Origin of the sequence: Amycolatopsis sp. NPDC051371 (assembly GCF_040682155.1) — a bacterium.
In the GTDB taxonomy this organism is placed as follows: Bacteria; Actinomycetota; Actinomycetes; order Mycobacteriales; family Pseudonocardiaceae; genus Amycolatopsis.
In genome coordinates, this window is record NZ_JBFBAG010000052.1 from 1 (window position 1) to 55,451 (window position 55,451).

The window sequence follows — 55,451 nt, forward strand, 5'->3', positions numbered from 1 at the left end:
CTAGACAAGAACAATCATCCCAGGTCAGAGGGCATCTGCGCGTCTACGACACCGCCTCACCCACCACATTCACCGGTGGATCCAGGTCGGAGGTCTTGAATGACTCATTCAAGACCTCTGGCCCGGTGAATCTGCCCTGCCTGACAGCACTTGCCGGCACCGGCGACCGGCGCGCGCCCCGCGCCGGCTCGCACGGCAGCGCAGGGCGCGAGGCTCGACCGCACACCGGCCGGCGATCCCACCATCACCCACGAGCGGCGTCGTGCTCGGCGCACAGGCACCCGACGCCCGGCTCGATCCACTCCTGCCCGGCCCATTCCGGGTGGCGTTCGACGAGCAGCGAACGCACCTCGGCGACGATGGTCTCCACCCCGAGGCCCGCGTCCCGCCGGCGCCAGGTCTCGTCACGCAGCTCGCGCAGGTAGTCACGGACGTCGGTGAGCACCGAAACGCCACCGACCTCTCCGTGCCCCGGCACCACGACCCGAGGCTCGCGGGCGGCCAGCCGGTCCAGGACCGAGAGCCAGCCGACGCCGGTGACGTCCGTGTCGTGCGGGGGGAACCACGGGAGGATCGCGAACTGCCCGGTCTCGGCCAGGTCGCCGGTGAACAGCACGCCGGCGTCCGGCACCTCGACGACCTGGTCGCCGAGCGTGTGACCCCGGCCGGTGGGGCGCAGCAGGACGGTCCGGCCGCCCAGGTCGAGTTCGTGCGAGCCGTCGTAGACGACGTCGGGTACGGGCACCCGGACGTCGTCCAGCCGAGCCGCGACCACCGGATCCAGGCCGCGGAACATCTCGAGGTAGCCCGCGCCCTTGGCGCTCAGGTCGTCCGCCTGGCCGCGGTTGACCAGGTAGGTGGCGGCACCGGCGAACACCTGCGCGCCGTACGCGTGCTCGGGGTGGAAGTGCGTCGTGGTCAGGTACAGGCGACGGCCCGCGGCCACCGAAGTCGCGAAGGCGAGCACCTCCGTCGCGTTCGCGGTGCCCAGGCCCGTGTCGACGACCAGGACGGCCTCCGTGCCGCCGATGACGCCGATGTTGGGCACGAGGTCTACGCGGTCGTTCGGGATCACCAGCAGGTCCGGGGCGAGTTCGCGGGCGCCGGCTACCCGCACGGCGGGATCGGTCATGTCGGTCATGCCCCGATTCCACCGCCGGGACACCCCGGCCGTCCAAGACCGTTCGGGTGGCGCCGATACCGGGCGGATATCTTCGCCGGTCGGCGTTACTGTTCGGCCATGGCAGTCGATCAGGAACTGGTGGATGCGGCGATCGCGCTGGCGCGGAGCCGGTTCGGGGGGACGCCGTGGTCCGGCGCGGCGGCGCTGCGCCTCGACGACGGCACGGTGCTGACGAGCACGGCACCGGAATTCCCGAACCAGGGCGTCAGCCTGTGCCACGAAACCGGCGCGATCTGCGAAGCCTTCAAGCTGGACAGGCGCGTCACCGGCTCGGTGTGCGTGACCGCCGCGGACGAAGAGCGCGGCTACTGGATCCTCGCGCCCTGCGGGGTCTGCCAGGAACGGCTCTTCGCCCACGGCCCGGACGTCGAGGTCGCCGTGCCCGAACCCGCGGACCCGCGCCGGTGGCGGGCCCTGCGGCTGCGGGACGTCCAGCCGCACTGGTTCGCGCGAGTCTTCCCCGACGATGTCTGGCCCTTCGAGGCCGGGCAGCCGGGCTGAGATGGAGCTGCGCACGCTGCGGTACTTCGTGGCCGTCGCCGAAGAACTCCACTTCGGCCGGGCCGCCACGCGGCTGCACATGAGCCAGCCGCCGCTGAGCCGCGCGATCAAGCAGCTGGAGGCCGACGTCGGCGCCGTCCTGCTCGTGCGCTCGGCCGCGGGCGTCAAGCTCACCCCGGCCGGCGCGGCCCTGCTCGACGAGGCCCGCGCCCTGCTCGGCCAGGCCGACCAGGCGCGCGTGCGCGTGGCCGCCGCGGCCGGCGCCGCGACGATCACCGTCGGCCTCCTCGCCGACAGTGCCGACCCGGACGCGACGCGGCTGGCCGACGCCTACCGCCGGCAGCACCCGGGTGTCGAGGTCCGCGTCCGCGACACGGACCTGACCGACCCGACGTGCGGGCTGCGTGCCGGGCTCGTCGACGTCGCGCTGACCCGCGGGCCGTTCGACGAGACCGGCCTGACGGTGCACCGGCTGCGCGAAGACCCGGTGGGCGCGGTGCTGCGCGCCGACGACCCGCTGGCCCGCCGCGACCACCTGGAACCGGCCGACTTGGCCGGTCGCCGCTGGTTCCGCTTCCCGGAAGGCACCGACCCGGTCTGGCAGTCGTACTGGCACGGCGGCGAGCCGCGCGAGGGGCCGGTGGTCCGCGCCGTCCAGGAGTGCCTGCAGGCCGTGCTCTGGAACGGGACCGTCGGGCTGATGCCGCTCGGCCACCGGCCGCCCGGCGACCTGACGGTGGTGCCGCTCACCGGCCTGGCGCCGAACCCGGTGGTCGTCGCCTGGCGCGACGCGAGCCCGCTGGTCCGGTCGTTCGTGGCGCTCGCGACGGCCGTGTATCAGACGACCGGCGGGCGCCGGACGTCGTAGAAGTCCCAGTCCAGCTGCCAGAACGCGTCGATGCCGTGCTCGCGGATGTACTTCCGCTCGATGTCGTGCACCGGAAAGCAGCCGGCGATGCTGATGGGCGCGCCACCGATGTCGATCAGCGTGTACTGGTGGGCGTCGAGGCCGGCGGGCGCGCACACGGCGAAAGCGGTCATGGCGGACTCGGGCGCGATCGGCTCGCCGAAGTCGATGGTGTCGCCGTAGACGAACGGGCAGGTGCCCCGCAGCTGCTCGGCGAGGTAGCCGATGGCCAGCGCCCACACCGGGTCGTCCGACCGGACGCTGATCCACAGCTCCGGCTTCACGCCGTGCCATTCGGCGTGGTCGGCCAGCGAAAGGCCGTACGTGACCCCGGTCAGGTATCTCGGCTCCGGCTCGTCGGCGTAGACGAACGCGATGACGTCGTCGAGCCCGGCGTGGGTCGACGAGATCGGCTGCAGCCGGGGTTCGGTGTTCCCGGTCAGGGTGTCGAGATGGGCGACATACCGCTCGGCACGGCTCGGCATGGCGCGCAGCATACGACCGGCCGCCCGGGTGCGCGGCGCAATCCCGGTGGCCCGGGCGCGGCACGATCGGGCAGGGTGGGGGACATGCGAGTGCTCGTGATCGGCAGCGGAATCGGCGGCGCGGCAACGGCCTGGCACCTGGCGGGCCGGGGCGCGGAGGTGGTCGTGGCGGACGCGGCCCGGCCGGGGACGGCCACCGAAGCCGGCGCCGGAATCGTCAGCCCGTGGACGTCGCGCTGGGAAGACGCGCTCTACCCGCTCGCGTCGGCGGCCGGCCGGTACTACCGCGAGTTCACCGCGGAGCTCGAGGATTCGTCGTTCGAGGTCGTCGGCGGGATGGTCGTCTCGGCCGACGACGCCGAGCTGGCCGAGGCGCAGGAACGGCTGGCCGCACGGGCCGCGGACGCGCCCGAGGCCGGTGAAGTCCGGCGGCTCGACCCGGCTCAGGCCCGCGAACTGTTCCCGGCGCTGGCGCCCGATTTGGGTGCGGTGCACCTGACCGGCGCCGGCCGCGTCGACGGTCATCAGCTGCGCCGGGCCCTGCTGGCGGCCGCCGAGCGCCGGGGCGCGAAGTTCGTCGAAGGCGAGGTCGCGTTCCGGGCCGACGGCACGGTGGCGGGTTCCGAAGGCCCCCTGGAAGCGGACAGCGTCGTGGTCGCGGCCGGCGCGTGGAGCCGGGAACTGCTGGCGCCGCTGGGGATCGACCTGCCGGTGACGCCGCACCGCGGCCAGATCAGCCACTTCGACCTGCCGGGCACGGACACGGCGGCGTGGCCGGTCGTGCTGCCGCGCACGAGCCACTACCTGCTGGCGTTCGGCGGCGGCCGCGTGGTGGCGGGCGCGACGCGCGAGGCGGAGTCCGGCTTCGACTACCGCGTGACGGCGGCCGGCCAGCGCGAGGTGCTGGACAACGCGCTGACGGTGGCCCCGGGCCTGGCGGACGCGACGCTGGCCGAGACCCGGGTCGGCTTCCGCCCGGGCACGCCCGACGGCTTGCCGGTACTGGGTTCGCTGCGGCCGGGGCTGGCGGTGGCGACGGGCTTCGGCGCGGGCGGCCTGACGAACGCGCCGTTCGCCGGGAAGCTGGTCGCGTCGGTGGCGCTGGGGGAGGACCCGGGGTTCGACCTGACGCCGTTCGCCCCCGACCGCTTCTGAGCGTCAGCCTTCGGTGACGAGCTCCAGCGCGTGCTCACCCGTGCGCTCCACCACCAGGCCCGCCTTCGTGATCACCTTCACCAGCTGGTCCACAGTGGACGGTTCGGCCCGCGTGACCGCCAGTTCGCGTGCCAGCCGGCCCTTGTACGCCTTGTTGAAGTGGCTGACCGTCACGCGCTCGCCGCGCGCGTTCTCCGTCACCACGCGAACCGTCACCGCGTCCGGGCGCAGCTTCGCGAACGCCGAGTACGTGCCCGAGCGCAGGTCCACCACCAGGCCCTCGACCTGCCGCAACACCGGTTCGAGCACCGGTTTCCAGTGCCCGCGGACCGTCCCCAGCGACGGCAGCGCGTTCCCGCCGGAAAGCCGGTACGCGGGAATCGGGTCGGTCGCCGACACCACGCCGAACAGCGACGACGTCACCGCCAGCCGCCGGTGCGCCTTCTCCAGGCCCGCCTTCGTGAAGCTCTTCACGTCGAGCGCGTCGTACAGCACGCCCGTGTAGCGGCGCAGGGCCGGCATCGTCGGCGACGACCACAGCTCGGCATTGCGCGTGACCTCGCCGGCCTGGCGCTCGGTGATGCCCAGCGCGGCGATGCTGGCCGGGACGTCGGCGGCCAGCGCGGTGAGCGCGTCGGCGAGCTTCGCTCGCGCCGGGTTCAGCTCGGGGAACGACAGCGCGCCCAAGTCGAGCGGGCCGCCGCGGCCGCCGTCGGCCTTGGTTTCGGAAGGGGGGAGGAGCACCAGCACGCACCGAGCGTACTGGGCCGACTTCTACCGATCCGACCACAGCCACGGCCGAATGTCTTGGTATCGGCGGTTACGTGCCGCGTGGGGGTCGGCCTACCTGTGGCCGGATCGGTAAATCGGGGTGCGCGGACGCCACCGCCCGGCCTAGCCTCCCGCCATGGACCTCACCTGGCGCCCGTTGACCCTCGACGACGTCCCCGCGTTCACCCGGCTGTACGCCGCGGCCGAGGAAGTCGACCGGACGGGTGACCACTTCAGCGACGAAGATCTCCGCGACGAGCTGGAAGGTCCCAACATCGACCTGGCTCGCGCCACCACCGGCGCCTGGGCGGGCGAGGCGCTCGTCGCCTACGGTCTCGTCCGCCGCCGCGACGCCGCGAACCCCGTCCACATGATCCGGCTCCAGTCGGTCGTGCACCCGGAGTACCGGACCGACGCCGTCGGCGCTCACCTGGTCGAGTGGTTTTCGCGCACGAGCCGCGAGGTCAACGAGCGCGCCTTCCCGGACGCGCCGTTCGAACTGCACCACGGCCAGCACCAGAACGAGCGCTGGATCACCGGCGTCCTCACCGCCGCCGGGTACACGCACGCGCGCACGATGGTGAACATGCGCGTCGGCCTCGCCGACCTGCCGCCGCAGCCGCCGCTGCCGGACGGTTTCACGGCGGTCCCGTTCGACCGGAAGCACGACCTCGCCGTGCTCGACGCCCGCAACGACACCTTCGGCGACCACTGGGGCAGCACGCCCTACGAGCCCGACGCCTGGCGCCACCTGGTCACCGGCTCGAAGGACTTCCGCCCGGACCTGTCGTACCTGATCCTCGACGGCGACAAGGTCCTCGCGTTCGTGCTCAGCCACTTCTACGCGTCCGAAGCCGAGGCGACGGGCATCCGCGAGCACTACGCCACCTGGGTGGGAACGCGGGCGGTCCTACGCGGCCGCGGCGTCGCGTCGGGGTTGCTGGGGCACACGCTCATCGCGGCGAAAGCGGCGGGATTCGACCGGTCGGCGCTGAACGTCGACGTCGACAACGCGCACCGCGCCCTGGGCGTTTACGAGCGGTGCGGATATCGCGTCGACGACGAATGGCACGTCTACGTGCTCACCGATCCACGAGGTTGAGCAGTTCCTCCCCGTTCGCGTACCTGCGCAGCTGCTCCGCCGCCAGCTTCTTCGCGCGCGGGTAGAACGACGCCGACCCGCCGGCGATGTGCGGGGTGATGACCACGCCCGGCACCGTCCACAGTGGATGGTCCGCGGGCAGCGGTTCCGGGTCCACGACGTCGAGGCCCGCGCGCAGGCGCCCGGTACGCGTCTCCGCCAGGAGGGCGTCCGTGTCGATCGCCGTGCCGCGGCCGACGTTCAGCACCAGGGCGTCATCGGGCAGGGCAGCCAGGGCCTTCGCGTCGAACAAGCCGCGCGTGGCGGGGGTGTCCGGGAGGACCAGCACGACGATGCCGGCCTCGGGCAGCAGGTCCGGCAGCTCGGCGACGCCGTGGACGTCCTCGTCCGGGCGCGCGCGGCTCGCCACCCGCGTCACGACGGCTTCCGCGGCGAGAAGCTGGCGCTCGATCGCCTGCCCGATCGAGCCGTAGCCGACCAGGAGCACGCGGCTGTCGGCGAGGGACCGCGTGTGCTCGCGAGTCCATTCGCCGCGTGTCTGCTGCGCGAACCAGCGCGGCAGGTCGCGCTGCGCCGCGTGGATCAGCGCGAGGGCGTGCTCGGCGACGCTCAGGTCGTGCAGCCCCCGCCCGTTCGCCAGCCGCACGCCTTCGGGCAGCAGCGGCACCAGCGTCTCGACTCCGGCGGACAGCGACTGCACCACCCGCAGCGACGGCAGCTCCTCGATGAGCTTCGGCGGCTCGGACCCGCGGTCGTAGGGCAGCACGTAGAACTCGACGTCGCCCAGCTCGGCCGGGGGAGGCTCGACGCCGTCGTAGTAGACGGCGTCGAGCCCCTCCGGCACCTCGATGTCGGTCCACGGCAGCAGTACGCGAGCGCTCATGCCGCCTTTCTACCCGCTAGCGCGTGTAGTAGCCCTGCAGGTCGACGACCAGGTGCGTCGAGCCGGCGGAGTTGCGGACGTCGAAGCGCGCGCCCGCGCCGAGGCGGACCGTCGCCGCGTTGGAGGTGATCTCGCCGGGCGAGACGTTCACCGTCGACGGGACGCCGCTGTAGGGCAGGTCGTGCGACCAGGCCGAGAGGTAGGACCGCGCGCTCGGCTGCACGTCGGTGAGGTTCACCGCCGCGGCGGTCGCGCCGGGCGGCAGCTCACCGGCCGGCACCGTGACAATCCCGCCCGGGCCCAGCGGCGCGGGCGGCGTCGCGGCCCGGGTGTCGAGCAAGCGGGCCGGGGTCGGCAGCGCGGCGTACCGGCTGCCCGCGTCGCCGGGGACGAACGCGCCCGCCACCGACAGCAGCGCGTGACCCTGGCCGTGGTGGAGGACGACGCGGATGGCGCCGTCGTCGCCGATGCGCACGAGCGACTGCGTCGCGCGGTCCTCACCCGCGGAGAGGTTCAGCGTGGACGGACCGGGCGAACCCTGCCCGAAGACGCTGAAGAAGGTCTCGGAGTCGGTTTCGGTCCCGGTGAGGTTGACCGTCACCGCGACGGCGTCCGCGGGCACGCCCGCCACCCCGCGGACCGGGACGGTGACGATCTCGCCGCCGGTCAGCTTGCCCGGGTGGCCGCCGAGCGACGTCCGGCTGTCGAGGACGAGGTCCGGCTTGTCCTTCGGCAGGTAGGTCGACTCGCCGGACGCGCTGTAGTAGCCGAGGTAGTCGACGAGGACGTCGACCGAGCCGGCGTTGTTGCGGACCTGGATCTTCCGGTCCGGGCCGACGGGCACGACGGCCATGACCGCGGCCGTCTTGCCGGCGCCGAGGTTGAGGTTGGACGTCGTGGGGCGGGTGTCGCCGTAGGCGGTGACGAAGGTGTTCGCCGTACCGCCGGTTCCGACGAGGCTGACCGCGACGGCGCCGGCGCTCGCCGGCAGATCCGGGATCGTGACGGGGACGGATTCGCCGGCCGTCAGAGGCTTGTCGTGGCCGCCCTGCTCAGTGCGCGTGTCGAGGATGCGGCGGGCGGCGGGCAACGCGGTGTAGGCGTCGCCGCGCAGGCGGAGGCCGATCCAGCCGGCGAGGTCGTCGACGCGGGTCTCGACGCCGCCTTGGCGGGTCTCGGTCGAGTCGAGGCAGCCGGCCTGCCACGACGTGTGGTGCAGCGCGACGAGCTCGGTGACGCCGCTGCGCTGCCGCAGGAGGGGGCCGCCGGCGTCGCCCTGGCAGGTCGTCGCGGACGCCGGGTCGCCGAGGATGGCGAGAGTGGTCGCGGTGCTGCTTTGCACGGAGACGGCGGCGGTGTGCAGCCGGTCGGGCACCCATTCCGTGGCGGTGCGGCCGTACCCGGCGACGAGCGCGGAGTCACCGGCCGCGGGCGCCGTGGTGCCGAGGGCGACCGGGGTGACGCCGGTGACGGGCGCGGACAGCTTGGCGAGGGCGACGTCGCGGTCGGCCCGGAAGAGGACGTCGACGATGGCGCGTTCGGCGCCGGGGGTGGCCCCTCGGCCGACGACGGCCTTGGCGGCGAGCTTCGGCGGTCCGGCCTGCCCGGCGTTCTCCGGGAAGCAGCTCGCGGCGGTGATCACCCACTGCGGGGCGACGAGGGCGCCGCTGCACCCGTGGGCGCTGCCGGCCTCGATCCTGGCGGCGAAGGGGTACGACCCGTCGGCGGCGGGAGCACCCCCGCTGACGGCGGCACTCGGAACGGCGGCCAGCAGGCCGGCGGCCGCGACGGCGGTGAGCACGGCACCGGCTCTGGCTCGTCCGGACGCGCTGAAGACACCCTTGACGGGCGGCATGGATCCCCCTGTGGATTCGAGCTGTGGATTCGGAAGTTTCGCGAACAGGACTCGCCGCGGTCACCGCTGACCAAGGACCTCCCCGTCCCCGCGGCGCGATGCTAGCGGGGCGCGCCGACGCGTCGCCAGCGCCGAAAAGGGGGTATCGGAGAACGCTGATCCGAACGGCCGAACCGCCGCCTCACGAAACCGCGCGCCGCCTCCTCAGCCCGATACGCAGAACTCGTTGCCCTCCGGATCCGTCAGCACCGTCCACGCCAAGCCGGGCACCTCGTGCTCCGCGACTTCCACGGCCCCCAGCCCCACGAGCCGCTTCACCTCCGCCCCGCGATCGTCCCCGCCGAAGTCGACGTGGACCCGGTTCTTCCCCGTGCGAGGCTCCGGAACCCGCTGCAACCCCAGTGGCAGCCCGCCCTCGACCGGCGCCAGCACCAGGAACTCGCCCTCGTAGTCCTGCGCCACCGTCGTGCCCAGCGCCGCCGTCCAGAACTCGGCCAGACCGCGCGGATCCGCGCAGTCGATCGTGATCATGCCCATGTGGATCGCCATGCCCCGAAGCTAGCGGCGACCACCGACAAAAACCGGCCGCCGAGTAACCCGTTGGAGTCACGGCCGGGGGAGTGACTACCCTGAGCGGGACTTTCACACCCGCCCGGAGCAGGGAGCCCCGCAGTGATCACCAGGACTTCGTCGTTGTTCCTTCGCACCTTGCGCGAGGATCCGGCGGACGCCGAGGTACCGAGCCACCGGCTCCTGGTACGCGCCGGCTACGTCCGCCGGGTCGCCCCGGGCGGGTACTCGTGGCTGCCGCTGGGCCTGCGCGTGCTGCGCCGCGTCGAGGCCGTCGTGCGCGACGAGATGAACGCCATCGGCGCGCAGGAGATCCAGTTCCCCGCGCTGCTGCCGAAGGAGCCCTACGAGGCGACCGGCCGCTGGACCGAGTACGGCGACGCCCTCTTCCGCCTGAAGGACCGCAAGGGCGCCGACTACCTCCTCGGCCCGACGCACGAAGAGCTCTTCACGCTGACGGTCAAGGGCGAGTTCACCTCGTACCGCGACTACCCCGTCACGCTGTACCAGATCCAGACGAAGTACCGCGACGAAGCGCGCCCCCGCGCCGGCATCCTGCGCGGCCGCGAGTTCGTCATGAAGGACTCGTACTCCTTCGACCTCGACGACGAGGGCCTGGAGCGTTCCTACCAGGCCCACCGCGCCGCCTACACGAAGCTGTTCGACCGCCTCGGCCTCGAGTACGTCATCGTGAAGGCGACGTCGGGGGCCATGGGCGGCTCGGCGTCCGAGGAGTTCCTCGCGGTCGCGGAGACGGGCGAGGACACCTACGTCCGCAGCACGGAGTCGGGCTACGCGGCGAACGTCGAAGCCGTCGTGACCCCCGCGCCGGCGGCGCAGCCGATCGAGGGCCGGCCCGACGCGCAGGTGCACCACACGCCGAACACGCCGACCATCGAGTCGCTGGTCACCTTCCTGAACAACGCGGACCTCGGCCGCACGTTCACCGCCGCGGACACGCTGAAGAACGTCATGCTCAAGGCGCGTCAGCCGGGCGCGAAGGAGTGGGACCTCGTCTGCGTCGCGCTCCCCGGCGACCGCGAAGTGGACATGAAGCGCCTCGAAGCGTCGCTCGAGCCCGCCGAGGTCGCGCTGCTCGACGAGGCCGACTTCGCCAAGAACCCCTTCCTGGTCAAGGGTTACATCGGCCCGAAGGCGCTGCAGGACAACGGCGTGCGCTACCTCGCCGACCCGCGGATCGTGCCCGGCACCGCCTGGGTCACCGGGGCCGACAAGGTCGACCACCACGTCGTCGACCTGCTGGCCGGGCGCGACTTCACGCCGGACGGCACCATCGAGGCCGCCGAGGTCCGCGAGGGCGACGCGTCGCCGGACGGCCACGGCACCCTGGTCGCCGCGCGCGGCATCGAGATCGGGCACATCTTCCAGCTCGGCCGCAAGTACGCGGACGCGTTCGGGCTCGACGCGCTCGGTCCCGACTCGAAGCCGATCCGGATCACGATGGGTTCCTACGGCGTGGGTGTCTCGCGGCTGGTCGGCGTGCTCGCCGAGCAGAACCACGACGACCTCGGCCTGATCTGGCCGCGCGAGGTCTCGCCGTACGACGTCCACATCGTCATCGCGGGCAAGGACGACGCGGTGCGCGCCGGTGCCGAGAAGCTCGCCGCCGAGCTGGACACCGCCGGGCTCGAGATCATCCTCGACGACCGCAAGGCGAGCCCGGGCGTCAAGTTCGCCGACGCCGAGCTGGTCGGCGTGCCGACCATCCTCGTGGTCGGGCGCGGCCTGGCCAACGGCGTCGTCGAGGTCAAGGACCGGCGGACGGGCGAGCGCGAAGAGATCGCGGTCGACGCCGTCGTCGAGCACCTGGTCAAGCTCGTCCGGTCCTGATGGGCCTGTTCTCCCGGCGCTCTGACGACACGACGCCGGGGTACGAGGACAACGCGGCGCTTCGCGGGTTCGGCGGTTACGAACCCGCGGACGCGCCGCGCGTCCCGTCGGAGCCGCCTGTCGAGTCTCCGCGCGCACAGCCGAAGCGGATCCGCCCGGCGCCGAAGCCGCTGAAGTGGCGGCGGGCGCCGTGGTTCGGGATCGTGCTCATCGCGCTGATCGCGGGCGTGCTGAACGCGCTGGGCGTCGGCAAGTCACACCCCACGTCGTCGACGCCGACGTCGCGTCCGCCGCGGGTGGAGACGCCGGCGCCGCGGACGGTCGTCCCCGCTGTGACGAGCGGCTGGCAGTCCGTCGCGGCGCGAGACGGCTCGTACGCCTACGACGTCCCGCCGTCCTGGGAACCCGCGCCGACCACCCAGCACGGCTGGGACGAGCCGGCGATCCGGCTGATCACGAGTGCGTTCCTGGGCAAGGACTTCTGCGCCCGGGACACGCTGGGCGGCGCGGGCGTCACCACCGAGCCGCTCGCCGACCCCGAGGCAGCGGCCCGCAAGGCCGCGACGGATCTCGCGACCGGCGCGTACGGCGGAACGTCCCAGGTGGGCCCGGGCACGGACGCCCAGTTCACGAAAGCCGACGGCACCAAGGCCCCGGCCCGCGTCGTGGTCGCCGAAGTGACCCCCGCGGCAACGGGCGAGTGCGCGGCGAAGCACGCGTTGGTCGTTGCGATGGCGTTCGGCAACGGGAGCGGGTCGGGCGTGGTGGTGGCGTACGCGGACAGCGACCGCTCCGGACCGACGATCCGCGACGACCTGCTGGGGATCCTGCAGAGCTACCGGTTCGTGCCTGCGGCGGACCGGAGCACGACGACTCCGCCGCCGACCACCTACCGCTGAGCGCCGAGGTTCGGCAGGCTGACCCCATGGACGAACGGCTCGCGCGCATCCGGACCGTCGCGTTCTCCGTGCTCGGTGTCGCCGGGTTCTTGTTGCTCTTCGGGCCGCTGCTGGCGAAGGCGTGGGGCTGGCTCGTGCAGCCGCGGGAGCCGGAGTGGTGGGGTGCGGCCGGGCAGTGGGCCGGTGCCGTCGGGACCGTCGCGGCCGTGGCCGTCGCGTTGTGGATCGCCATCCGGGACGGCCGGGTGGCGCGGGTGGACCGGGCGAAGCGGGAGCTGCGCGAGTGGCAGGAGCAGGCCGCCAAGGTCACCGCGTGGATCGAAACCACGGACGCGGGCGAGGTCCACATGATCGTCGCCAACGCCAACTCCGAGGCGGTCCACCACGTCGTCGTCTCGTTCGACCTCGTGCGCAGCCTGCCGATGACCGGGTCCACCCTGCACCGCGGGCCGGAGATCGAAGACGACGAGTACCTCTACGCCGTGCTCCCGCCGGGGAAGTGGCGCATGCCGGTGCGCGGTGGGCGGCGGATCGAGCACACCACGCCCGGCGTGATGCTCGCCTTCACCGACTCCCGCAACGGGCACTGGCTCCGGCTGACCGACGGCACCCTGATCGAAAAGACCCAGAACGTCGTCAGCCGCCGGAAGATCCGGTTCCCGCAGCGGATCAGCGTCCCCGAGAGCTACTGACCAGCTTCGCCAGCTCGCGCAGCCGGACGTCCGGCAGGTAGGCCCGGCTCAGCGCCAGCCCGATCCGCGGGAGGTCCGCCTCGTCGCGGTAAGCCAGGTACAGCGGCACGCGCCGGGGCTGGAACTTCGCCTTGAACGCGTGCAGGGAACGGAATCCGTAGTACGGCTCCATGACCCGGCCCAGCGACTCCAGCGCGCGGTCGACCGTGCGCGCCGGGCCGTCGCCGCCGCTGCGGGCCAGCGGCGCGCCCGACAGCGAGACGAACCGCGCTCCCTCGGCGCGGAACTGCACGCACGCCGACGCGATCAGGAACTCCATCACCGGGCGGAAGCCGTGCGGGCTGCGGCGCATCACGTCCAGCGTCCAGCCGCCCACCTTGCCCGCGCCCGTGTGGACCGGCAGCCACGACGTCACGCCGTGGACCGTGCCCTCCGCGTCGACCGCCAGGCCGACCCGCGTCGCCGGGTCCATCGCCTCGTCGAGGCCGCCGAGCGTGAAGCCCATCTCCGGCATGCCCTTGCCCGACATCCACTCCTCCGACAGCGCCCGGACCTGGGCGAGGATGGGTTCCGGCTGGTCGGCCAAGCGGACCAGCCGGAAGTCGATGTCCTGCTTGGCGGCCTTGTTCAGCGCCGACCGCACGTCCTGCCACGCCTTGCCGCGGAACTCCAGCCCCTCCAGGTCGAGCACGTTGTCCTCGGCGACCTGGACGTGCTGCCAACCCTGCTCGCGCGTCGCCGCGACCGTCGCCTCCGTCGCCGAGAACACGCACGGCACCAGGCCGGTGTTCTCGCACATCGCGGTGAACTCGGTGACCGTGGCCGCCGCCGTGCCGTCCGGCGCGATCGGGTCGCCGAGCGCGACGGCGACGCCAGCGTGCCGGCGGTAGGCGAGGTAGGAACGGCCGTCCTCGCGGACGAAGTACGTGTTGCGCGGCCAGGTCGTCATCCACGACAGCGTGCTGCCGCCGTGCCGCCCGAGCAGCGTGCGGGCCAGCGCCGCCCCGGGACCCTGCGCGTGGCGCCGCTGCCGGCGCCGCGACGGGACGCGGAAGGCGTGCTGCGCGGCGATGAGCAAGCCCAGCTCGACCGTCCACAGGAGATTGTCCACGAAGAAGAGCGGCAGTCCCGTGGTGTCGTAGTCCGCGCCGAAGACGTCGGCCAGTCCGTAGACCGTGGCCGCGGCGAGTCCTTGCAGCGTAACGAAAGCCGACAGCGCGATGGCCCAGCGCCACGCGACGCGGCCGCCCTTGCGCAGCCCGTTGAGCATCGGCACCACGATCAGCACGAGGACCGCCAGCTCCGGCGCCGACAGCGAAACCCCTTCGGTGGAGCCGAACGGGCCGTCGCCGGGCACCAGGAACATCACGACTTCGGCGATGGTGAGCAGCAGCAGGCCAGCGACGGTCAGCAGCCGCCACTCCCGCGGGTCCGGTCCCGCCGACGGCGCCCGCCGCGAGCCGACGAGCCGGTTGCCGAGCGGGATCGCCGCCAGCAGCGCGAAGAAGTGCACGAGGTCGGCCAGCGTGCCGACGTAGACGATCGCGACTCCGGCGTACACGCAGAGCCCGGCCCGCAGCCGCAGCGCCCACGGCGGCCGCAGCGTGGCGCTGGCGACGGCGACCGCCGCGAGCGCGCCGCCGGAGAACCCGACGTCGAGGCTGCCCGCCATGCGCTCGGCCCACAGCCAGCCGGAGTTGCGGCACAGCGCGAGGAACTGCGTCGCGACGAGCACCGAGACGAACTGGCCGCCGATGGTCACGGTCATCGCGCGCCGCGTCCCCAGTTGCCACTCGGCGAAGCCGGCGAAGAGCGCGAAGCTGCCGACCATCGGGAGGTAGAACCAGGGGACGACGGCGAAGAACGGCCCGGTGAGCATGGTCCACCACCGGCCCGCCTCCAGCGACGGCAGTCCGTACGCGACGAACGGGTAGGCCGCGCGGTCTTCGGCGGCGCTCCAGAGCGCCCCCGACACGACGGCCAGCACGAGCATCGCGAGCACGACGCTGCTGGTGAACGGCAGGCGCTGCCTGAGCACCGCGACCGTGCCGCGGATGCGTCCCCCTGCGGCGGGCTCGGCCGCCGACGCTGCTTCAGTCATGCCCGGAAGTCTGGCGAATCGCCGCCACCGGCCACATCAGGCGAAGGAAGGAGATTCACCCCTAAGGGGTCGTCCCTTCGGCTGAGGGTCATCCCCCCTCTGGAGGACGACTTTCAGCTGAACACGGCGGTCCGCACGGCGTCGGTGTCGGCGAGGTCCGGCAGCACGATGTGCGCGCCGGCCGCCCGCAGCTCGTCGGCGCTGTAGAGCCCGGTCGCCACCGCGACCGAGACCGCGCCGTGGGCCAGGGCGGCTTTGACGTCGTTCGGGGTGTCGCCGACGACGACCACCGCGTCGGCGTCGAACGGCGTGCCGTGCTTGGCCGCCGCGAGCCCCACCGCGTGCGGGACCAGGTCGGGGCGGTGCACCGAGAGGGTGCCGTAGCCGCCGATGTCGAGGTCGAGGTGCTCGTGCAGGCCGAACGCGACGAGCTTGTGCCGCGAGATCTCCGGCAGGTTGCCGGTGACGAGCGACTGGACGACGCCGTCGTCGACGGCGAACGAGGTCAGCGCTTCGGCCGCGCCCGGTAGTGCGCGGGCCTCCGCCGCGAAGCGGTGCGCCGCGCGTTCCGACTCCGCCACCAGGGCCTTGAAGAGCGCCTGGACCGTCTCGGGGGCGGGTTCGAAGCCGTTCGCGGTGAGCAGTTCGGTGGTGGTCGCCAGCTCGGTGCGGCCGCCGAACACCGGGTCGACGCGCAGGGTCCCCCCGGTCGCGGCGGTGAACGCCGCCGCGTACCAAGCCGCGCCCAGGCCGGCGAAGTCCACCAGCGTGTGGTCGATGTCCCAGAGGACCAGCCGCTTCTTCGTCACGAGGTGAAGGTTACCGCGATACCACTGCCGCTATTCAACACGCGTTGACTTTCCGGGGACGCCGTCGTACCTTGGCCAGTAATTCAACAAGCGACGAATAACTGGAGGTTGTCATGACCGGTCCTGTCCGGCGCCCCGCCGGGGCGCTCGCCCTGGTCGCCGCCGTGGCCGGCGCGCTGGTGGCCGTGGTGCTCGGGTTCCTCACCTTCGGCGCGCAGGCCACGGCCGCGCCGGACGGCGTCCCGGTCGCGGTCGCCGCGCCGCCGGACGTCGCCCAGCGCATCGCGGCGCACGGTGGCAGCCAGCTCGAATGGACCGTCGCGTCCCCGGCCGACGCGCGGAAGCTGCTGGAAGACAAGAAGGTCTACGGCGTGCTCGAGCTCGGACCCGGGCCGTCCGCGACCGTGGTGACGTCGGGCGCGGTCAACCCGACAGGCACCCAGGTCGCGCAGCAGGCCCTGACCGGAGCGGCGTCCGCGCTGGCCGGCGCCCCGAAGCAGGAGGTGCTGCACCCGGTGACCGTCGCGGGGAGGGCCGCGCCGCTGGCCGCGTCCGCACTGGCCTGGATCGGCGCGCTCGTCGCGGGTCTCGCGCTGACCCAGCTGGCCAAGCGCACCGGCCGCACGGTCGGTGCCGGCGCGCGGTTCCTGCAGGTCGTCGGCGCCGGGGTGCTGGTGACGGCGGCCGTGGCCGGGTTCTTCGCGCTGTGGGACTCGACGCTGCCGCTCGACGCGGACGTCCTCGGGTTCGTCTTCCTCGCGGCGACGGCGTTCGCGGCCCTGCAAGCCGGGCTCTTGCGGCTGCTCGGGCTGCGCGCGATGGCCGTGCTCGGCCCGCTCTACCTGGTCGCCCCCGCGGTCGCCGGGCAGGTGCCGGAGCTGCTGAACCCGGCCTACCGCACGCTGCTGTGGTCGTGGACGCCGTTCCGCTTCTCGACCGAAGGCCTGCGAAGCCTGCTTCAGGGCGTGCCGGGTGCGCCCGACGTCACGACCGGCGTCTGGGTCCTCGGCGCGCTGCTGGCCGTGGGTCTGCTGCTGGCGCTGTGGCCCGGCCGGTCAGCCCGCGAGGAGGCTGAACCGCACCTTGCGGACCGGGTTGTCGAGGTTGGTGTCCACTAGGCAGATCGACTGCCAGGTCCCCAGCGCGAGGACGCCGCCGAGCACCGGGATCGTCGCGTAGGGCGGCACCAGCGCCGGGAGGACGTGGTCACGGCCGTGACCCGGGCTCCCGTGCCGGTGCCGCCAGCGGCCGTCGCGGGGGAGCAACTCGTCGAGCGCGGTCAGCAGGTCCTCGTCGCTGCCGGCGCCGGTTTCGAGGATCGCCAGCCCGGCGGTGGCGTGCGGGACCCAGACGTGCAGCAGCCCGTCCGCCGCGTCCGCGTCGCGCAGGAACGACTCGGCCTCGTGGGTGAGGTCGTGGACGACGGCTTCGGAGCCGGTGCGGACCTCGATCTCGGTGGAGTACATGCGCCCCAGCCTAGGGAGCCGCGCGCTGCTTCGCGGGCCGGCGGCGGCACATCGGGTCGAGCACGACCGGCCGTCTCACGCCACGGCCCGCTCGTGCTCGGTGCCGGCGCGGGGCGTGATCGACAGCAGGTCGCCGGGCTCGTCGACGGACAGCCGGTGCCACCGGCCGGGCGGGACGATGAACGACCGTCCGGCGGTCAGCGTGACCACGTGCCCTTCCTCGCGCAGATGGACGCGCAGCGCGCCGGAGAGGACAACGAGGACTTCGTGTCCGTTGGCGTGGCGTTCCCAGACTTCCGAGTGCACGGCCCGGTCGTCCTCGGCGTGGAACGCGCTGATGGTCCACAGGCTCTCGGCGTCCGCGATGGCTTCCCGGCGCGTCGCCGGCTCGGCTACCCCGCTCGGGCGCAGCTGGATCAGGGTCTTGAACAGGTCGTAGTTTTCGAACATGTTCCGAAAGTAGCACCGGGCCGAGCACGTGTCGAACGACTTGGCGGGCATGATGAGGGCATGTCACGCATCGGACGGCCGCCGGCGACCTCGCGTCCGCAGATCCTCGAAGCGGCGCGGGCGATCCTCGACCGGGACGGCTGGGAGAAGCTGACGATCCGCCGGCTGGCCACCGAGCTGGGCGTCGGCGCGACGACGCTGTACCACCACGTGCGCGACAAGGACGACCTGCTGGTCCAGCTCCTGGACCAGCACGCCGGGCGGCTGTCGCGGCCCGAGCTGCCGGACGACCCGCGCGAGCGGATCATCGCCGCGGCGACCGTCATGCACGCCTCGCTGGCCGCCTGGCCGCAGGCCGTGGAAGTCCTGACGGCCGACGACCTCCTCGGCGAGTCCGCCCTGTGGATGGTCGAGGCGATGGTCGGTGGCGCGCTGGACTGTGGGCTCGGTCCCGAGCGGGCCGTCGAGCTGTACCGGAACGTCTGGTACTACACGGTGGGCGAGATCCTGGTCCGCGTCCGCGCCGGGCGCCGCGCGGGGGAGGAGCGTCCTCGTTACCGCGACACGGTCTTCGCCGGTCTGGACGCGACGGAGTTCCCCAGCCTGGCCGCGATCGGGGAGCGCTGGCCGGAGCTGACCGTGCGCGACACGTTTTCGCGCGGGCTACGGGCCTTCGTCGACGGGCTCCTCGCTCAGGAATCCAGGTAGCGCAACACCGCCAGCACCCGGCGATTGTCCCCTTCGGACGGTGGCAGGCCGAGCTTGCCGAAGATCGACGTCACGTACTTTTCGACCGATCCGGCCGAGAGGAACAGTTCCGCCGCGATCGCGGAGTTCGACCGGCCTTCCGCCATCAGGCCCAGAACTTCGCGCTCCCGCGGCGTGAGCCCGGCGAGCGCGTCGGTCTGGCGCGTCGCCGAGAACAGCTGGCTGACGACCTCGGGATCGAGCACCGTCTCGCCGTCCGCGACGCGGCGCAGCGCGTCGAGGAAGTCCGACACCTCGGCGACGCGGTCCTTGAGCAGGTAGCCGACGCCGCCCGCGCGGTCGGCCAGCAGCTCGGCGGCGTACTTCGTCTCGACGTACTGGGAGAACAGCAGGATCGCGCGGCCCGGCGATTCGCGGCGCAGCGAGATCGCCGCCCGCAGGCCCTCGTCGGTGTGCGTCGGCGGCATCCGGATGTCCACAATGGACACATCGGGAGTGTTCTCCTCGACGGCGGCCCGCAGCGCGTCGGCGTCCTTCACCGCGGCGACCACCTCGTGGCCGCGGAAGGTCAGCAGCTCGACGAGGCCCTGGCGCAGGATGGTCGAGTCCTCCGCGATGACGATCCGCATGCCGCGACCCTAGCGGGGCAGCGGCACCCGCGCGGTCACTTCGGTCGGACCGCCCACCGGGCTCACGACGGTCAGCTCGCCGTCGACCGTCCGCAGCCGTTCGGCGACCCCGGCCAGCCCGCCGCCCGGGACGAGCCGGGCGCCGCCCCGGCCGCGGTCGCGCACCCGCAGCCACAGGACGTCCCGCTCCTCGGTGACCTCGACGTACGTCGTCGATCCGCTGTGCTTCGCGGCGTTCGTGAGCAGCTCGGCGGCGCTGAAGTAGACGATGGTCTCCAACGACGGCGGCGGCCGGCGCGGCAGGTCGACGGCGACCCGCGCGTCCATCCCGGACGTCGCGACGAGCGTGGCCAGCGCGACGTCGAGCCCCGCGTCGAGGGCGGCGGGGTGGATGCCGCGGGCGAGGTCGCGCAGCTCGGTCAGCGCCTGCTTCGCGTTGGCGTGGGCAGCGGTGACCAGCTGCTTGACCTGCGGGAGGTCGAGGTCTTCGAGCTCGTCCTTGGCCAGCCCGAGCTTCATGGCGAGGGCGACGAGCTGGGCCTGCGCGCCGTCGTGCAGGTCGCGCTCGATGCGCCGCAGCCGCAGCGCGGAGTCCTCGACCGCCGTCGCGCGGCTCGCTTCGAGGTCGCGGACGCGTTCGGACAGCTCCCGCGTGCCGAGCAGGCCGACGACGAGCAGCCGGTCGAGGGCGACGAAGGCGTGCGTCACCCACGGGAGCGCCACGAGCACCAGCAGGCCGGACGCCGACCAGGCGAGCGCGCCCGCCCAGTTGTCGGCGTAGATGTCGAAGAGCGGCAGGCGCTGCTCGCCCATCGGGAACCAGAAGACGGCGAAGGGGGTCGCGGCCAGGGCGTAGAGCGTCGCGGTGACCATCGTCAACATTCCGGCGAAGGTCAGCGGGAGCCGCAGCAGCAGGTAGCCGGCGGTGCGCCAGCCCGCGGGATCGCCGACGCGGGCCCGGACCCAGGCCCACAGCCCGGGCTTGAGCTCGGGACGGCGCGGGGCGGGCACGCTGACGCCGAGCAGGGCTTTCGCCAGCCCGCGGTGGGCGGCGCCGAGGCCGCGGGCGTAGTGGATGGCGCCGGCCAGGACGAGGAACCCGAACAGGACGGGGGTCAGCGAGAGGCCGAGCGCGAGCAGGACGAAGAAGCTGAGCAGCGAGAAGAGGGTCAGCGGGCCGGAGAGCCACAGCCAGGCGTATTCGGCCCAGAAGTCGCGCGCGGCCAGCGGACCGAACACCCGGCGCAGCAGGTGGGGGCGGGGGACGTCGAGGCTGGTCACGAAGTCAGTGTGGCCGGGGCGGCGGGCTCTGCCCATCCGGTTTTCCCCCTAGCGTGGGGCGGGGAAAGCGCCCGGATGCGGCTTTGGGTGCGTGGCGCGGGCCGAGCGCCACATTGGGTGCGTGGGTCGGGCCGAGTGCCACATTGGGTGCGTGGGGGCGGGCCGACTGCACTTTGGGTCTGCAGGGCGGACCCGACTGCCGGTTTGGATATGTGGGGCGGGCCGAATGCCACATTGGGTGCGTGGGATGCACCCAATGCCACATTGGGTGCGCGCGCCCACCTCCTCACCGGCCCGCGGGGGCGCCCCCGTTTTCCACGTTACCGGCCGGCACCGACAGTTCCGGCGCCGAAGACCCGGCGGCCGCCGATTCATCCACAGACCCGATTCGGGCCGCCCGGACGTCATGAACGACTCGTTCATGTCCTCCGACGAGGTGAACGAGTCGTTCATGACAACGGCTGGGCGCCCAAGGCCAGTCCGAGCGCCGCGTCACGGGGCGTCCGGGTCGTCCTCCCGGGCCTTCTGCGCGGCTTCCCGCATCTCGATGACGTCCGTCAGCCAGTCACCCGTCTCGCGGGCGATGTCGCGGACCGCGCCCGTGATGATCGAGGCGATGTTGCCGACGTGCGTCGCGGCTGATTCGGTGATCACCTGCAGGGTGTCCTTCTCCCGTTCGAACTGGCCCACCATGTCACCCTCACGCTGCTCGGAGCTGCCGGTCGGGTTCCACGGTAACCGGCGACGGCGAACTCTGCGGGAGAGCCAGCTTCACGATCTTCTTCGCCACCGACCAGAGCTGCTTGTGCAGCGGGCCCGTGTGGTACGGCAGCCCGTACTTCTCGCAGATCGCGCGCACCTCGCCCGCGATCTCCGGGTAGCGCCGCGCCGGGATGTCCGGGAACAGGTGGTGCTCGATCTGGTGCGACAGGTTGCCGCTCATGATGTGGAACAGCGGGCTGCCGGTGATGTTCGCCGAGCCGAGGATCTGGCGCAGGTACCACTGCCCGCGTGACTCCGAAGCCGTCTCCTCTTCGGTGAAGCTCTCGACGTCGGCGGGGAAGTGGCCGCAGAAGATGATCGAGAACGCCCACAGGTTGCGGGTCAGGTTCGCGGTCGCGTTGCCGAGGAACGTCAGCGGCGCGAGGGGCCCGGTCAGCAGCGGGAACAGGACGTAGTCCTTGCCGACCTGTCGCCCCGCCTTCCGCAGGATGCGCCGGAGCACCGGCAGGTTCTCGGCCCAGCTGCGCTCGCCCTTGACGACGTTCTCGATCTCGAGGTCGTGCAGCATCACGCCCCACTGGAAGAACAGCGCCAGCAGCGTCGCGTACACCGGGTTGCCCAGGTAGTACGGGTGCCACTTCTGCGCGGTGTCCATCCGCAGGATCCCGTACCCGACGTCGCGGTCCTTGTCGACGATGTTCGTGTACGTGTGGTGGATGTAGTTGTGCGAGTGGCGCCAGTTCTCCGCCGGCGCCACGGTGTCCCACTCGAAGCGCTGCGAGCTCAGCGCCGGGTCGCGCGTCCAGTCGTACTGGCCGTGCATGACGTTGTGGCCGATCTCCATGTTGTCGAGGATCTTGGCCACCGACAGCGCGCCGACGCCGGCGAGCCACGCGGGCGGGAAGAACCCGGCGAACAGCAGCGCCCGCCCGGCGACCTCCAGGCCGCGTTGCGTCTTGATGATGGAGTGGATGTAGTCGACGTCCTCCTGGCCCAGCGAGTCGACGGTCCGCTGTCGCAGCGCGTCGAGCTCGCGGCCGAACTCCTCGACCTGTTCCGGGGTCAGGCGGTCCTGCAGACCGGTCATGGCAGTCTCCCTACGCGTCGATCTCGACGTCCCCGACCGGGACGGAGATGCAGAGCTGGATTTCTTCGTCTTCTTCGCCGGAGATCTCGCCCGTCTTGGCGTTGCGGACGCGTCCGGCGGTCTTGAGCTGGGTGCAGGAGAAGCAGATGCCCATCCGGCAGCCGTGCTCCGGTGACAGGCCAGCTTCCTCGGCCTGTTCCAGCAACGGCTTCCCCGAGTTGGCGCACTCGCGCCCGCTGCGCTTGAACCGGACCTGGCCCTCGGCGTTCGCCGTGTCGAAGGTCAGCGCCGGCGGCGTGAACTCTTCGGTGTGCACACGTTCACCGAGCTGCTCGCGCACCGCGTCCATCAGCGGCTTCGGGCCGCAGACGAACGCCTCCGCGTCGCGGTACCACGGCGCGACGCGCTCGAGGTGCTCCGGCGAGAAGAAGCCGCGCAGGTCCCCGCCGCCGGTGTGGGTGTAGGCGTGCACCACCTTCAGCCGGGGGTGCCGGGCGGCGAGCTCGGCCAGTTCGGTGCGGTAGAGCGCGTCGGCCGGGCCGTTCGAGTAGTGCAGGAACACGATCTCGCCGGGGTGGCCCTCGTCGACCAGGGTGCGGGCCATGGCGAGCACCGGCGTGACGCCGCTGCCGCCGCTGACCAGCAGCACGCGGTCCGGGCGGGTGGCCGGCAGCGTGAACGTGCCGTCCGGAGTGGACAGACCCACCACCGAGCCGGCACCGAGCGAGCGGTTCAGGTGCCCGGAGACCAGGCCCTGCTCCTTGATGGTGAATTCGAGTTCGCCGTCGTACTGCGAACCGCACGGCGAATAGCAGCGCGTGCGCCGGACGCCGTCGATCTCCACCTGCAGGCGGACGTACTGCCCGGCGGTGAAGCCGGGCCACGCGCGGCTGGGCTTGACGGTGAGGGTGACGCTGTCCGGCGTCTGCTTGCGCACCGCCGTGACCAGGCCGCGGATCTCGCGGCGCACCAGCATCGGGTCGACCAGCTCCAGGTAGCGGTCCATCCCGTGCGGCGTCAGCAGCGCTTCGGCCAGCGAAGCGAGGCTGCGCACCCGCCGGGGGATGAGCGCCGTCATCGGGCCTCCTCGATTACAGTGAACGACTGTACACTCAACAGTGCACTGCAGGAGTGGACTGCCTGTCAACGCGGAACGCGGAGGATGTGACGTGAGCAACGCGGTGGACATCCGTACGCTGGAGCCCGTGTCCGAAGACCCGCTAGCGCCGGTGAGCCGGCAAGAGCGCAAGCAGCGCACGCGCCAGGCGCTGCTGGACACCGCCCTGGACCTGCTGGCCGACCGTCCGTTCGCGACGCTCTCCCTGCGCGAGGTCGCGAAGGGTGCCGGTCTGGTGCCGACGGCGTTCTACCGGCACTTCGCCTCGATGGAGGAACTCGGCGTCGCGCTCGTCGAAGAAGCGACGCGCACCCTGCGCGGCATGATGCGTTCGGCGCGCACCGATCCCGACACCTACCAGGGGATGATCAGCGCGTCGGTGGCCACGGTCCACCAGTTCGTGCGGGCGAACGAGGACCATTTCCGGTTCCTGACGCGCGAGCGCTACGGCGGCGGCCCGCTCGCCCGGTCCATCGCCGTCGAGCTGCGGATGTTCTCCGGCGACCTCGCGATCGACCTCGCCCGGTTCGCCCCGCTGCGCGCGTGGAGCACCGAAGACCTGCACATGCTGGCCGACTTGATCGTTTCCGTGATGATCACGACCACGGTCGAGCTGCTGGAAGCCCGGCCGGGTGAAGACGCGAAAATCACCGCGACGGCGGAAAAACGCCTGCGCCTGATCCTGCTCGGCATCCCGCAGTGGAAAACGAGCTGAACGCTCGCGTCACGACGCTCGTATCTTCTGGCACAACCCCCGTACTTGCGACCCAGGTCACTGGGGAGTGTCGGTCCGGCGTGGTACAACCCTCGGATCGTGCCTCGCCGATGAGGAGGTCGTGTGGCCGACAGCGAACAGCATCAGCAGCTCACCGTGGGTGTGGTGACCGAGTCACGCCCCGGGGAGCGCCGGGTGGCGATGGTGCCCAAACTGGTCGGGCGGCTCGCGCAACGCGGGTTGCGCGTCCTGGTCGAACCGGGTGCCGGGTCCCGTGCGCACCTGAGTGACGACGCGTACACCCAGGCGGGCGCCGAACTCGGCGACGCGTGGGGCGCCGACATCGTCGTGAAGGTGAACGCGCCCGCGCCGGAAGAGGTCGCGAAGCTGGCCCGGGGCACCGTCCTCGTCGGCTTCCTCGACCCGCGCGGCAACCCGGAGGGGCTCGCGAAGCTCGAAGAAGCGGGCTTGCGGGCGTTCGCGATGGAGGCGGTCCCACGGATCTCCCGGGCCCAGGCGATGGACGCGCTGTCGTCGCAGGCCAGCATCGGCGGCTACCGCGCCGTGCTGCTCGCGGCGCAGAAGCTCCCGCGCTTCTTCCCGATGCTCACCACCGCGGCGGGCACCGTGCCGCCGGCGAAGGTGCTGGTGCTCGGCGCCGGTGTCGCCGGCCTGCAGGCACTGGCCACGGCGAAGCGGCTCGGCGCGCAGACCACCGGCTACGACGTCCGGCCCGAGGTCGGCGAGCAGGTCAAGTCGCTCGGCGCGCAGTTCCTGGACCTCGGCATCGAGGCGGTCGGCGAAGGCGGGTACGCCCGCGAGCTGACGCCGGAGGAGCGCGAGGAGCAGCAGCGGCGGCTCACCGAGGCGATCACGAGGTTCGACGTCGTGATCACCACGGCGCTGGTGCCGGGCCGCAAGGCTCCGACGCTGGTCACCGCGGACGCCGTCAAGGGCATGCCGGCCGGGTCGGTCGTGGTCGACCTCGCCGGCGAGACCGGTGGCAACTGCGAGCTGACCAAGCCGGGCGAGGACGTCGTGGAGCACGACGTCACCATCTCGTCCCCGCTGAACCTGCCCGCAGAAATGCCTTCGCACGCGAGCGAGCTGTACGCGCGCAACGTCACCGAGCTGCTGGAGCTGCTCGTGACGAAGGAAGGCGCGCTGGAGCTGAACTTCGAAGACGAGATCGTCGCCGGTGCCTGCGTGGCCGGGCGCGAAGGGAGCGCGACGTGAGCCCACTCGTACAGAACTTGGCGGTGCTGGTGCTCGCCGGGTTCGTCGGCTTCGCCGTCATTTCCAAGGTGCCCAACACCCTGCACACCCCGCTGATGTCCGGCACCAACGCCATCCACGGCATCGTGCTGCTGGGCGGGCTGGTCGTGCTCGGCCTCGGCGTCGACGGCGTCTTCAACAAGATCCTGCTGGTGATCGCCATCGCCTTCGGCACGATCAACGTCGTCGGCGGGTTCCTGGTCACCGACCGGATGCTGTCGATGTTCAAGGGCAAGAAGCCTGCTCCCGCCGAGGAGGAGGACAAGTGACCGACTTCGTCGCGATCCTCTACATCGTCGCGTTCGCCCTCTTCATCTACGGCCTGATGGGCCTGACCGGTCCGCGCACGGCGGTCCGCGGCAACTGGATCGCCGCGGTCGGCATGGGCATCGCCGTCATCGCCACCCTGCTCACCCCGGGCATGGGCAACTGGCTGCTCATCGTCCTCGGCGTCGCGATCGGCGCGGTGGTCGGCGTCCCGTCGGCGCGCAAGGTCAAGATGACCGCGATGCCGCAGATGGTGGCGCTGTTCAACGGCGTCGGCGGCGGCGCGGTCGCGCTCATCGCGTGGGTCGAGTTCAACTCCACCGACGGTTACGCGCACGAACCGACGTACATCGCTATCGCGTCGCTGTTCGCCGCGATCATCGGGTCGATCTCCTTCTGGGGCTCGAACGTCGCGTTCGGCAAGCTCCAGGAGCTGATCAGCGGCCGCCCGATCACCATGGGCAAGCTGCAGCAGCCGGTCAACGCTCTGCTCCTGCTGATCGCGCTCGCGTGCGCGGTGGGCATCATCGCCGGCGGCGACTCGTGGCTGCTGATCGTCGGGCTGCTCGTCGCGGCCGGCATCCTCGGCCTCACCGTCGTGCTGCCGATCGGCGGCGCGGACATGCCGGTCGTCATCTCGCTGCTCAACGCGTTCACCGGGCTCTCGGCCGCGGCGATGGGCCTGGCACTCGACAACACGGCGCTGATCGTGGCCGGCATGATCGTCGGTGCGTCCGGCTCGATCCTGACCAACCTGATGGCCAAGGCGATGAACCGGTCCATCCCGGCGATCGTCGCGGGCGGCTTCGGCGGCGGACCGGCGGTAGCGGCCGGCGGGGGCACGAAGGAAGCCCGTCCGGTGCGCGCGACCAGCGCCGCCGACACCGCGATCCAGATGGCGTACGCCAGCAAGGTCGTCGTGGTGCCCGGCTACGGCATGGCCGTGGCGCAGGCGCAGCACACCGTCCGCGAGATGGCGAAGCTGCTGGAGAAGAAGGGCATCACGGTCGCCTACGCGATCCACCCGGTGGCCGGCCGGATGCCCGGGCACATGAACGTGCTGCTCGCCGAGGCCGACGTGCCCTACGAGCAGCTCAAGGAGATGGACGAGATCAACTCCGAGTTCGCCCAGACCGATGTCGCGCTGGTGATCGGCGCGAACGACGTCACGAACCCGGCCGCCCAGACCGACCCGAGCTCGCCGATCTACGGGATGCCGATCCTCAAGGTCAACGAGAGCCGGTCCGTGATCGTCCTGAAACGCGGGATGGCCTCCGGCTTCGCCGGGATCGACAACGACCTGTTCTACGATCCGAAGACCAGCATGCTCTTCGGGGACGCCAAGTCGTCGGTGGGCGAGATCGTGGAGGAACTCAAAGCGCTATGACGACCGGGTCGGACGTCCGTGCCGCGTTCACGGATCCGGCCGAGAACCTGGCGTTCGACGAAGCGCTCATCCGGGTTGCGCCCGAGTCACCGGTGCTGTGGCTCTGGCGCAACCCGGTCTGCGTCGTGGTGGGGCGCGGCCAGCGGATCGCGCGCGAAGTGCAGGTCGAGGCGTGCGCCCGTGACGGCGTCCCGGTGCTGCGGCGGGCCAGCGGCGGCGGCACCGTGTTCCACGACCCGGGCAACCTGAACGTGACGCTGGTCCTGCCCGGGCCCACCGACCGGCCCCTGGAGACGCTCGGCAAGGTGATGAGCGCCGCCGTCGACCAGCTCGGGCTGGTACCGCGGATCGGCGACCGCGGCCTGTTCGTCGAGGACGCGAAGCTCTGCGGGTTCGCCGTGTTCCGCACCAAGACCGGGCTGCTGGCCCACTCGACGCTGCTGGTCGAGACGTCGGCCGCGCTGGTCGGCCGCTACCTGACGAGCGCGCCGGCGGACCCGCGGCCGCTCGACTCCCACCGCAGCCCGGTGGCGTCGCTGGCCGAGCACGGGCTGCGCCCCGGCTTCCCCTCGGTCGAGGCGGCGGTGCGGGCGGCGGCGTCGCAGATCCTCGGGACACTGGTACCGCGCCCGCCGTCGGCGGCTGAGCTGGCTCGGCAGCGGGCGCTGCTGCACACGCGGTACCGGTACCCCTCCTGGCACGCGGACGGCTCCCAGCGCGCGGCCTGAAAAGCCGTGAAGGCCTCCTTACCGGCTCTTATAGCCGGCAAGGAGGCCTTCACGGACGTCTACTGTGGACTTACTTTTCGGCCGCCGAGAAGGTGACGCCCGGCACCTTCCGCGCCGTCGCGCGCGTGGTCTTCCTGGGCGCCGCCTTGCCGCCGCGCGTCGTCTTGGCCGGTTCGGCCTTCGCCGCGGTCTTCGGAGTCGCCTTCGGGGCCGCCTTGGTGGTCTTGGCGGGGGTGGCCGCCTTCGCCGTGGCGCGACGGCCGGCGACCGGCTTCGCCGCCTTCGGGGCCGCCTTCGCCCGGGGCCGCTTCGCGCCCGGGACGATCCGCGGCCGGCGCTTGCGGCCGCCGGTGCGACGGCCCGCGTCGGCGTAGCGCTGCAGCAGCTCGCGCAGGGCGTCGGCGTTGACGAAGGAGAGGTCGATGTCGTAGTCGATGCCGTCGATCCCGAACCCGACGGTTTCCGCGGCGGGCTCGCCGGTGAGATCATCCAGGACCCGCACAGCCGTGTTCTTGGCCACGACAAACCTCCCGTGCTCGAACGTGGTGGTCGCGCGCACCGGGGCCGACGGCACCGGGCCGCCGATGTCTTGCAGCTTCGAAGACGAGGATAACCGCTGGCTTGCGCGAACCCGCGTGGTGGTGTGCGCTGAACCCATGTCTGGACAGACTTTTGACGTAGTGGTGATCGGCGCGGGTCCGGTGGGGGAGGTGGCCGCCGAACGAGCGGCCCGCGGAGGCCTCAAGGTCGCCCTCGTCGAGCACGAGCGCTTCGGCGGCGAGTGCTCCTACTGGGCGTGCATCCCGAGCAAGGCGTTGCTGCGGCCGGGAAACCTCCTCGCCGCGGCGAAGCGCATCCCCGGCGTGCCGGTCGGCGACCGCGTCGACCCCGCGGCGGTGTTCGCGCGGCGTGACTGGTTCACCGGCAAGGGCGACGACTCGGGGCAGGTCGAGTGGGCCCGCGGCGTCGGCATCGAGCCGATCCGCGGGCACGGGGAGATCACCGGTGAGCGGGAAGTGACCCTCGACGGCGACCGCGTGCTGACCGCGCGCCACGCGGTGATCGTGTGCACCGGCAGCGTGCCGAGCAGGCCGTCGATCCCGGGGCTCGACACGATCCGGCCGTGGGGTTCGCGGGAGGCGACGTCGGCGGAGTCCGTGCCGCGCCGGCTGGGCGTCCTCGGCGGCGGCGTGGTCGGCGTCGAGATGGCGCAGGCGTTCGCGTCGCTCGGCTCGGAGGTGCACCTGGTGATCACCGGCGAGCGGCCGCTGCCGCGCAACGCCGCGTTCGCCGGCGACCTCGTGCTGCACGGGCTGCGCGAAGCCGGCGTGTACGTCCACACGGAGTCGGGGGTCGAGCGGGTCGTCGCGGGCGAGTCCGGCACCGAGCTGACGCTGAAGGACGGCGAGGTGGTCGTCGTCGACGAGTTCCTGGTGGCGACCGGGCGCCGGCCCGCGACCGCCGGGCTCGGCCTCGAGGCGTTCGGCGTCGAGGCCGGCCACGCGCTGGAGGTCGACGACACCGGCCGGGCGTCCGCAGTGGACGGTGGCTGGCTGTACGCGGCGGGCGACGTCACCGGCCGCGCCCCGCTGACCCACCAGGGCAAGTACGGCGCCCGCGCCGCCGGCGACACCGTGGCGGCGCTGGCCGCGGGCAAGCCGGTGTCTTCGGAGCCGTGGAGCCCGTTCACCGCGACGGCCGACCACCACGCGGTGCCGCAGGTGGTGTTCACCGACCCGGAGGTCGCGGCCGTCGGCCTGGCGGACGCCCGTCCGGGCTCGGCCGACCGGGTCGTCGACATCGACATCGCGGTGGCGGGCTCGTCGCTGCACGCCGACGGCTACACCGGCAAGGCCCGGATCGTCGTCGACACCGAGCGGAACGTCCTGCTCGGCGTGACGTTCGTGGGCCAGGACGTCTCGGAGCTGATCCACTCGGCGACGGTCGCGATCGTCGGCGAGGTGCCGCTCGACCGGCTGTGGCACGCGGTGCCGTCGTTCCCGACGATCAGCGAGGTGTGGCTGCGGCTGCTGGAGGCCTACGGGCTCTAGTCACCAAGCGGGCGCAGTCACTGGGCGGGCAGGTCCAGGGCGGCGTTCGCGGCCCTGGCCAGGCCGGGATCGTCCGGAGTGGACGGTCCCGGCGCCCAGACCGCCTGCACGACCCGCACGGACGTGCCTTCGACCCGCGAGGTGTAGGCGGCGTTCTCGAACCGCGGCGCCGGGGTGGCGCCCCACTTGCCGGTCTCGGAGGCGAGGTCGAGGATCCCGCCCCCGCCGGGCGTGTCGGCGACGGCCTTGAACGCGCCGGCCTGCGCGGCATCGGGGAACTCGACGATCCCGACGGTGACGGCGGCGCCCCGGCCGTCGACGGTGGCGGCGTAGGACGCGCGCCGGACGCCGGAGCAGCTGGTCTGCTGCAGGCTGGCCTGGGCGTCCCCGAAGGCGTGGGAGGCGCAGCGCTGGTCGCGGTCGGCGGCGCGGAGGGCGAATTGGAGGCTCTGCGCGGGGGCGGCGCTGCTCGAGGGCGGCGGCTGGGTCGCGGGAGTGGGCGGCCCGGTGGGCGCGGCATCGGGGTCATCGCCGGAGGTGGCGACGGCAATGGCGGCGACGACCAGGGCAACGAGCAGGCCGATGGCGCCCAAGGGCAGCCAGCGGACGGTCTTCGAGCTCGGGGCGGGTTCGCTGGGAGCCGGCCGCGGGGTGGGGAAGGGGCGCGGTTCGGGTGGCAGGGTGATCTGGCTGAGAGTGACGGCCTGGGGCGCGCTCGGCTTTCGCGCGGGTGTGGTGGGGAAGCTGAGGTTTTCGGTTCGCTCGGTGTCGGCCGCGGGTTCATGATCACCCGACTGGGGGGAACCGGGGGACTGCGGCGGTGTGGCGCCGGGGAACAGCGGGAGAACCGAGGGGGCTGCGGGAGACGGGAGTACTTCGGTGCGCTCGGAGTCCGCGGAAAGAGCCGGCTCATCCGGATCCGCTTCCGTTGCGGACTGGGCGGCTTGCGATCCGGCGGACTCCTGGTCTGCGGCAGGGGTGGGCGCGGGTTCGACAGCCCCCGGGTCGGTGGCAGGGGTGTGCTCGGGTTCGGCGGACTCCGGATCTGTGGCGGGGGTGGGCGCGGGTTCGGCAGGTTCCGGGTCCGCGGCGGGGATGTGGGCGGGGCTGGCGGACTCCGGGTCCGCTGCAGGGGCGGGCGCGGGTTCGGCAGGTTCCGGTTCGGTGGCAGGTATGGGCGTGAGGTCAGCGGACTCCGGGCCCACGGCAGGGGAGGAAGCCGGTTCGGCGGACCCCGGATCTGCCGCGGGAGTGGGCGCGGGTTCGGCGGGCTCCGAGTCCTCGGCAGGGATGGGCGCAGGTTCGGTGGACTTCGAATCCTCGGCGGGGGCGCGCACAGGCTCGATCCCGGCCGAAACCGGAGCTTTGGTCTGCCACCCAGCTCTGACCACCGCAGCGGAACCCGATTCGGCCGCGGGTGAACCAGGCGTGGGTGAAGTCGGCCCGGCGGAGCCGGCCGTAGCCGATTCGGCTGCCGGTGAACTCGGCCCTGCGCCCGAACCGGCCGCGCCTGAGCCGACCGCGGGTGAACCCGGCCCTGCGGAGTCAACCGTGGGTGAACCCGGCCCGGCTGAGCCGACCGCCGGCGAGTCCGCTGCAGGCGAACTCGAACTTGCCGCGGGTGAACCCGGTCCGGCTGTGCCTGAACCAGCACCGTCCGAAGTGGGCTCAGTCGAACTGGAGCCCACCGCAGCAGCCGCACCTGCTGGACCAGCCGCACCAGCCGCACCGGCCGCAGCCGAGCCCGAAGTCGCCGTTCCCACCTGGCTGGGCACCGACGGTCCACTGTCCCAAAGGGACTCCGGCGGCGAATCGTCCGTGAACCGGCTGAATCCTTCGCCCACCAGCACCTCGTCCGAAAACTCCGGTGCCTCCGGTGCCAACCCCCGGATCAACGCCCGTACCTGCTCCACCGACCGGGGCCGGTGCGCCGTCGCCAGCGATACCGTCGCCGCGAGCATCGTCGTCGGTGTCGGGTGCAGGACCCGGACCGGGCCCGCCAGGTCTCCGGCCGGCTGGTCGACCGTCTCCACGTACGGTCCTACCGCGACGATCGTCCCCACCGGGCCCGTGCCCGGTACCAGCGAAGCGATCCGCTGCTCGCACGCCTGGGAAACGTCCAAGGCATCCGTCGCCGGGTTGATCGCGTCGTCGTCGGCGATCAGCGGCCACCCGTCGGCCTTCCACGGGCCCCCCAGCGGGGCTTCCAGGCGCAGCGCCGGGTCCGGGAGGTCCACGCCGATCACGATGATCACGCCGTGGGGCAGCAGGACTACCGCCTCGATCGGGCGCTCGGTCACCGAACCGACGCCCACCAGCGCGATCCCGCCGATGACGGTGCTGCCACGACCGAGGGACGCCAGCGCCGCCCGGACGTCGTCGGCCACCCGGGACTGCTGCCGCTCCAGGCGCACCAGTCGCACCGAAACCCCTCCCTGCTCGTCGTTCCGGGTCATCACGCTAGCGCGCGTGGTGGTATCCATCGTGCGACACGGGGACGACGCGGCCACGAGCCCACCGAAAGTGGTGCCCTGGGTGACTTGTGGTGTTCGTGTGGCCAAACAGCACGGTTGGGGTGCAGAATGTGCTTCAACGCATCGGAGGCGGCATTCGGGAGCCGCGCTGAGGCCGCGCTGTAGCTCGAAGTAGGGCGTAGGGGAAGACGTCCCTCGTCGAGCAACAAGCGGAGGTAGCAGTGAGCACCCGTGGCAGCACCCGAGGTGTGGTGTACGTCCACTCGTCGCCGTCTGCGGTGTGTCCGCACGTCGAGTGGGCCATTTCGGGCACCCTGGGTGCCCGCGTTGACCTGAAGTGGACGGCGCAGCCGGCCAGTCCGGGTCAGCTTCGCGCCGAGTGCGGCTGGCGCGCGCCCGCGGGCAGCGGCGCCAGACTGGCGTCCGCCCTCAAGGCGTGGCCGATGATTCGGTTCGAAGTCACCGAAGAGCCCAGCGCGGGCCTCGACGGCGAACGGTTCTGCTTCGCGCCCGGCCTCGGCCTGTGGCACGGGCGGACCAGCGCCAACGGGGACATCGTGGTGGGCGAAGACCAGCTGCGCGCCCTCGTCGCCATGACCCGCGGTGGTGAGTCCCTCGCGCACAAGCTCGACGAACTCCTGGCCGCGAGCTGGGACGAGGCGCTCGAGCCCTACCGTCACGCCGGCGACGGCGCGCCGGTGACCTGGCTGCACCAGGTCGGCTAGCCGCGGGACGGGGGCCGGTACGCTCGTCGGCGTGACCACCCCCGCCCCCAGCTCCCGCCAGCGCTGGCTGGTGCCCGTCGTGGCCGTGGTGCTCTCCGTCACCGTGGGCGGCGGCCTGCTCGCGCGCGAGATCTACCGCCGCCCCGACCAGCCCGCCGACGAGACCGCCGTCTCGACCTCCGCGCCGTCCTCGGCCAGCAGCGGAGCGCCGGCCGCGGCGGGCGTCGTCCTGATGACCGAAGACGCGCACGCGCACCCGCAGGCCGACGCCGTGCGGGAGCTGCTGCACAAGTACTTCGAGGCCATCAACAACAAGGACTACCAGCAGTGGCTCACGACCGTGAGCAGCGATCGGGCCGCCCAGCAGCCGCCGGCCGCGTGGAAGGCGGGCGTGAAGTCCACAACGGACACCGACGCGCTGGTCTACCGCATCGAGCGCGGCGCCAGCGCGTCGCTTCGGGTCTTGGTCGGCTTCACCAGCGTGCAGCAGAAGGTCGACGCCCCGGACTTCTTCAAGGAGCCCTGCATCAAGTGGCGCCTCGTCCTGCCGGTGATCGCCGAGCGGGGCGGGCTGAGGATCGACACCGTCGACAACGGACCGCCGCCCGAGCACGATAAATGCTGAAAAAGGGGCCCGGCCGAAGCCGGGCCCCTTTTTTCGTCGTGCTCAGCCGTCTGCCCGGGCTCAGACCGCCGGGGTGAACAGCAGCGCGGTGTTGTGCCCGCCGAAGCCGAACGAGTTGCTGATCGCCGCGGTCAGCTCGACCTTGCGCGCCTCGCCCGACACGACGTCCAGCTGCACCCGCGGGTCCAGGTCCGTCAGGTTCATCGTGGCCGGCACGATGCCGTGGTACAGCGACAGGATCGTGATGATCCCCTCGACCGCACCGGCCCCGCCGACCAGGTGACCCATCGAACCCTTCGGCGCCGTCACGATCGCGTGGTCGCCGACCGCCTTGCGGATGGCCGCCGCCTCGCCGATGTCACCGACCACAGTGGACGTCGCGTGGGCGTTCACGTGCCCGACGTCCGCGGCGGTCACACCGGCCATCTTCATCGCCGCGCGCATCGCGGCGATCTGGCCGATGCCCTCGGGGTGGTTGCCCGTGATGTGGTAGGCGTCCGAGGTGATGCCGTGCCCGGCGATGGTCGCGTAGATGCGCGCTCCGCGGGCCTTCGCCTGGTCCGCGCGCTCCAGGATGACCACGCCGGCGCCCTCGCCGAGAACGAAGCCGTCGCGGCTCGCGTCGAACGGCCGCGACGCGCTGCCGGGGTCGTCGTTGCGCGTGGACACCGTACGGGCCTGGGCGAACCCGGCCAGCGTGATCGGGTGGATGCACGCTTCGGCGCCACCGGCGACCACGACGTCGGCGCGGCCGGAGCGGATCATCTCCACCCCGCTCGCGATGCCCTCGGCGCCGGAAGCGCAGGCCGAGGCCGGGGAGTGCACCCCGGCCCGCGCCTTCAGGTCGATGCCGACGTGCGCGGCCGGGCCGTTCGGCATCAGCATCGGCACGGTCAGCGGCGACACCTTGCGGAGACCCTGCTGGTGCAACAGATCGTTCTGGGTGAGCAGGGTGACCGGGCCGCCGACGCCGGTGCCGATCGACACGCCGAGGCGGTCGGGGTCGACGTCGGTGTGCTCGTCCGTCGGTTCCGCGTACCCGGCGTCGGCCCACGCCTGGCGGGCGGCGATCAGTGCGACCTGCTCGCAGCGGTCCAGCCGGCGGGCCTGCACCCGCGGGAGGACCTCCGAGGGATCGACGGCCAGCATGCCGCCGATCTTGACCGGCAGCTGCAGCTCCTCGACCCAGTCGGCCTCGATCGCCCGGATCCCGCTCCGCCCGGCCAGCAGACCGTCCCAGGTGGACGTCACGTCCCCGCCGAGCGGTGTGGTGGCGCCGAGACCGGTGATCACGACGTCGTGGTTGCTCATGGGAGTCTCCTCAAGGAGGGAAGAGGACTTACTTCGAGTTGGCCGACACGTAGTTCACCGCGTCGCCCACGGTCTTCAGGTTGGCCAGCTCGTCGTCCGGGATCTTGACGCCGAACTTGTCCTCGGCCTGCACGGCGATCTCGACCATCGACAGCGAGTCGATGTCCAGGTCGTCCACGAACGACTTCTCGGCGGTGACGTCGTCCTGAGCCACACCGGCCACCTCTTCGACGATCTCGGCGAGGCCGGCGAGGATCTCAGCGTTGTCAGCCATGGGGTAGTTCCCTTCTCGGTGTTTCTTTGGGTCTTCTTTGAGAATTTCAGTGCCCTCGGGCGAGTGCCCGCGGGGAGCGTAACGGTGATCAGGGGCAGACGAACGCCTGCCCGGCGTAGGACAGGCCCGCGCCGAACCCGACCGCCAGCACCACGTCGCCGGGCTTCGCCGTCCCAGCCTTGCGCATGTGGTCCAGCGCGAGGGGGATGGACGCCGACGAGGTGTTGCCGGAGTACTTGATGTCGTCGGCGACGACCATGTCGTCGCGGGCGCCGTTGGCCCGCAGCTTCTTCGCGATCGCCTCGACGATGCGCAGGTTCGCCTGGTGCGGGATCAGCACGTCCACATCGGACGGCTTGAGCCCGGCGACCTCCAGCGCGCGCATGGCGATCGGCGCGATCTGGGTCGTCGCCCACCGGAAGACCGACTGGCCCTCCTGGTAGATGAACTTGTCCTCGGTCATCCCGATCAGGTCGACGAGGTCGCCGGCGCTGCCCCAGGAGACCGGGCCGATCAGCGGCTCGTCGGACGCGCCGACGACCGCGGCACCCGCGCCGTCGGCGAAGATGATCGCGTTCGCCCGGTCGATCGGGTTCACCGAGTCGGTGAGCTTCTCCGCGCCGATGACGAGGACCTTCTGGGCGGAGCCGCCCCGGATCAGGTCGGAGGCGACGCCGAGGCCGTAGCAGAACCCGGCGCACGCGGCGTTGAGGTCGAACGCGCCGGGGCTCGGGATGCCGATCCGCGCGGCCACCTGGGCGGCGGCGTTCGGGATCAGCGTCGGCATGGTGCAGTTCGGCAGGATCACCGTGTCCACTTCGGACGGGTCGACGCCGGCGTCGGCCAGCGCGGCGGTGCCCGCGGCGACGGCGAAGTCGGTGAGCGACTCGTCCTTCTCCGCGAACCGGCGCTCGATGATCCCGACGCGGTCGCGGATCCACTGGTCGTTGGTGTCCATGATCTGCGAAAGGTCGTCGTTGGTGACGATCTTGTCCGGCTGCGCGCTGCCGATGCCCAGCACGCGGCTGCCGCGGGAGCCGGGGTTGAGGCTCAGGGCGGGTCGATCGGTCACGAGGCGTCCTCCTGGCGCAGCGCGGCCAGCTCGGCCGGCGTCTTCAGCGCGGTGGTAGTGGTGACGACGCCCTTGAGCTGCCGCTTGACCAGGCCGGTCAGCGTGCCCGCGGGCGCGAGTTCGACGGTGCGGGTGACGCCGAGGGAGACCAGGCCGTCCATCGTCAGGTCCCAGCGGACGGACCGGGTGACCTGCGCGACGAGGCGGTCGAGGTACTCGGCCCCGCTGGTGACGACCGCGCCGTCCGCGTTGGACAGCAGCGGGCGGACCGGGTCGGCCGGGGCCAGCTCGGCGGCGTGGGCGCGCAACGCCTCTTCGGCGGGCGCCATGTACTGCGTGTGGAACGCGCCGGCGACCTTGAGGGCGCGGATCTTCGTGCCTTCGAGGGGTTCGGCGACGATCTTCGCGATGGCGTCGGCGGCACCGGAGGCGACGATCTGCCCCGCTCCGTTGCGGTTCGCCGCGGTCAGGCCCTGCTCTTCGAGCCACGCGACGACCTGCTCGGGGTCCCCGAGCATGACCGCGGCCATCGACGTCGGTTCCAGCGCGCACGCCTTCGCCATCTCGGCACCCCGGACGGCGGCGAGCGCGACGGCGTCTTCGGGCTTCAGCACCCCGGCGATCGCGGCGGCCGCGAGCTCGCCGACGGAGTGCCCGGCGACGGGCGCGTCCGCGGGGACCGGCGCGGTGGCCTGGAGGTGTTCGAAGGTGAGCAGCGACAGCGCGACGATCAGCGGCTGCGCGACCGCGGTGTCCTGGATCTCGTCGGCGTCCGCCTCGGTGCCGAGGCGGAGCAGGTCGAGCCCCGCGCGCTCGGACCACAGCGCGACGCGCTCGCGAGCGCCGTCGAGGTCGAGCCAGGGCGTGAACATGCCGGGGGCCTGGGACCCCTGACCGGGAGCGAGGACTGCTGCTGTCACCCTTCAAGACAACACGGCGAGGGGTGTTTCCCGGGATGCCGACGGGGACAGTGTCTGTGCGGCGTCTTTGTCGGAAACCTACAAAGACGCGCCGGAGAAGCTCGCGCGTAACCCGGAAGCCTTGTCGGGTTCAATCACCTTTCGCTGTTAAGTCCATCACGTGACGCCCGTCTCGGGAAGGATGCCGGACGACTCACCAGAGGCCGCGGGCCCTCGCCAGCCGGCCCACGGTCAGCGCGATCCGCAGCACCAGCGCGTCCCGCGGGTCGGTCGGCTGGCACCCCGTCAGGTCCGCCGCCTTGCGCAGCCGGTAGCGGACCGTGTTCGGGTGGACGAACAGCGTCTTCGCGCACGTCTCCAGCACCCCGCCGCTCTCGAGGTACGCCTCCACCGTGCGCTGCAGCGTCGGACCCGCCTCTTCCAACGGCCGCGCGATCGTGTCCACCAGCAGGCGCTCGGCCTCCGCGTCGCCCGACAGCGCGCGCTCCGGGAGCAGGTCCGCCGAACGGACCGGCCTGGGTGCGCTCGGCCAGCCGACCACCGCCCGCAGTCCCGACAGCGCCTCTGTCGCGCTGTGGTGCGCCTCCGCCAGCGACGGCACCGTCGGGCCCGCCACCACCGGGCCGTCGGCGAACGCCACCGACATCCGGGCGAGGATCTCCCGCTCCTTCACGCCGCCCTCGGTCGGGCCGCCGACCACGACCACGAGCCGGGAGCCCTGGACCGACAGGAGCACCGGGCGGCCGACGCGGGCCGCGCGGCTGCGGACCTCGAACACCACCGTCGGCGGGTCCTCCGACGGCGGGTTGCCCACCAGGACCGTCGCAGCCGCGGACGGCTCCCAGCCCAGCGCCGTCGCACGCGAAAGCACCGACTCCTCCGCGTCGCCGCGGACGATCCCGTCGACGACCAGCGCCTCCAGGCGAGCGTCCCACGCGCCGCGAGCCTCCGCCGCCGCCGCGTAGGAGTTCGCCGCGGCGAACGCGATTTCCCGGCCGTAGCGCAGGATTCCTTCGATCAGGGCCGCCCGCTCCGCCTCGTTCGCGGCGAACTCCGGCAGCTGCTCCTCGAACACCTCGATGGCCAGGCGCACCATGCCGACCGCCTGCCGCAGGCTGACCCAGCGCGACAGCTCGGCCGGCGCGTCGCGGAACGCCTCGGTCGTCAGCTTCAGGGCCTCTTTCGAGTCCCGAAGCCAGTCGACGAAGCCCGCGGCGCCCGCCTGCGTGATCAGCAGGACGCTCGCGCGCTGGTCGGCGGGCAGCCGGGCGAACCAGGTCAGCCGCCGCTCCATCACCGCGATGCTCGCGCTCGCCAGGCTGCCGGACGCGTGCTCCAGCCGCCGAAGCGTCTTCGCGGAGAGTCCGTGGTGCTTCGGCACGCGGCGCGGGGCGGTGGTTCCATCCATGGCGGACGCGATCCTACGTGTCCGCAACTTTCGTGGCCCCCGGCGGCAACGCGGGGTGCTATGCGGTGCGTGTACGGACTGCCTAGGATCGCGAACGGGGGCAGCCAGTAATGAACGGGGGAACCGGAATGACCGGTTTAGAGATCGACAAGGTCTCCAAACGCTACGGCGACGTGGTCGCTTTGCGCGAAATGACATTCGAAGTCCGGCCGGGGGAGCTTTTCGGGTTCGTCGGCAGCAACGGCGCCGGCAAGACCACGACCATGCGGATCGCACTCGGCGTGCTTTCCGCCGACGGCGGCGAAGTCCGCTACGACGGCGAGCCGGTGACGCACGAAACGCGCCGCCACATCGGGTACATGCCCGAGGAACGCGGCCTCTACCCGAAAATGAAGGTGGCCGAACAGCTCACGTACCTCGCGCGGCTGCACGGCATGCCCGCCGCGGACGCGCGGGCGTCGGCGGAGAAGTGGACCGAACGGCTCGGCGTCGCCGGCCGCCGCGACGACGAGGTGCAGAAGCTCAGCCTCGGCAACCAGCAGCGCGTCCAGCTGGCCGCGGCGCTGGTGCACGAGCCGCGGATCCTGGTGCTCGACGAGCCGTTCTCCGGCCTCGACCCGGTCGCGGTCGACGTGATGAGCCAGGTGCTCAAGGAAAAGGCCGCCGAGGGCGTGCCGGTCGTGTTCTCCAGCCACCAGCTCGACCTGGTGGAGCGGCTCTGCGACCGGGTCGGGATCGTCCGGAGTGGACAGATGGTCGAGATCGGCACGGTCGGCGAGCTGCGCGCCGGTGGCGCCGTCCGGCTGCGGGTCGACGTGCCCGAAGCCGGCGACGGCTGGGCCGACGGCCTCGCCGGCGTGACGGTGCTCGGCCGGAAGGGCTCGGTGACCGAGCTCGAGCTGGGCGAGGGCGCCGACGACCAGGCCGTCCTCAAAGCCGCGCTGGCCACCGGGCCGGTGCGCGAGTTCGCCCGCGAACAGCCGTCGCTGGCCGATCTGTTCCGTTCCGTCGTCACGACCGAGGAGGTACCCGCATGAGCACCCCGGTCCCGGACGTGCGGATGAGCCCGGCGAGCGCGGTGGGGCTGGTCGCCTCCCGCGAGATCAGCACGCGAGTGAAGTCGAAGGCGTTCCGCGTCGCCACCGTGGTCATGCTGCTGCTGATCGTCGTCGGCATCCTGCTGATCAAGTTCCTCTCGGGCGGTGGCGGCGCCGACTCGACCGTCGGCTACACCCCGGCGACCGCCCCGTTCGCGGCGCCGCTGAAGGCCGGCGGCCAGGCGGTCGACGAGTCCATCGACGCCACCCAGGTCGCCGACGAGGCCACCGGACGCGCGAAGCTGGCCGACGGCTCGATCGACGCGTTGCTCACCGGTGACGGCAAGACCGTGCACGTCCAGGTGAAGAAGGACCTCGACGGCAAGCTCGCGAACGTCCTGCAGCTGCTGTCCCGTCAGGTCGCGCTCGATCAGCAGATCACCACGCTCGGCGGGAACCCCGCGCAGTTCCAGGCCGCCATCGCCTCGGCGAAGTTCATCGAGGACCCGCCGCTGGAGGAGCCGTACGACTACAACGGCCAGCAGTTGGTGCTGGGCATCGCCGCCGGCATCCTGATCTACCTCTCGCTGATGATCAACGGCCAGAGCGTGGCGCAGGGCGTCGTCGAGGAGAAGACGTCCCGGGTCGTGGAGCTGCTGCTGTCGACGATCAAGCCGTGGCAGCTGATGGCCGGGAAGGTGCTCGGCATCGGCGTGGTCGGGTTGATCCAGATGCTGGTGATCGGGGCCGGCGGGGTGATCACCGGCTTGGCGGCCGGGGTGCTCACCATTTCCGTTTCGGCGGCCGTCGGCACGGTCGTCTGGCTGATCGTGTGGTACCTGCTCGGGTTCTTCATGTACTCGATCGTGTTCGCCGCGCTGGGCGCGCTGGTTTCGCGCCAGGAAGATGTCGGCGGCGCGACGATGCCCGCGCTGATGTTCGTGATCGCCGGGTACGTCGTCGGCATTTCCGTGCTGCCGTCGGACCCGGGGAACACGTTCGTCGAGGTGCTTTCCGTGATCCCGGTGTTCTCGCCGACGCTGATGCCGATGCGGCTGGCGATGGGCGGCGTGCCGGTGTGGGAAGCCGTGTTGTCGGTGGGGCTCGTGGTGCTGATGATTCCGGGATTGATCTGGTTCGCCGCACGGATCTACCGGAACGCGGTCATGCGCAGTGGCGCGAAGGTGAAACTGCGCGACGCCCTGCGCGCCGCCTGAGGTTTCCGGCTGTTCGACCCGGCCCTCGAGTGCTCCGGCACCCGGGGGCCGGTTCTTTGTTGTCCCCTAAATGCTCGAGGCCGCCCGGCGCTCGCGGTTTACGCTGCGCCGGACGGCCTCGTCTCCCCGGTCCCCACCGGTAGAACCAGTATGGCCACCGGTGATCTTTCCGCGCCAGTCGTCTCACTCGATCGTGGGGCGCACGAGTTGCCGCCGCTGGGTACCTGATCAACGATCCGGTGCACAAAGCGGCACCACCCCGAATCGGCGGGTGGCGATTCGGACGCAAAACCCCTTGGAGGGAGTCGGTATGGGCCAGCAACTGAAGGACGGGCTCGGGCAGGCGTGGAACCTGGTGGCCACGTTCGTCCCGAAACTCGTCGGATTCCTGATCATCCTGCTGATCGGCTGGCTGATCGCGAAGGCGGTGTCGAAAGGGCTGAGCCTGGTCCTCGGAAAGGTCGGGTTCGGCAAGCTGATCGAGAAGACCGGCCTTTCCGGCAGCATCGGCCAGCAGAAGATCGACGCAACCGGAATCCTCGTGAAACTGGTCTACTACTTCATCCTGCTGATCGCGCTGCAGCTGGCGTTCGGGGTGTTCGGGCCGACGAACCCGGTGAGCCAGCTGCTCAACGACATCATCGCGTTCCTGCCGCGGATCGTGGTCGCGCTGGTGCTGATCGTGGTCGCCGCGGCCATCGCGAAGGTCGCGCGTGACGTCGTCTCCTCGGCGATGTCGGGCCGCCCGGCCGGCCGCTACCTGGCCACCGGCGCCTACTGGCTGATCATGGCGTTCGGCATCATCGCCGCGCTCGGCCAGGTGAACATCGCGACGGCCATCACCGGCCCGGTCCTGATCGCGGTGCTGGCGACGATCGGCGGCGTGATCGTGGTCGGTTTCGGCGGCGGCCTGATCAAGCCGGCGCAGGACCGCTGGCGCGGCTGGATCTCGAACATGGAGCACCAGCTGGAGACGCCGAAGCAGCGCACGGGCGAGATGGGCACGAGCGCGGCTCCCCGCGTCCCGGTCGGCGCCGACAACACCCCGACGCCGCCGGCCGGCACCCCGCGCCCCCAGGGCTGAGCGGGTTCGGTGCCGGAAGGGCCCGGCGGACGAGGAAGCCGCCGGGCCCTCCCCGCGTCCGCGAGAGGTCTTGAATGAGTCATTCAGGACCTCCGAAGACCTGAATGACTCATTCAAGACGTTCCGCCCGCCCGATACGCTGGGGCGATGGGGGTCGTGGCTGCGCTCTGGCGCTATCCGGTGAAGTCGATGGCGGGGGAGCGGCTGACCGAGGCGAGGCTCGGCGAGCGCGGCCTCGACGGCGACCGCCTCTACGCGGTCCGCGATCCCGGCGGCAAGTTCGGCAGCGGCAAGAACTCCCACCGGTTCCGGCGGATGCCCGGCCTGCACGCGTTCGCCGCGCGGTACGACGGCGACGTCCCGGTGGTGACCTTCCCGGACGGGCGCGTGCTCCGCGGTGACGCCGCGCAGGTGCACGCCGAGATCGCGGCCGCGCTGGGCTTCCCGGGCGTCGAGCTGGCGAAGGAAGCGGAGATCCCGCACCACGACGAAGCCGCCGTCCACCTGGTCACGACGTCGTCGCTGGCCTGGCTGGCCGAACGCGCGCCCGGCGTCGCGCTCGACGAGCGGCGGTTCCGGGCCAACCTCCTGCTCGACACCGGCTCGGCGCCGGACCTCGCCGAAGAGGCCTGGGTGGGGGAGCGCGTCCGGATCGGCGAGGTCGAGCTGGAGGTCCTCCGCAAGGCCGTCCGCTGCGTGATGGTCGGCCTGCCGGGCGACGGGCTGCCGGCCGCGCCCGGGCTGCTCAAGACGATCTCCGACACCAACAGCGTGACCTTCGGCGTGCAGACCCGCGTCGTCCGCGGCGGCACCATCCGCGTCGGCGACGGCGTCCATCCGGTGGGATGTTCCGCGGCTCACAGTCTCTAGGGAATTCACCCCCTCCGGAGCATGTTTGATGCGGTAGGACGAAAGGGGCGTCAGGTGGATTTCCTGCTGCACCACGGAATCACGGTGCTCGGTCAGTGGATCTCGATCGCGGAGCTCGCCGGGCAGGTGTTCGCGCTCGCCGTCGTGTTCCTCGCGCAGCGTCGCACCCTGTGGACGTGGCCCGTGCAGGTCGGCGCGACCGTGCTGCTCTTCGCCGTCTACGCCTCGGCCCACCTCGGCGGGCTCGCTTCCCGCCAGGTCGCCATCCTCGCCATCTCCGTCTACGGCTGGTGGGCCTGGACCCGCCACCAGGACCCGGTGTTCGGCGTCGTCGTCCGGCAGGGACGGCTCGTCGAACGGCTCGCCATGCTGGGCGCCTTCGTCGCCGGCACGACCGTGATGGCCCTGGTCCTCGACGCGCTGAACGCGTCCTGGGCGCCCTGGCCGGACGCCGCCATCTTCGTCGGCACCCTCGTCGCCTTCGGGGCGCAGGGCGCCGGGCTCGTCGAGTTCTGGCTGGTCTGGCTGGTCGTCGACGCGATCGGCGTGCCGCTGCAGATCTCGTCCGGGCTGTACTTCTCCGCCGCGATCTACATCGTCTTCGCCGGGCTCGTCGTGCACGGCTGGTGGAGCTGGAACCGCTCCGCGAAGCGCGTCGCCGCCCGTCAGGTCATGGCAGCATCCAGCTGAGCACCGGCGTGCTCTGCCCGAGCACGATCAGGCACATCACCAGCAGCAGCCCCAGGCTCCACGGCAGCACTTTCCGCAGCAGCCTGCCCTCTTCGCCGGGCAGGTTCGCCGCCACGCAGGCGATCGTGAGGTTCTGCGGGGAGACCATCTTGCCGAGGACGCCGCCGGAGCTGTTGGCCGCGGCCAGGAGGTCCGCGGCCAGGCCCGTCTTGTTCGCGGCCGTGACCTGGAGCGCGCCGAACAAAGCGTTCGCCGACGTGTCCGAGCCCGAGACGGCGACGCCGAACCAGCCCAGTACCGGGGACAGGAACGCCAAGCCGGCGCCGGCCGCCGCGATGAACGTGCCGATCGTCGTCGTCTGACCGGACAGGTTCATCACGTAGGCCAGCGCGAGCACCCCGCAGACGGTGAGGATCGCGAACCGGAGTTCCTTGACCGTCGCCAGCCATTCCTGCCAGGTGCCGCTCGCGGAGACGGCGAGGATCGCGGCCGTGATTATGCCGGCCAGGAGCACGAGCGTGCCGCCGGTGTTGAGGAAGGGCAGCGAGAACGTGTTGCCGGACACGGGTTTTCCGTTCGGGCCGATGACGTTCAGCCCGGGCCAATGGAACTTCCACGTCGCCTTGTCCAGGAGCTTCTTGATCGGCGGCAGCACGGCCAGGGAGAAGATGACGATGATCAGCGCGTACGGCAGGTAGGCCTTGACGACGTCGTTGCGGGAGTCCTCCGGCGGCGCTTCCTCGGTCGCCGTCCCGCCGGTCCCGATGCTGATCCGGACGGCTTCGGGCACCGGGCGGCGGGTCTGCGGCAGCGCGACCAGCGCGGCGGCGCCGGCGAGCGCGGCACCGATGTCGGCCAGCTGCGGCGACACGAAGTTGGACGCGAGGAACTGCACCAGCCCGAACGCGACCCCGCAGACCAGCGCGGGCAGCCAGGTGTCCTTCAGACCGCGCCTGCCGTCGACGATGATCACCAGGATCAGCGGCACGACCAGGGCCAGCAGCGGCGTCTGGCGGCCGACGATCGAGGAGACCTGCTGCAGCGGCAGCCCGGTGACCTGGGCCAGCGTGACGACCGGCGTGCCCATCGCGCCGAACGCGACCGGCGCGGTGTTCGCGACCAGCGCGACGACCGCGGCCTTGACCGGGTGGAACCCGACGGCCACCAGCATCACGGCGCTGATCGCGACCGGTGCGCCGAAGCCGGCGAGGGCCTCCATGAGCGCGCCGAAGCAGAAGGCGATGATCAGCGCCTGGATCCGCGGGTCGTCGGAGACCCGGCCGAACGAGCGGCGCAGGACGTCGAAGTGCCCGGTCCGCACGGTGAGCCGGTAGATCCACAGCGCGTTGACGACGATCCACATGATCGGCCACAGCCCGAACGCGGCGCCCTGCAGCGCGCCGGAGACGGCCTGGACGATCGGCATGCCGTAGGCGGCGATCCCGACGACGAGCGCGACGAGCAGCCCGATCAGGGCGGCGTGGTGCGCCCGCATCCGGACGACGCCGAGGAGCACGAGGACGGTGGCGAGGGGCAGCACGGCGACGAGCGCCGACAGGCCCAGCGAACCGAGGGGAGTCACGTCTTGCACGAACACGGGCGACCTCCGTTTTCCACGATGCGAAAACGGCCTTTCGGCGAGTGCCCGAGATCTTCGTCACAAACCGGTCGGTCCGTCAAGAAGTTGAGACCGGTTGGCCCAACGAGTCAGGCGGCAACACGTGACTCGCGTGACTGGGGACGTGACTCGCGTGATTGAAGCCGGAACTCGCGAGTTCCGGCCCCGATCACGCGAGATACGGGTCTGATCACGCGAGTTACGGCTTCGGCAGGACCGCGAGAGCCGTCTCGGCGATCGCGTGCAGCTCCGCCGGGCTCGAGCCGCCCTTGCCCAGGGCTTCGATGCCGCGGGTGACCGCCAGCAGCAGGCTCGCCAGCCGGGCCGGGTCGTGGCCCTCGGCGATGTCGCCCGCGCGCTGGGCCGCCGCGATGCAGCCGGTCAGCAGGTCGTGCAGTTCGGCGAACGCCCGGTGGGAGCGCGCGGCGATCGCTTCGTCGTGCTGCGCGCACTCGGCCGTGCTCTTCGCGATCAGGCACCCGCGCCGGTCGGTGTCGGCGGCGGTGTCCTCGGCGATCGCGCTGACGTGGTCGTGAAGTCGCTGGTAGGCGGTTTCGTCGGGGCCTTCGAGGAAGCGACGCGTCGCTTCGGTGGCCTCGGCGCAGTAGTCGTCGTAGACGCGCAGGAACAGCGCGTGCTTGTCCCCGAAGGCGCCGTAGAGGCTGCCCTTGCCGAGGCCGGTGGCTGCGGCGATGTCGTCGATCTTCGTGGCTGCGTACCCCGTCGCCCAGAACTGGTCCCGGGCTGCGTGCAGCACTGCGCGCTCGTCGAAGCTCCGGGGTCTCGCCATGTCCTCATCCTACCCATTCTTGACCATCTCGTCCAGAATGGCGTAGGTTCTGGACGGGACAGTCAAGAACTCGATCGAGGAGCATCGTGACCAGCACTCTGGAGAACAAGACGGCCGTCGTGACCGGCGGCGGCACCGGCATCGGGCTTGCCATCGCGAAGCGCTTCGTGGCCGAAGGCGCGCACGTCTTCATCACCGGCCGCCGCAAGGAGGTCCTCGACGACGCGGTCGCGGAGATCGGCGGATCGGTCCAGGCGATCCGCGCCGACTCCTCGGACCTCGCCGACCTCGACGCGGTCTACCGCGCCGTGGAAGAGCACGGGAAGGGCCTGGACGTGGTGGTGGCCAACTCGGGCAGCGGTGTCCTGGCCCCGCTCGGGGAGATCACCGAGGAACAGGTCGACGTCACGTTCGGCACCAACGTCAAGGGCGTGCTCTTCACCGTCCAGAAGGCCTTGCCGCTGCTGAACGACAACGCGTCGCTGATCATCACCGGCTCGACGACGTCGACGCGGGTGGCGCCGGGCATGAGCGTCTACGCGGCGACGAAGGCCGCCGTCCGCAACTTCGCGCGGACCTGGGCCCTCGACCTGAAGGGCAAGGGTGTGCGCGTCAACGTCCTGAGCCCGGGGCCGACGGTCACCCCGGGCATGCTCGGCCTGGTCGAGCCGGATGCCCAGCAGGCCTGGCTCGACGCGATGCGGGCGGATGTCCCGCTCGACCGCGTCGCCGACCCGTCGGAGATCGCGGCCGCCGCCCTGTTCCTGGCGTCGGCCGACGCCAGCTTCGTCAACGGTGTCGAGTTCTTCGTCGACGGCGGCCAGGCGCAGGTCTAACGCAGGGTCGCGTGCGAAGGCGTCAGGTCCTTCAGCGTCCGGACGCCCAGCAGCTGCATCGTGCGGACCATCTCGGTGCGCAGGATGTCGACGCACCGCTGCACGCCGCGCTCGCCGCCGGCCATCAGGCCGTACAGGAACGCGCGGCCGACCAGCACCGCGTCCGCGCCGCGGGCGATGGCCGCGACGATGTCGCCGCCCGACAGGATGCCCGTGTCGATCCACACCTCGGCGCCGCCCTGGAGCTCGTCCAGCACCGCCGGGAGCAGCTCCAGGGGCGTCGGGGCGCGGTCGAGCTGGCGGCCGCCGTGGTTGGACAGCAGGACGGCGTCCGCGCCGTGCTTCACGACGTCGCGGGCGTCGTCGACGTTCTGCACGCCCTTCACGACGAGCTTCCCGGGCCAGGTCCGGCGCACCCAGTCCAGGTCGTCGAAGTTCAGCGTGGGGTCGAACAGCTTGTTGAGCAGCTCGGCGACGGTGCCGTCGAAGTGGCTCAGCGATGCGAAGTTCAGGGGCTCGGTGGTGAGCAGGTTGAACCACCACGCCGGGTGGGTCGCGCCGTCGAGGAACGTCTTGAGCGTCAGCGCCGGCGGGATGGTCAGGCCGTTGCGGACGTCGCGCAGGCGCGCGCCGCCGACCGGGGTGTCCACGGTCAGCATCAGCGTGTCGTAGCCCGCCGCCCACGCGCGATTCATCAGATCTTCGCCCGCGCCGTGGTCGCGCCAGACGTAGAGCTGGAACCACTTGCGGGCCTGGGGCGCCGCCTCGGCGAGGTCCTCGATCGACGTCGTCGCCATCGTCGAGAGGCCCATCGGGATGCCGTTGCGCTGCGCCACCCGGCCGACGGCGGCCTCCCCCTCGTGGTTCATCATCCGCGTGAAACCCGTGGGGGCGAAGGCGAACGGCAGCGCCGACGTCTTGCCGAGGATCTCGCGGGTGGTGTCCACATCGGACACCCCGCGCAGCACGTTCGGGTGGAACTCGATCCGCCGATAGGCCTGGCGGGCGCGACGCAGGCTGTCTTCCAGCTCGGCCGCGCCGTCGGTGTAGTCGAACGCCGCCCGCGGGGTGCGCTTGCGGGCGATCATCCGCAGGTCGGCGATGGTGTGCGCGTTCGCCAGGCGCCGGTCGGTCGGGTTGAGCACGATCGGCTTGGGCCGCAGGAGCTGCTTCAGCTCGTCCGGCTTCGGCAGTCGGCGCTTCGTCACCTTCATCAACTCCCTGAGCGAGCGGGACCCGGCAGACATCCGATGTCTGCCGGGTCCCTTTCTAGCACTGTGCCTCTAACGCCAGATCACGCGCTACCGGAATCCGACGTCTGCGGCCCGGCGGCCGCGATGTCGTCGAGCCGGTACTTCGTGGCCGCTTCGAGGACCTTCGCCTGCTCGACCTCGCCGCGCTTGGCGAGGATCGACAGCGCGCCGACGGTGATCGACTCGGCGTCGACCAGGAACTTCCGCCGCGCCGCCGGCCGGGTGTCGGAGAATCCGAACCCGTCGGTGCCCAGCGTCAGCATGTCGGTCGGCACGTACGGACGGATCAGGTCCGGTACCGCGCGCATCCAGTCCGACACCGCCACGACCGGGCCGTTCGAGCCCAGCAGCGCTTCGGTGACGTACGGCACGCGCGGCTCGCTGCCCGGGTAGAGCAGGTTGTCGTGGTCGATCTCGACGGCTTCGCGCCGCAGCTCGGTCCACGACGTGGCCGACCAGACCGACGCCCGCACACCCCACTCCTCGGCCAGCATCTTCTGGGCCTTGAGCGCGTCCGGCATCGTGACGCCCGAGACGAGGACCTGCACCTCGGGACCGTCGCCCGAAGGCGCGTCCGAGTACTTGTACAGACCCTTCAGCAGGCCGTCGACGTCGAGGTTCTCCGGCTCGGCGGGCTGCTGGTACGGCTCGTTGTAGATCGTCATGTAGTAGAAGACGTTCTCGCCGTTGCCGTCCGGGCCGGTCTCGCCGTACATCCGGCGCAGGCCGTCCTTCACGATGTGCGCGATCTCGAACGACCACGCCGGGTCGTAGGCCACCGCGGCCGGGTTGGTCGCCGCCAGCAGCAGCGAGTGCCCGTCGGCGTGCTGCAGGCCCTCGCCGGTCAGCGTGGTGCGGCCGGCGGTCGCGCCGATGACGAACCCGCGGGCCATCTGGTCGGCGGCGGCGTAGAGGCCGTCACCGGTCCGCTGGAACCCGAACATCGAGTAGAAGATGTAGATCGGGATCATCGGCTCGCCGTGCGTCGCGTACGACGTGCCGACGGCGGTGAACGACGCGGTCGAGCCCGCCTCGTTGATGCCCTCGTGCAGCAGCTGGCCCTTCTCGGACTCCTTGTAGGCCAGCATCAGGCTCGCGTCGACCGACGTGTACGTCTGGCCGTGCGGGTTGTAGATCTTGGCCGTCGGGAACATCGAGTCGAGGCCGAAGGTGCGGGCCTCGTCCGGGATGATCGGGACGACGCGCTTGCCGATCTCGGAGTCCTTCGCCAGCTCGCGGACCAGCCGGACGAACGCCATCGTCGTGGCGACCTCCTGCTTGCCGGAGCCCTTCCGGATGCCCTCGTAGACCTTGTCGCCGGGCAGGACGAGCGCCTTCGCCGCCTTCGGGCGGCGTTCCGGCAGGAAGCCGCCGAGCGCCTTGCGCCGGCCGATCAGGTACTCGATCTCGGGCGAGTTCGCGCCCGGGTGGTAGTACGGCGGCAGCTTCGGGTCGCGCTCCAGCTCCTCGTCGCTGATCGGGATCCGCTGCGAGTCGCGGAACAGCTTCAGGTCGTCGAGGGTGAGCTTCTTCATCTGGTGCGTGGCGTTGCGGCCCTCGAACGCCGGGCCCAGGCCGTAGCCCTTGATGGTGTGGGCCAGGATCACCGTCGGCTGGCCGTGGTGCTCCAGCGCCGACTTGTAGGCCGCGTACACCTTGCGGTAGTCGTGGCCGCCGCGCTTGAGGTTCCAGATGTCGGCGTCGGAGAGGTCCTTGACCATGTCCTTCGTCCGCGGGTCGCGGCCGAAGAAGTGCTCGCGGACGAAGGCGCCGTCGTTGGCCTTGTACGTCTGGTAGTCGCCGTCCGGCGTCACGTTCATCAGGTTGACCAGGGCGCCGTCGCGGTCGGCGTGCAGCAGCGAGTCCCACTCGCGGCCCCAGATGACCTTGATGACGTTCCAGCCGGCGCCGCGGAAGTACGACTCCAGCTCCTGGATGATCTTGCCGTTGCCGCGCACCGGGCCGTCGAGCCGCTGCAGGTTGCAGTTGATCACGAAGGTCAGGTTGTCGAGGCCTTCGCCGGCCGCGACGTGGATCAGGCCGCGCGACTCCGCCTCGTCCATCTCGCCGTCGCCGAGGAACGCCCAGACGTGCTGGTCGCCGGTGTCCTTGATGCCGCGGTCGCGCAGGTAGCGGTTGAACCGCGCCTGGTAGATGGCGTTCATCGGGCCGAGGCCCATCGACACCGTCGGGTTCTCCCAGAACTCCGGCATCAGCCGCGGGTGCGGGTACGACGGCAGGCCGCCGCCCTCACCGGCGTGCGAGTACTCCTGGCGGAAGCCGTCGAGCTGCTGCTCGGACAGCCGGCCCTCGAGGAACGCGCGGGCGTAGACGCCGGGGGAGGCGTGGCCCTGGATGTAGATCTGGTCGCCGCCGCCGGAGTGGTCCTTGCCGCGGAAGAAGTGGTTGAACCCGACTTCGTACAGCGCGGCGGACGAGGCGTAGGTCGAGATGTGACCGCCGACACCGACGCCGGGGCGCTGCGCGCGGTGGACCATGATCGCGGCGTTCCACCGGATGTAGGCCCGGTAGCGGCGCTCGATCTCCTCGTCACCGGGGAACCAGGGTTCGTTCTCGGTGGGGATGGTGTTGACGTAGTCCGTCGAGGTCAGCGCGGGGACGCCCACGTTGCGTTCGCGAGCGCGCTCCAGGATGCGCAGCATCAGGTACCGAGCCCGCTGCTGACCTCCCCTGGCCAGCGCCTCGTCGAACGAGTCCAGCCACTCGGCGGTCTCCTCCGGGTCGATGTCGGGCAGGTGCGCCGCCAATCCGTCACGGATGACGCGTACGCGTGCCGGGGTCTCCTTGCCGGAGGCGCCGTCGTTCTGCGGGGCCAAGGGGTCTCCTTGCGAAAAGTTGCAGCCGGTGGTGCTCGTACTCGGGGGTGTACGACTCTCCATCGTCGTCTTCCGTCCCGGCTTCCGCACCGCTACTCAGCGGTAACATCGGCCGACCCGGTCGAGCCACTCCCCGCGCGCGGTGTATCGCGCGCGCGTTTTCTTCCTCCCCACCCTAGGGGACGCCCCCCGAAGGGGTGGCAGACCGGTGCCGGGAGGCACCCGAAACGCCGTCGCGCGAGGCCGGTGGCGGGCCGTATCCTGCGACACGAGTTGTCAAAGATCCGGTGTGGACGGTTGCGCGCGGAGCCCTACCAGTGTTCGCTATCGGCAACCGGGTCGCCGAGTGTGGCGCAGCCGTACCCTCGCGCAGGGGGTCGGACGCCACGCTCCGTCGTAGTTGGAGGAGTGAAAGCAGTGGTCGCCGCGGGAGACGCTGATCAGTCAAGCGTCGCCGAGAGGCTCGGCATCAAGCCCGAGATGGTGGTCCAGGAGATCGGCTGGGACGAGGACGTCGACGACGACGTCCGCGCGGCGATCGAGGAGCAGATCGGCGGGGAAATCCTCGACGAGGACGCCGACGAGGTCATCGACGTGGTGCTGCTGTGGTGGCGCCAGGACGACGGTGACCTGGGAGACGCGCTCATCGACGCACGAGGCCCCCTGGAGGAGACCGGCGTGATCTGGGTGCTGACCCCGAAGACGGGACAGCCCGGGCACGTCGAGCCGAGTGAGATCGCCGAAGCCGTGCCGGTCGTCGGACTCGCCCAGACCGCCAACATCAGTGTCGGTGCGAACTGGCTCGGCACGAGGCTGGTGTCCCCCAAGTCGAAGTCGAAGCAGCGCTGAACAGGTCCCGCCCGGCTGACACGATAGGGTTGTCGTCGCAGGCACGTGTCCGTACGGGAGAGGAAACGCGGTATGACCGTCGAGGTCGGTTCTGAGGCCCCTGACTTCACGCTCAACGACTACAACAAGCAGCCGTTGCAGCTGTCGTCCTTCCGGGGCGACAAGCCGGTGCTGGTGGTCTTCTACCCGTTCGCGTTCAGCGGCATCTGCACCGGCGAGCTGTGCCAGCTTCGTGACGAGTTCGCCGACTACGACGGCAAGGGCGTCCAGATCCTGGGCGTCTCGGTCGACACGCCCTTCTCGCTCAAGGCGTGGGCCGAGAAGGAGGGCTACCAGTTCCCGCTGCTGTCCGACTTCTGGCCGCACGGCGAGGTGGCTCGCGCTTACGGCGTCTTCAACGAGCAGGCCGGCCTGGCGGTCCGCGGCACGTTCCTGATCGACACCTCCGGTGTGGTCAGGTTCGCCGAGGTCAACGCGCCGGGCGAGGCGCGTGACCAGCAGGGCTGGAAGAAGGCTGTGGCCGAACTGGCTTGAGTTTTCCGGACGGCGGCTCCCTGGATTTGGGGGCCGCCGCCCGAAGGGCGCATAGCTCAGCGGAAGAGCACTCGGTTTACACCCGAGCGGTCGCAGGTTCGAACCCTGCTGCGCCCACCACCGGAACGAACCTCCAGATCGCTTAAGAGCGGGGCGTCACGGGGTCTCGGCCAGCACGGCTTCCGTGGGAGACCCGGCCTGGACCAGACGCTGCCGAAGCCGAGCCGTCTGTCTCCGGAACGCTCGTTCGTGGAGTTCGGGGTTCATCGTGGCCACGGTCTTCCACGCCTCGACCGCGCTGTGGTCGGCGCGAAGTGCCTCTTCGTGCCTGCCCAAGACGCGGAGGCTGAACGCCCGGTTGACCAAGAGTTCGGCGAGGGCGGGCAGGTGGCGCAGGGGCTCGGCGTCGGCGAGTTCCCGGCGGATGACGACGGCTTCGTCGTTCAGGCTGAGCGCTTCCCGGTGGCGGCGGAGAGCGCGCAGCGTGCACGCGTGGTTGTTCAGGGAGTAAGCGACGTCGGAAAGGTAGCGTCCGGGCTCCGCGTCGGCCAGTCTGCGGCGAATGGCGATGGCTTCCTCACCCGGGCCAAGTGCCTCCTGGACGCGGCCCATATCCTGCAGGATGCCGCCGAGGTTGCTGAGGGATTCGGCGAGGCCGGGGAGGTGGCACCGGGGTTCGGTGTCGGCGAGCTTCCGGCGGATGGCGAGTGATTCCTTGGTGTGATCGAGCGCCTTCTGGTACCGGCCCAGACCGTGCTGGGTCGTTCCGAGGTTGCTGAGTGAGTGAGCGAGGTCGGGAAGGTAGCGCTCGGGCTCTGTCTCGGCGAGTTCCCGGAAAATGGTGACGGCTTCCTCGGCCGGCTCGAGTGCCTCCTGATATCGCCCCAGGCCGGGCATGGTGGTTCCGAGATCGATCAGGGCGCGAGCCAGCCGGGGAAGGTGGCGTTCGGGTTCTGCCTCGGCGAGTTCCCGCCGGATGGCGATGCCTTCTTCGTTCAGGTCGAGCGCCTCTTGGAAACGGCCGAGGGCGTGCAGGATCCCGGCTAGGTTGCCCAGTGAATCGGCGAGGCCGGGGAGGTGGGGGCCACGCTCGGCGTCAGCCAGTTCCCGGTGAAGGGTGACGCTTTCCTCGGCCACGTCCAGCCCCTCTCGATAGTGCCCGAGGCTACGCAGGGTGGCCCCGCGGTGCCCCAGGGCCTGGGCGAGGTCGGAGAGGTGGGGGCCGGGGTCGGTATCGGCGAGTTCCCGGCAGATGGCGACGGCTTCCTCGCCTGGGGCGAGTGCCTGCCTGTCTCGTCCCAGACGTTCGAGGGCGGCCGCGAGATTGCTGAGAGCGTGGGCGAGGTCGGCGAGGTGGCAGGGATCGACGTCGGCGAGTTCCCGGCAGATGGTGACCGCTTCCTCGGCCGAGGCGAGCATCTCCCGGTAACGGCCCAACTTGTCCAAGGCGCCGCTGAGGGCGAACAAAGCCCCGGCGAGGTCGAGGAGGTGGCGTTCGGGCTCCGCCTCGGCGAGTTTTCGGCAGTTTTCGACGAACAGAGTGGCCAGCGCAGCCCGGATGCGCGGAAAGCGGCCGTTCGCGGGAGACGTCGAAGTACGGGCCAGATGTCCCGGGTCCGTGATACGGGTGTGGTCGACCAAGGCGGCGATCGCGCGGTCGACGGCGTGGTCGGGGGCACTGGTGTCCAGGAGTGCGGTGATGACCGGGGACAGCGGTGGGCCGTCGCGGTCGAGGAGCGCCATGAGCAGCTCGAGAGCGTCGGGAAAATCGCCGTGCGCGCGAACCAGGACCGGTGTGGCGACGGCGATGTCGCCGGGCTCGAGCAGATCGGCGCGTCCGAGCGTGTCCAGCATCAGGCGATCACCGACCAGGTGCGGACGCACCCCCAGGCGCTCGTCCGGCCCGTTCGGGTAACGGTTCCGTGCCCAGCGAGCCACGGCGAAGCGGGATTCATGAGCGGCGTCCGAGGCGAATTGAGGAACTCGACGCAATGCTTCCGCGGCCTCCTCGGCACTCTTCGCCGGAATCAGCATCAGGACAGTCACGGCCTCGGCCAGCACTTCGACGTCGCAGCCGGCCGGCAGAGAAGCCGGCCCCAGCTCCCAGGCCCGCATTTCCCGGTCCACGAGTTCGGCCATGAGCGTGGCCATGGACAGTTCGCGGGCGTCGGTGTTCCCGAGGGTCGTGAGCAGGGCGCGGGCGTGCAGGATCAGCATCGTGTCCTGGTTCGTGCCGACCGGGCGATCCGGTAGCTCCGGATGCCGGACACCGAACGCTGCGGCGTAAGCGACGGTCGTTTCCTCGAACCAGCGGCGTCGATCAGCCTCCTCGCCGATGGCTGCCAGCCGGTCGACCTTGGACACCTGCGGCAGCATCGTGTCCGGCAACCGAAGTGCCTTCGGATCTCTGCATAGCAACAGCAGCCGCACCAGCGCCGGGTTGCGAAGCGCCGGTAGCAGCAGCCGCTCCAGGTTGGGCTCACGGTCGGCGTCGTCCACCAGAACGAGCGTGGGATCACCGGCCGCCACGACCCGCTCCAGCACTCCGTCGACCGGTCCGGTCAGCCAACCTGCTGCCCATCCCGCGGGCAAGGACTCCGCCACGGCCAAGGCCAGCCTGCTCTTGCCCACTCCCGCCGGCCCGGCGACCACCCGTGCCACGCCCGCCTCCGGTGCCCGTTCCACGCACCAGGCAACCAAGGCGTCCCGCGACTTCACCTGGCCCCACAACCGAGTCGGGCTGAACGGCGCCGTCAGCCAGGCCACCGCCGCCGGCACGCCCCCGACTCCCGGCTCAGGCACTTCCGGTGGCGGCGGCCGCAATGGCGCCAGCACCAGGTCACGCGCAGCCCGCGCGGCCCGCTGATCGCGCACGCCCTGCCATATCGAGAGACCGGTTTGCGCTCCAACCAGCACCACCGCGGCGCACACCAGCATCCAGGTAGCGCTGTCGGTGACCAGATTCGTCACCAGGCCCAATCCGGCCGCAATCATCACGGCCGCCACGGGGTGCCACCACCGCACGAGCAACCGGGCCATGACCACGCGTCCCATGGCGGGGGACAGTAGCTGTCCGACTCGGCGACCCGGGTACGGCAAGCAACCGCGGCCGCGGGGCCAAGATAACAACGGCGAACCGCGGGCATTGCACCCGCGCGGACGCAGCCGGAGTACCGTCCGGCTGCGCTCGCCGCCGCTGGCTATCCCACCGGCGCCGGCTCCGGGGCCGTCGTCACCGTGCGGCTCATCGACCGGACCAGCAGCGCCAGTCCCGCGAACAGCACCGCCGCGATCACCCCCGTCACGTTCACCGCTGTCGTGAACGCCTCTTTCGCCTGGTCCGCCACCTCCGCGCGAGCCACGTCCGCCGCGAGCGTCG

The 55,451-nt window shown here is 71.4% G+C and carries 53 protein-coding genes and 1 tRNA gene (1 of these 54 running past the window's edge); 26 read left to right on the plus strand and 28 right to left on the minus strand.

From position 1 onward, the window contains the following. Nucleotides 1–244: 244 nt before the first annotated feature. The gene (locus AB0M59_RS43330) at nt 245–1,141 is read right to left on the minus strand and encodes an MBL fold metallo-hydrolase (protein ID WP_364627460.1); all 897 of its coding nucleotides are present in this window, start codon (nt 1,139–1,141) and stop codon (nt 245–247) included. 99 nt (nt 1,142–1,240) lie between these two features. Between AB0M59_RS43330 and AB0M59_RS43335 the strand changes: the two genes are divergently transcribed. Together AB0M59_RS43335 and AB0M59_RS43340 are read left to right on the plus strand one after the other, a co-directional pair. Beyond that, the gene (locus AB0M59_RS43335; protein ID WP_364627461.1) at nt 1,241–1,684 is read left to right on the plus strand and encodes a cytidine deaminase; all 444 of its coding nucleotides are present in this window, start codon (nt 1,241–1,243) and stop codon (nt 1,682–1,684) included. 1 nt (nt 1,685) lies between these two features. After that, entirely contained in the window at nt 1,686–2,552 is an 867-nt protein-coding gene (locus AB0M59_RS43340) for a LysR substrate-binding domain-containing protein (RefSeq protein WP_364627462.1), read from the plus strand. Here AB0M59_RS43340 and AB0M59_RS43345 read toward each other — a convergent pair. After that, on the minus strand, nt 2,522–3,076 hold the full coding sequence (locus AB0M59_RS43345) for a suppressor of fused domain protein (protein WP_364627464.1): 555 nt from the start codon (nt 3,074–3,076) through the stop codon (nt 2,522–2,524). The two genes, AB0M59_RS43340 and AB0M59_RS43345, sit on opposite strands and share 31 nt — an antisense overlap. An 84-nt stretch (nt 3,077–3,160) precedes the next feature. On the opposite strand from AB0M59_RS43345, the gene AB0M59_RS43350 reads away from it, so the two are divergent. Next, a complete protein-coding gene (locus AB0M59_RS43350) occupies nt 3,161–4,231 on the plus strand; it encodes an FAD-dependent oxidoreductase (RefSeq protein WP_364627466.1) in 1,071 nt (356 codons plus the stop codon). Between the two features lie 3 nt (nt 4,232–4,234). Here the strand turns inward: AB0M59_RS43350 and yaaA are convergent, their stop codons facing one another. After that, a complete protein-coding gene (gene yaaA / locus AB0M59_RS43355; protein WP_364627468.1) occupies nt 4,235–4,981 on the minus strand; it encodes a peroxide stress protein YaaA in 747 nt (248 codons plus the stop codon). Between the two features lie 157 nt (nt 4,982–5,138). Between yaaA and AB0M59_RS43360 the strand changes: the two genes are divergently transcribed. Then, entirely contained in the window at nt 5,139–6,104 is a 966-nt protein-coding gene (locus tag AB0M59_RS43360) for a GNAT family N-acetyltransferase (protein WP_364627469.1), read from the plus strand. Here the strand turns inward: AB0M59_RS43360 and AB0M59_RS43365 are convergent. The 3 genes from AB0M59_RS43365 to AB0M59_RS43375 form a co-directional block, all read right to left on the minus strand. After that, on the minus strand, nt 6,085–6,987 hold the full coding sequence (locus tag AB0M59_RS43365) for a 2-hydroxyacid dehydrogenase (protein WP_364627471.1): 903 nt from the start codon (nt 6,985–6,987) through the stop codon (nt 6,085–6,087). The two genes, AB0M59_RS43360 and AB0M59_RS43365, sit on opposite strands and share 20 nt — an antisense overlap. Nucleotides 6,988–7,003: 16 nt before the next feature. Continuing rightward, complete coding sequence (locus tag AB0M59_RS43370) at nt 7,004–8,842, minus strand: trypsin-like serine protease (RefSeq protein ID WP_364627473.1); 1,839 nt, start codon at nt 8,840–8,842, stop codon at nt 7,004–7,006. 204 nt (nt 8,843–9,046) lie between these two features. Further along, on the minus strand, nt 9,047–9,391 hold the full coding sequence (locus AB0M59_RS43375; RefSeq protein ID WP_364627475.1) for a VOC family protein: 345 nt from the start codon (nt 9,389–9,391) through the stop codon (nt 9,047–9,049). Between the two features lie 123 nt (nt 9,392–9,514). Here AB0M59_RS43375 and AB0M59_RS43380 point away from each other — a divergent pair, with 123 nt between their 5' ends. The 3 genes from AB0M59_RS43380 to AB0M59_RS43390 are packed head-to-tail and all read left to right on the plus strand — an operon-like array spanning nt 9,515 to nt 12,854. After that, on the plus strand, nt 9,515–11,263 hold the full coding sequence (locus tag AB0M59_RS43380) for a proline--tRNA ligase (protein ID WP_364627476.1): 1,749 nt from the start codon (nt 9,515–9,517) through the stop codon (nt 11,261–11,263). Further along, nucleotides 11,263–12,162 (plus strand): hypothetical protein, encoded by a 900-nt coding sequence (locus AB0M59_RS43385; RefSeq protein WP_364627478.1) that lies wholly within the window; start codon nt 11,263–11,265, stop codon nt 12,160–12,162. The genes AB0M59_RS43380 and AB0M59_RS43385 overlap by 1 nt, the downstream gene beginning before the upstream one ends. Nucleotides 12,163–12,188: 26 nt before the next feature. Beyond that, complete coding sequence (locus AB0M59_RS43390) at nt 12,189–12,854, plus strand: hypothetical protein (protein WP_364627480.1); 666 nt, start codon at nt 12,189–12,191, stop codon at nt 12,852–12,854. On the opposite strand, the gene AB0M59_RS43395 is transcribed toward AB0M59_RS43390, so the two are convergent. Beyond that, nucleotides 12,832–14,955: a DUF2156 domain-containing protein gene (locus tag AB0M59_RS43395; RefSeq protein WP_364627482.1), complete on the minus strand. Its 2,124-nt coding sequence runs from the start codon at nt 14,953–14,955 to the stop codon at nt 12,832–12,834. The genes AB0M59_RS43390 and AB0M59_RS43395 overlap by 23 nt on opposite strands. A gap of 113 nt (nt 14,956–15,068) precedes the next feature. Continuing rightward, nucleotides 15,069–15,764, minus strand: a complete 696-nt coding sequence (locus AB0M59_RS43400) for a haloacid dehalogenase-like hydrolase (RefSeq protein ID WP_364627483.1) — start codon at nt 15,762–15,764, stop codon at nt 15,069–15,071. A 113-nt stretch (nt 15,765–15,877) separates the two neighbouring features. Here AB0M59_RS43400 and AB0M59_RS43405 point away from each other — a divergent pair, with 113 nt between their 5' ends. Then, entirely contained in the window at nt 15,878–16,882 is a 1,005-nt protein-coding gene (locus tag AB0M59_RS43405; RefSeq protein WP_364627485.1) for an ABC transporter permease, read from the plus strand. On the opposite strand, the gene AB0M59_RS43410 is transcribed toward AB0M59_RS43405, so the two are convergent. Both AB0M59_RS43410 and AB0M59_RS43415 read right to left on the minus strand, forming a co-directional pair. Further along, on the minus strand, nt 16,820–17,230 hold the full coding sequence (locus tag AB0M59_RS43410) for a secondary thiamine-phosphate synthase enzyme YjbQ (protein WP_364569992.1): 411 nt from the start codon (nt 17,228–17,230) through the stop codon (nt 16,820–16,822). The genes AB0M59_RS43405 and AB0M59_RS43410 overlap by 63 nt on opposite strands. Before the next feature lie 75 nt (nt 17,231–17,305). Further along, entirely contained in the window at nt 17,306–17,680 is a 375-nt protein-coding gene (locus AB0M59_RS43415; protein ID WP_364627487.1) for a cupin domain-containing protein, read from the minus strand. Nucleotides 17,681–17,740: 60 nt separating this feature from the next. On the opposite strand from AB0M59_RS43415, the gene AB0M59_RS43420 reads away from it, so the two are divergent. After that, nucleotides 17,741–18,388, plus strand: coding sequence for a TetR/AcrR family transcriptional regulator (locus tag AB0M59_RS43420; protein WP_364627489.1), 648 nt, complete (start codon nt 17,741–17,743; stop codon nt 18,386–18,388). On the opposite strand, the gene AB0M59_RS43425 is transcribed toward AB0M59_RS43420, so the two are convergent. From AB0M59_RS43425 to AB0M59_RS43445, 5 genes are all read right to left on the minus strand, one after another. Then, nucleotides 18,373–19,017 carry a response regulator transcription factor gene (locus tag AB0M59_RS43425; protein ID WP_364627491.1) on the minus strand — a complete coding sequence of 215 codons (645 nt, stop codon included), beginning with the start codon at nt 19,015–19,017 and terminating at the stop codon, nt 18,373–18,375. The genes AB0M59_RS43420 and AB0M59_RS43425 overlap by 16 nt on opposite strands. Before the next feature lie 9 nt (nt 19,018–19,026). Next, on the minus strand, nt 19,027–20,334 hold the full coding sequence (locus AB0M59_RS43430) for a sensor domain-containing protein (protein WP_364627492.1): 1,308 nt from the start codon (nt 20,332–20,334) through the stop codon (nt 19,027–19,029). A 456-nt stretch (nt 20,335–20,790) separates the two neighbouring features. Continuing rightward, nucleotides 20,791–20,991 (minus strand): hypothetical protein, encoded by a 201-nt coding sequence (locus AB0M59_RS43435; protein ID WP_364380530.1) that lies wholly within the window; start codon nt 20,989–20,991, stop codon nt 20,791–20,793. 7 nt (nt 20,992–20,998) lie between these two features. Continuing rightward, nucleotides 20,999–22,108, minus strand: a complete 1,110-nt coding sequence (locus tag AB0M59_RS43440; RefSeq protein WP_364627494.1) for an acyl-CoA desaturase — start codon at nt 22,106–22,108, stop codon at nt 20,999–21,001. Nucleotides 22,109–22,118: 10 nt separating this feature from the next. Next, a complete protein-coding gene (locus AB0M59_RS43445) occupies nt 22,119–23,186 on the minus strand; it encodes an FAD-binding oxidoreductase (RefSeq protein ID WP_364627495.1) in 1,068 nt (355 codons plus the stop codon). 91 nt (nt 23,187–23,277) lie between these two features. On the opposite strand from AB0M59_RS43445, the gene AB0M59_RS43450 reads away from it, so the two are divergent. From AB0M59_RS43450 to AB0M59_RS43470, 5 genes are all read left to right on the plus strand, one after another. Beyond that, nucleotides 23,278–23,940 (plus strand): TetR family transcriptional regulator, encoded by a 663-nt coding sequence (locus AB0M59_RS43450; protein WP_364627496.1) that lies wholly within the window; start codon nt 23,278–23,280, stop codon nt 23,938–23,940. Nucleotides 23,941–24,063: 123 nt separating this feature from the next. Then, nucleotides 24,064–25,176, plus strand: coding sequence for a Re/Si-specific NAD(P)(+) transhydrogenase subunit alpha (locus AB0M59_RS43455; protein ID WP_364627498.1), 1,113 nt, complete (start codon nt 24,064–24,066; stop codon nt 25,174–25,176). Beyond that, on the plus strand, nt 25,173–25,484 hold the full coding sequence (locus AB0M59_RS43460; RefSeq protein WP_364627500.1) for an NAD(P) transhydrogenase subunit alpha: 312 nt from the start codon (nt 25,173–25,175) through the stop codon (nt 25,482–25,484). The genes AB0M59_RS43455 and AB0M59_RS43460 overlap by 4 nt, the downstream gene beginning before the upstream one ends. Beyond that, nucleotides 25,481–26,869 (plus strand): NAD(P)(+) transhydrogenase (Re/Si-specific) subunit beta, encoded by a 1,389-nt coding sequence (locus tag AB0M59_RS43465; RefSeq protein ID WP_364627501.1) that lies wholly within the window; start codon nt 25,481–25,483, stop codon nt 26,867–26,869. Before AB0M59_RS43460 ends, AB0M59_RS43465 begins: the two co-directional genes overlap by 4 nt. Beyond that, nucleotides 26,866–27,597: a lipoate--protein ligase family protein gene (locus tag AB0M59_RS43470; RefSeq protein ID WP_364627503.1), complete on the plus strand. Its 732-nt coding sequence runs from the start codon at nt 26,866–26,868 to the stop codon at nt 27,595–27,597. The genes AB0M59_RS43465 and AB0M59_RS43470 overlap by 4 nt, the downstream gene beginning before the upstream one ends. A gap of 70 nt (nt 27,598–27,667) precedes the next feature. On the opposite strand, the gene AB0M59_RS43475 is transcribed toward AB0M59_RS43470, so the two are convergent. Beyond that, the gene (locus AB0M59_RS43475) at nt 27,668–28,117 is read right to left on the minus strand and encodes a histone-like nucleoid-structuring protein Lsr2 (RefSeq protein WP_364627504.1); all 450 of its coding nucleotides are present in this window, start codon (nt 28,115–28,117) and stop codon (nt 27,668–27,670) included. A 136-nt stretch (nt 28,118–28,253) separates the two neighbouring features. Here AB0M59_RS43475 and AB0M59_RS43480 point away from each other — a divergent pair, with 136 nt between their 5' ends. Continuing rightward, a complete protein-coding gene (locus AB0M59_RS43480; RefSeq protein ID WP_364627506.1) occupies nt 28,254–29,648 on the plus strand; it encodes an NAD(P)/FAD-dependent oxidoreductase in 1,395 nt (464 codons plus the stop codon). Nucleotides 29,649–29,665: 17 nt separating this feature from the next. Here the strand turns inward: AB0M59_RS43480 and AB0M59_RS43485 are convergent, their stop codons facing one another. Further along, nucleotides 29,666–32,071 carry a hypothetical protein gene (locus AB0M59_RS43485; protein ID WP_364627508.1) on the minus strand — a complete coding sequence of 802 codons (2,406 nt, stop codon included), beginning with the start codon at nt 32,069–32,071 and terminating at the stop codon, nt 29,666–29,668. A gap of 272 nt (nt 32,072–32,343) precedes the next feature. On the opposite strand from AB0M59_RS43485, the gene AB0M59_RS43490 reads away from it, so the two are divergent. Together AB0M59_RS43490 and AB0M59_RS43495 are read left to right on the plus strand one after the other, a co-directional pair. Beyond that, complete coding sequence (locus AB0M59_RS43490) at nt 32,344–32,847, plus strand: DUF3145 domain-containing protein (RefSeq protein WP_364627510.1); 504 nt, start codon at nt 32,344–32,346, stop codon at nt 32,845–32,847. Between the two features lie 31 nt (nt 32,848–32,878). Next, nucleotides 32,879–33,472, plus strand: coding sequence for a hypothetical protein (locus tag AB0M59_RS43495; RefSeq protein ID WP_364627512.1), 594 nt, complete (start codon nt 32,879–32,881; stop codon nt 33,470–33,472). 60 nt (nt 33,473–33,532) lie between these two features. On the opposite strand, the gene AB0M59_RS43500 is transcribed toward AB0M59_RS43495, so the two are convergent. The 5 genes from AB0M59_RS43500 to AB0M59_RS43520 form a co-directional block, all read right to left on the minus strand. Further along, the gene (locus AB0M59_RS43500) at nt 33,533–34,783 is read right to left on the minus strand and encodes a beta-ketoacyl-[acyl-carrier-protein] synthase family protein (protein ID WP_364627514.1); all 1,251 of its coding nucleotides are present in this window, start codon (nt 34,781–34,783) and stop codon (nt 33,533–33,535) included. 28 nt (nt 34,784–34,811) lie between these two features. Beyond that, on the minus strand, nt 34,812–35,057 hold the full coding sequence (locus AB0M59_RS43505; RefSeq protein WP_004559006.1) for an acyl carrier protein: 246 nt from the start codon (nt 35,055–35,057) through the stop codon (nt 34,812–34,814). An 88-nt stretch (nt 35,058–35,145) separates the two neighbouring features. Further along, complete coding sequence (locus AB0M59_RS43510) at nt 35,146–36,129, minus strand: beta-ketoacyl-ACP synthase III (protein WP_364627516.1); 984 nt, start codon at nt 36,127–36,129, stop codon at nt 35,146–35,148. Beyond that, nucleotides 36,126–37,049: an ACP S-malonyltransferase gene (locus AB0M59_RS43515; RefSeq protein WP_364627518.1), complete on the minus strand. Its 924-nt coding sequence runs from the start codon at nt 37,047–37,049 to the stop codon at nt 36,126–36,128. Before AB0M59_RS43515 ends, AB0M59_RS43510 begins: the two co-directional genes overlap by 4 nt. 193 nt (nt 37,050–37,242) lie before the next feature. Beyond that, entirely contained in the window at nt 37,243–38,457 is a 1,215-nt protein-coding gene (locus AB0M59_RS43520; protein ID WP_364627520.1) for a helix-turn-helix domain-containing protein, read from the minus strand. Between the two features lie 128 nt (nt 38,458–38,585). Between AB0M59_RS43520 and AB0M59_RS43525 the strand changes: the two genes are divergently transcribed. The 5 genes from AB0M59_RS43525 (at nt 38,586) to AB0M59_RS43545 (ending at nt 43,355) form a co-directional block, all read left to right on the plus strand. Then, complete coding sequence (locus tag AB0M59_RS43525; protein WP_364627521.1) at nt 38,586–39,494, plus strand: ATP-binding cassette domain-containing protein; 909 nt, start codon at nt 38,586–38,588, stop codon at nt 39,492–39,494. Next, nucleotides 39,491–40,711 carry an ABC transporter permease gene (locus AB0M59_RS43530; protein ID WP_364627523.1) on the plus strand — a complete coding sequence of 407 codons (1,221 nt, stop codon included), beginning with the start codon at nt 39,491–39,493 and terminating at the stop codon, nt 40,709–40,711. The genes AB0M59_RS43525 and AB0M59_RS43530 overlap by 4 nt, the downstream gene beginning before the upstream one ends. Nucleotides 40,712–41,021: 310 nt before the next feature. Next, on the plus strand, nt 41,022–41,795 hold the full coding sequence (locus tag AB0M59_RS43535; protein WP_364627524.1) for a hypothetical protein: 774 nt from the start codon (nt 41,022–41,024) through the stop codon (nt 41,793–41,795). A gap of 147 nt (nt 41,796–41,942) precedes the next feature. Further along, nucleotides 41,943–42,665 carry an MOSC domain-containing protein gene (locus AB0M59_RS43540; protein ID WP_364627525.1) on the plus strand — a complete coding sequence of 241 codons (723 nt, stop codon included), beginning with the start codon at nt 41,943–41,945 and terminating at the stop codon, nt 42,663–42,665. A gap of 54 nt (nt 42,666–42,719) precedes the next feature. Then, nucleotides 42,720–43,355 (plus strand): nicotinamide mononucleotide transporter family protein, encoded by a 636-nt coding sequence (locus AB0M59_RS43545; RefSeq protein WP_364627526.1) that lies wholly within the window; start codon nt 42,720–42,722, stop codon nt 43,353–43,355. On the opposite strand, the gene AB0M59_RS43550 is transcribed toward AB0M59_RS43545, so the two are convergent. Together AB0M59_RS43550 and AB0M59_RS43555 are read right to left on the minus strand one after the other, a co-directional pair. Continuing rightward, the gene (locus AB0M59_RS43550; RefSeq protein ID WP_364627527.1) at nt 43,336–44,952 is read right to left on the minus strand and encodes an L-lactate permease; all 1,617 of its coding nucleotides are present in this window, start codon (nt 44,950–44,952) and stop codon (nt 43,336–43,338) included. The genes AB0M59_RS43545 and AB0M59_RS43550 overlap by 20 nt on opposite strands. Before the next feature lie 220 nt (nt 44,953–45,172). After that, a complete protein-coding gene (locus tag AB0M59_RS43555) occupies nt 45,173–45,763 on the minus strand; it encodes a TetR/AcrR family transcriptional regulator (RefSeq protein ID WP_364627529.1) in 591 nt (196 codons plus the stop codon). Between the two features lie 86 nt (nt 45,764–45,849). Between AB0M59_RS43555 and AB0M59_RS43560 the strand changes: the two genes are divergently transcribed. After that, nucleotides 45,850–46,599, plus strand: a complete 750-nt coding sequence (locus tag AB0M59_RS43560; RefSeq protein WP_364627530.1) for an SDR family oxidoreductase — start codon at nt 45,850–45,852, stop codon at nt 46,597–46,599. On the opposite strand, the gene AB0M59_RS43565 is transcribed toward AB0M59_RS43560, so the two are convergent. Continuing rightward, on the minus strand, nt 46,596–47,807 hold the full coding sequence (locus AB0M59_RS43565; RefSeq protein WP_364627532.1) for an alpha-hydroxy acid oxidase: 1,212 nt from the start codon (nt 47,805–47,807) through the stop codon (nt 46,596–46,598). The two genes, AB0M59_RS43560 and AB0M59_RS43565, sit on opposite strands and share 4 nt — an antisense overlap. Before the next feature lie 86 nt (nt 47,808–47,893). Beyond that, the gene (gene aceE, locus AB0M59_RS43570) at nt 47,894–50,689 is read right to left on the minus strand and encodes a pyruvate dehydrogenase (acetyl-transferring), homodimeric type (protein ID WP_364627534.1); all 2,796 of its coding nucleotides are present in this window, start codon (nt 50,687–50,689) and stop codon (nt 47,894–47,896) included. Nucleotides 50,690–51,106: 417 nt separating this feature from the next. On the opposite strand from aceE, the gene AB0M59_RS43575 reads away from it, so the two are divergent. From AB0M59_RS43575 to AB0M59_RS43585, 3 genes are all read left to right on the plus strand, one after another. After that, the gene (locus tag AB0M59_RS43575; protein ID WP_364627535.1) at nt 51,107–51,538 is read left to right on the plus strand and encodes a DUF3052 domain-containing protein; all 432 of its coding nucleotides are present in this window, start codon (nt 51,107–51,109) and stop codon (nt 51,536–51,538) included. 72 nt (nt 51,539–51,610) lie between these two features. Continuing rightward, nucleotides 51,611–52,072 carry a peroxiredoxin gene (locus AB0M59_RS43580; RefSeq protein WP_364627536.1) on the plus strand — a complete coding sequence of 154 codons (462 nt, stop codon included), beginning with the start codon at nt 51,611–51,613 and terminating at the stop codon, nt 52,070–52,072. Nucleotides 52,073–52,117: 45 nt separating this feature from the next. Next, nucleotides 52,118–52,192 (plus strand) — tRNA-Val (locus tag AB0M59_RS43585). A gap of 36 nt (nt 52,193–52,228) precedes the next feature. Here AB0M59_RS43585 and AB0M59_RS43590 read toward each other — a convergent pair. Both AB0M59_RS43590 and AB0M59_RS43595 read right to left on the minus strand, forming a co-directional pair. After that, entirely contained in the window at nt 52,229–55,126 is a 2,898-nt protein-coding gene (locus tag AB0M59_RS43590; RefSeq protein WP_364627538.1) for a tetratricopeptide repeat protein, read from the minus strand. 146 nt (nt 55,127–55,272) lie between these two features. Continuing rightward, on the minus strand, nt 55,273–55,451 hold the end of the coding sequence (locus tag AB0M59_RS43595; RefSeq protein ID WP_364627539.1) for an MFS transporter. The gene runs 1,267 nt beyond the window's last position; the window shows 179 of its 1,446 coding nt (coding positions 1,268–1,446); the start codon falls outside the window, past its right edge — the gene reads right to left on this strand; it ends in the stop codon at nt 55,273–55,275.

What these genes read in the sequence shown, in the direction of transcription:
- AB0M59_RS43405 (WP_364627485.1), top strand. Translation starts at nt 15,878, where the DNA reads ATGACCGGTCCTGTCCGGCGCCCCGCCGGGGCGCTCGCCCTGGTCGCC.
- AB0M59_RS43590 (WP_364627538.1), bottom strand. Translation starts at nt 55,126, where the DNA reads ATGGGACGCGTGGTCATGGCCCGGTTGCTCGTGCGGTGGTGGCACCCC.
- AB0M59_RS43335 (WP_364627461.1), top strand. Translation starts at nt 1,241, where the DNA reads ATGGCAGTCGATCAGGAACTGGTGGATGCGGCGATCGCGCTGGCGCGG.
- AB0M59_RS43385 (WP_364627478.1), top strand. Translation starts at nt 11,263, where the DNA reads ATGGGCCTGTTCTCCCGGCGCTCTGACGACACGACGCCGGGGTACGAG.
- AB0M59_RS43530 (WP_364627523.1), top strand. Translation starts at nt 39,491, where the DNA reads ATGAGCACCCCGGTCCCGGACGTGCGGATGAGCCCGGCGAGCGCGGTG.
- AB0M59_RS43420 (WP_364627489.1), top strand. Translation starts at nt 17,741, where the DNA reads ATGTCACGCATCGGACGGCCGCCGGCGACCTCGCGTCCGCAGATCCTC.
- AB0M59_RS43395 (WP_364627482.1), bottom strand. Translation starts at nt 14,955, where the DNA reads ATGACTGAAGCAGCGTCGGCGGCCGAGCCCGCCGCAGGGGGACGCATC.
- AB0M59_RS43470 (WP_364627503.1), top strand. Translation starts at nt 26,866, where the DNA reads ATGACGACCGGGTCGGACGTCCGTGCCGCGTTCACGGATCCGGCCGAG.
- AB0M59_RS43370 (WP_364627473.1), bottom strand. Translation starts at nt 8,842, where the DNA reads ATGCCGCCCGTCAAGGGTGTCTTCAGCGCGTCCGGACGAGCCAGAGCC.
- AB0M59_RS43430 (WP_364627492.1), bottom strand. Translation starts at nt 20,334, where the DNA reads ATGGGCAGAGCCCGCCGCCCCGGCCACACTGACTTCGTGACCAGCCTC.
- AB0M59_RS43375 (WP_364627475.1), bottom strand. Translation starts at nt 9,391, where the DNA reads ATGGCGATCCACATGGGCATGATCACGATCGACTGCGCGGATCCGCGC.
- AB0M59_RS43435 (WP_364380530.1), bottom strand. Translation starts at nt 20,991, where the DNA reads ATGGTGGGCCAGTTCGAACGGGAGAAGGACACCCTGCAGGTGATCACC.
- AB0M59_RS43330 (WP_364627460.1), bottom strand. Translation starts at nt 1,141, where the DNA reads ATGACCGACATGACCGATCCCGCCGTGCGGGTAGCCGGCGCCCGCGAA.
- AB0M59_RS43340 (WP_364627462.1), top strand. Translation starts at nt 1,686, where the DNA reads ATGGAGCTGCGCACGCTGCGGTACTTCGTGGCCGTCGCCGAAGAACTC.
- AB0M59_RS43360 (WP_364627469.1), top strand. Translation starts at nt 5,139, where the DNA reads ATGGACCTCACCTGGCGCCCGTTGACCCTCGACGACGTCCCCGCGTTC.
- AB0M59_RS43415 (WP_364627487.1), bottom strand. Translation starts at nt 17,680, where the DNA reads ATGTTCGAAAACTACGACCTGTTCAAGACCCTGATCCAGCTGCGCCCG.
- AB0M59_RS43350 (WP_364627466.1), top strand. Translation starts at nt 3,161, where the DNA reads ATGCGAGTGCTCGTGATCGGCAGCGGAATCGGCGGCGCGGCAACGGCC.
- AB0M59_RS43540 (WP_364627525.1), top strand. Translation starts at nt 41,943, where the DNA reads ATGGGGGTCGTGGCTGCGCTCTGGCGCTATCCGGTGAAGTCGATGGCG.
- AB0M59_RS43505 (WP_004559006.1), bottom strand. Translation starts at nt 35,057, where the DNA reads ATGGCTGACAACGCTGAGATCCTCGCCGGCCTCGCCGAGATCGTCGAA.
- AB0M59_RS43425 (WP_364627491.1), bottom strand. Translation starts at nt 19,017, where the DNA reads ATGCGGATCGTCATCGCGGAGGACTCGACCATCCTGCGCCAGGGCCTC.
- AB0M59_RS43345 (WP_364627464.1), bottom strand. Translation starts at nt 3,076, where the DNA reads ATGCCGAGCCGTGCCGAGCGGTATGTCGCCCATCTCGACACCCTGACC.
- AB0M59_RS43390 (WP_364627480.1), top strand. Translation starts at nt 12,189, where the DNA reads ATGGACGAACGGCTCGCGCGCATCCGGACCGTCGCGTTCTCCGTGCTC.
- AB0M59_RS43525 (WP_364627521.1), top strand. Translation starts at nt 38,586, where the DNA reads ATGACCGGTTTAGAGATCGACAAGGTCTCCAAACGCTACGGCGACGTG.
- AB0M59_RS43440 (WP_364627494.1), bottom strand. Translation starts at nt 22,108, where the DNA reads ATGACCGGTCTGCAGGACCGCCTGACCCCGGAACAGGTCGAGGAGTTC.
- AB0M59_RS43580 (WP_364627536.1), top strand. Translation starts at nt 51,611, where the DNA reads ATGACCGTCGAGGTCGGTTCTGAGGCCCCTGACTTCACGCTCAACGAC.
- AB0M59_RS43535 (WP_364627524.1), top strand. Translation starts at nt 41,022, where the DNA reads ATGGGCCAGCAACTGAAGGACGGGCTCGGGCAGGCGTGGAACCTGGTG.
- AB0M59_RS43410 (WP_364569992.1), bottom strand. Translation starts at nt 17,230, where the DNA reads ATGTACTCCACCGAGATCGAGGTCCGCACCGGCTCCGAAGCCGTCGTC.
- AB0M59_RS43365 (WP_364627471.1), bottom strand. Translation starts at nt 6,987, where the DNA reads ATGAGCGCTCGCGTACTGCTGCCGTGGACCGACATCGAGGTGCCGGAG.
- AB0M59_RS43500 (WP_364627514.1), bottom strand. Translation starts at nt 34,783, where the DNA reads ATGAGCAACCACGACGTCGTGATCACCGGTCTCGGCGCCACCACACCG.
- AB0M59_RS43480 (WP_364627506.1), top strand. Translation starts at nt 28,254, where the DNA reads ATGTCTGGACAGACTTTTGACGTAGTGGTGATCGGCGCGGGTCCGGTG.
- AB0M59_RS43520 (WP_364627520.1), bottom strand. Translation starts at nt 38,457, where the DNA reads ATGGATGGAACCACCGCCCCGCGCCGCGTGCCGAAGCACCACGGACTC.
- AB0M59_RS43445 (WP_364627495.1), bottom strand. Translation starts at nt 23,186, where the DNA reads ATGACGGCGCTCATCCCCCGGCGGGTGCGCAGCCTCGCTTCGCTGGCC.
- AB0M59_RS43555 (WP_364627529.1), bottom strand. Translation starts at nt 45,763, where the DNA reads ATGGCGAGACCCCGGAGCTTCGACGAGCGCGCAGTGCTGCACGCAGCC.